Source organism: Ruminococcus sp. zg-924 (genome assembly GCF_024433635.1).
Classification (GTDB): domain Bacteria; phylum Bacillota; class Clostridia; order Oscillospirales; family Acutalibacteraceae; genus UBA7067.
The window spans coordinates 1-57,173 of the sequence record NZ_WNJZ01000009.1 but is presented as its reverse complement, the minus strand read 5'-3'; the positions used below and the strand labels follow the sequence as shown (position 1 = coordinate 57,173).

General features: G+C 41.6%; 62 protein-coding genes and 1 tRNA gene (1 of these 63 running past the window's edge). 21 read left to right on the top strand and 42 right to left on the bottom strand.

Features of this window, described 5'->3' with window-relative positions; translation table 11 throughout:
* The 4 genes from GMA13_RS05745 to GMA13_RS05730 form a co-directional block, all read left to right on the top strand.
* On the top strand, positions 1-1,355 hold the 3' portion of the coding sequence (locus GMA13_RS05745; protein ID WP_255883567.1) for a hypothetical protein. 199 nt of this gene lie to the left of the window's left edge; only the last 1,355 of its 1,554 coding nucleotides appear in the window; its start codon lies off the left edge, out of view; it ends in the stop codon at positions 1,353-1,355.
* Complete coding sequence (locus GMA13_RS05740; RefSeq protein WP_255883568.1) at positions 1,356-1,547, top strand: hypothetical protein; 192 nt, start codon at positions 1,356-1,358, stop codon at positions 1,545-1,547.
* 30 nt (positions 1,548-1,577) lie between these two features.
* Positions 1,578-2,177: a carboxylesterase gene (locus GMA13_RS05735; RefSeq protein ID WP_255883569.1), complete on the top strand. Its 600-nt coding sequence runs from the start codon at positions 1,578-1,580 to the stop codon at positions 2,175-2,177.
* A gap of 82 nt (positions 2,178-2,259) precedes the next feature.
* Positions 2,260-2,985 carry a CPBP family intramembrane glutamic endopeptidase gene (locus GMA13_RS05730; protein ID WP_255883570.1) on the top strand — a complete coding sequence of 242 codons (726 nt, stop codon included), beginning with the start codon at positions 2,260-2,262 and terminating at the stop codon, positions 2,983-2,985.
* A 222-nt stretch (positions 2,986-3,207) separates the two neighbouring features.
* Here GMA13_RS05730 and GMA13_RS05725 read toward each other — a convergent pair whose 3' ends face one another.
* The gene (locus GMA13_RS05725) at positions 3,208-4,083 is read right to left on the bottom strand and encodes a LysR family transcriptional regulator (RefSeq protein ID WP_255883572.1); all 876 of its coding nucleotides are present in this window, start codon (positions 4,081-4,083) and stop codon (positions 3,208-3,210) included.
* Positions 4,084-4,225: 142 nt separating this feature from the next.
* On the opposite strand from GMA13_RS05725, the gene GMA13_RS05720 reads away from it, so the two are divergent.
* From GMA13_RS05720 to GMA13_RS05705, 4 genes are read left to right on the top strand one after another with little or no spacing between them, the layout of a single operon-like run.
* A complete protein-coding gene (locus tag GMA13_RS05720) occupies positions 4,226-4,462 on the top strand; it encodes a hypothetical protein (protein WP_255883574.1) in 237 nt (78 codons plus the stop codon).
* 1 nt (position 4,463) lies between these two features.
* A complete protein-coding gene (locus GMA13_RS05715) occupies positions 4,464-5,462 on the top strand; it encodes an alpha/beta hydrolase (RefSeq protein WP_255883575.1) in 999 nt (332 codons plus the stop codon).
* Between the two features lie 22 nt (positions 5,463-5,484).
* Positions 5,485-6,048 (top strand): sugar O-acetyltransferase, encoded by a 564-nt coding sequence (locus tag GMA13_RS05710; RefSeq protein ID WP_255883576.1) that lies wholly within the window; start codon positions 5,485-5,487, stop codon positions 6,046-6,048.
* On the top strand, positions 6,041-6,253 hold the full coding sequence (locus tag GMA13_RS05705; RefSeq protein ID WP_255883577.1) for a hypothetical protein: 213 nt from the start codon (positions 6,041-6,043) through the stop codon (positions 6,251-6,253). The genes GMA13_RS05710 and GMA13_RS05705 overlap by 8 nt, the downstream gene beginning before the upstream one ends.
* Before the next feature lie 323 nt (positions 6,254-6,576).
* Here the strand turns inward: GMA13_RS05705 and GMA13_RS05700 are convergent, their stop codons facing one another.
* The 20 genes from GMA13_RS05700 to GMA13_RS05605 form a co-directional block, all read right to left on the bottom strand.
* Positions 6,577-6,753 carry a hypothetical protein gene (locus tag GMA13_RS05700; protein ID WP_255883578.1) on the bottom strand — a complete coding sequence of 59 codons (177 nt, stop codon included), beginning with the start codon at positions 6,751-6,753 and terminating at the stop codon, positions 6,577-6,579.
* Positions 6,754-6,777: 24 nt separating this feature from the next.
* The gene (locus tag GMA13_RS05695; protein WP_255883579.1) at positions 6,778-7,137 is read right to left on the bottom strand and encodes a hypothetical protein; all 360 of its coding nucleotides are present in this window, start codon (positions 7,135-7,137) and stop codon (positions 6,778-6,780) included.
* Positions 7,138-7,159: 22 nt separating this feature from the next.
* Positions 7,160-7,900, bottom strand: coding sequence for a helix-turn-helix transcriptional regulator (locus tag GMA13_RS05690; protein ID WP_255883580.1), 741 nt, complete (start codon positions 7,898-7,900; stop codon positions 7,160-7,162).
* 206 nt (positions 7,901-8,106) lie between these two features.
* Positions 8,107-8,361, bottom strand: coding sequence for a hypothetical protein (locus GMA13_RS05685; RefSeq protein ID WP_255883617.1), 255 nt, complete (start codon positions 8,359-8,361; stop codon positions 8,107-8,109).
* Positions 8,315-9,070 (bottom strand): carboxymuconolactone decarboxylase family protein, encoded by a 756-nt coding sequence (locus tag GMA13_RS05680; protein WP_255883581.1) that lies wholly within the window; start codon positions 9,068-9,070, stop codon positions 8,315-8,317. Before GMA13_RS05680 ends, GMA13_RS05685 begins: the two co-directional genes overlap by 47 nt.
* Positions 9,071-9,123: 53 nt before the next feature.
* Positions 9,124-9,804, bottom strand: a complete 681-nt coding sequence (locus GMA13_RS05675) for a flavodoxin (protein WP_255883582.1) — start codon at positions 9,802-9,804, stop codon at positions 9,124-9,126.
* Between the two features lie 29 nt (positions 9,805-9,833).
* A complete protein-coding gene (locus GMA13_RS05670) occupies positions 9,834-10,838 on the bottom strand; it encodes an aldo/keto reductase (RefSeq protein WP_255883583.1) in 1,005 nt (334 codons plus the stop codon).
* A complete protein-coding gene (locus GMA13_RS05665) occupies positions 10,820-11,212 on the bottom strand; it encodes a MerR family transcriptional regulator (RefSeq protein ID WP_255883584.1) in 393 nt (130 codons plus the stop codon). Before GMA13_RS05665 ends, GMA13_RS05670 begins: the two co-directional genes overlap by 19 nt.
* Before the next feature lie 99 nt (positions 11,213-11,311).
* Positions 11,312-12,190, bottom strand: coding sequence for a LysR family transcriptional regulator (locus GMA13_RS05660; RefSeq protein WP_255883585.1), 879 nt, complete (start codon positions 12,188-12,190; stop codon positions 11,312-11,314).
* 295 nt (positions 12,191-12,485) lie between these two features.
* Positions 12,486-12,890, bottom strand: coding sequence for a hypothetical protein (locus GMA13_RS05655; RefSeq protein WP_255883586.1), 405 nt, complete (start codon positions 12,888-12,890; stop codon positions 12,486-12,488).
* Complete coding sequence (locus tag GMA13_RS05650; protein WP_255910586.1) at positions 12,874-13,353, bottom strand: hypothetical protein; 480 nt, start codon at positions 13,351-13,353, stop codon at positions 12,874-12,876. The genes GMA13_RS05655 and GMA13_RS05650 overlap by 17 nt, the downstream gene beginning before the upstream one ends.
* Positions 13,354-13,636: 283 nt before the next feature.
* Entirely contained in the window at positions 13,637-14,251 is a 615-nt protein-coding gene (locus GMA13_RS05645; RefSeq protein WP_255883589.1) for a hypothetical protein, read from the bottom strand.
* Between the two features lie 290 nt (positions 14,252-14,541).
* Positions 14,542-14,916, bottom strand: a complete 375-nt coding sequence (locus GMA13_RS05640; RefSeq protein ID WP_255910584.1) for a hypothetical protein — start codon at positions 14,914-14,916, stop codon at positions 14,542-14,544.
* A 138-nt stretch (positions 14,917-15,054) separates the two neighbouring features.
* A complete protein-coding gene (gene srtB / locus GMA13_RS05635) occupies positions 15,055-15,843 on the bottom strand; it encodes a class B sortase (RefSeq protein WP_255910582.1) in 789 nt (262 codons plus the stop codon).
* Positions 15,844-15,847: 4 nt separating this feature from the next.
* The gene (locus GMA13_RS05630; RefSeq protein ID WP_255910580.1) at positions 15,848-16,561 is read right to left on the bottom strand and encodes a Spy0128 family protein; all 714 of its coding nucleotides are present in this window, start codon (positions 16,559-16,561) and stop codon (positions 15,848-15,850) included.
* Between the two features lie 76 nt (positions 16,562-16,637).
* The gene (locus GMA13_RS05625; protein WP_255883593.1) at positions 16,638-17,465 is read right to left on the bottom strand and encodes a hypothetical protein; all 828 of its coding nucleotides are present in this window, start codon (positions 17,463-17,465) and stop codon (positions 16,638-16,640) included.
* Between the two features lie 106 nt (positions 17,466-17,571).
* Entirely contained in the window at positions 17,572-19,545 is a 1,974-nt protein-coding gene (locus GMA13_RS05620; protein WP_255910577.1) for a right-handed parallel beta-helix repeat-containing protein, read from the bottom strand.
* 85 nt (positions 19,546-19,630) lie between these two features.
* Positions 19,631-21,706, bottom strand: coding sequence for a hypothetical protein (locus tag GMA13_RS05615; protein ID WP_255883596.1), 2,076 nt, complete (start codon positions 21,704-21,706; stop codon positions 19,631-19,633).
* A gap of 92 nt (positions 21,707-21,798) precedes the next feature.
* Positions 21,799-23,889, bottom strand: coding sequence for a hypothetical protein (locus tag GMA13_RS05610; protein WP_255883597.1), 2,091 nt, complete (start codon positions 23,887-23,889; stop codon positions 21,799-21,801).
* A 55-nt stretch (positions 23,890-23,944) separates the two neighbouring features.
* The gene (locus tag GMA13_RS05605; RefSeq protein WP_255883598.1) at positions 23,945-24,553 is read right to left on the bottom strand and encodes a signal peptidase I; all 609 of its coding nucleotides are present in this window, start codon (positions 24,551-24,553) and stop codon (positions 23,945-23,947) included.
* Positions 24,554-25,040: 487 nt separating this feature from the next.
* On the opposite strand from GMA13_RS05605, the gene GMA13_RS05600 reads away from it, so the two are divergent.
* From GMA13_RS05600 to GMA13_RS05590, 3 genes are all read left to right on the top strand, one after another.
* On the top strand, positions 25,041-25,727 hold the full coding sequence (locus tag GMA13_RS05600) for a queuosine precursor transporter (RefSeq protein ID WP_255883599.1): 687 nt from the start codon (positions 25,041-25,043) through the stop codon (positions 25,725-25,727).
* Complete coding sequence (gene queF / locus GMA13_RS05595) at positions 25,728-26,195, top strand: preQ(1) synthase (RefSeq protein ID WP_255883600.1); 468 nt, start codon at positions 25,728-25,730, stop codon at positions 26,193-26,195.
* 227 nt (positions 26,196-26,422) lie between these two features.
* Entirely contained in the window at positions 26,423-27,826 is a 1,404-nt protein-coding gene (locus GMA13_RS05590) for an amidophosphoribosyltransferase (RefSeq protein WP_255883601.1), read from the top strand.
* 179 nt (positions 27,827-28,005) lie between these two features.
* Here the strand turns inward: GMA13_RS05590 and GMA13_RS05585 are convergent, their stop codons facing one another.
* Complete coding sequence (locus GMA13_RS05585) at positions 28,006-28,518, bottom strand: ferritin (protein WP_255883602.1); 513 nt, start codon at positions 28,516-28,518, stop codon at positions 28,006-28,008.
* Between the two features lie 375 nt (positions 28,519-28,893).
* Here GMA13_RS05585 and GMA13_RS05580 point away from each other — a divergent pair, with 375 nt between their 5' ends.
* Positions 28,894-29,625: an NAD-dependent protein deacylase gene (locus GMA13_RS05580; RefSeq protein WP_370687060.1), complete on the top strand. Its 732-nt coding sequence runs from the start codon at positions 28,894-28,896 to the stop codon at positions 29,623-29,625.
* Positions 29,626-29,874: 249 nt separating this feature from the next.
* Here the strand turns inward: GMA13_RS05580 and GMA13_RS05575 are convergent, their stop codons facing one another.
* The 10 genes from GMA13_RS05575 to asd form a co-directional block, all read right to left on the bottom strand.
* A complete protein-coding gene (locus GMA13_RS05575) occupies positions 29,875-31,155 on the bottom strand; it encodes a YbbR-like domain-containing protein (RefSeq protein WP_255883604.1) in 1,281 nt (426 codons plus the stop codon).
* Positions 31,142-32,035 carry a diadenylate cyclase CdaA gene (gene cdaA, locus GMA13_RS05570; protein WP_255883605.1) on the bottom strand — a complete coding sequence of 298 codons (894 nt, stop codon included), beginning with the start codon at positions 32,033-32,035 and terminating at the stop codon, positions 31,142-31,144. Before cdaA ends, GMA13_RS05575 begins: the two co-directional genes overlap by 14 nt.
* 64 nt (positions 32,036-32,099) lie before the next feature.
* Positions 32,100-33,239: an aminotransferase class V-fold PLP-dependent enzyme gene (locus tag GMA13_RS05565; protein WP_255883606.1), complete on the bottom strand. Its 1,140-nt coding sequence runs from the start codon at positions 33,237-33,239 to the stop codon at positions 32,100-32,102.
* Positions 33,236-33,463: a DUF3343 domain-containing protein gene (locus tag GMA13_RS05560; RefSeq protein WP_255883607.1), complete on the bottom strand. Its 228-nt coding sequence runs from the start codon at positions 33,461-33,463 to the stop codon at positions 33,236-33,238. The genes GMA13_RS05565 and GMA13_RS05560 overlap by 4 nt, the downstream gene beginning before the upstream one ends.
* 74 nt (positions 33,464-33,537) lie before the next feature.
* Positions 33,538-34,617 (bottom strand): 6-phosphofructokinase, encoded by a 1,080-nt coding sequence (locus GMA13_RS05555; RefSeq protein WP_255883608.1) that lies wholly within the window; start codon positions 34,615-34,617, stop codon positions 33,538-33,540.
* A gap of 3 nt (positions 34,618-34,620) precedes the next feature.
* Complete coding sequence (locus tag GMA13_RS05550; protein ID WP_255883609.1) at positions 34,621-36,840, bottom strand: RNA degradosome polyphosphate kinase; 2,220 nt, start codon at positions 36,838-36,840, stop codon at positions 34,621-34,623.
* 136 nt (positions 36,841-36,976) lie between these two features.
* On the bottom strand, positions 36,977-37,432 hold the full coding sequence (locus GMA13_RS05545; protein WP_255883610.1) for an ACT domain-containing protein: 456 nt from the start codon (positions 37,430-37,432) through the stop codon (positions 36,977-36,979).
* A 15-nt stretch (positions 37,433-37,447) separates the two neighbouring features.
* Positions 37,448-38,206 (bottom strand): 4-hydroxy-tetrahydrodipicolinate reductase, encoded by a 759-nt coding sequence (dapB, locus tag GMA13_RS05540; RefSeq protein ID WP_255883611.1) that lies wholly within the window; start codon positions 38,204-38,206, stop codon positions 37,448-37,450.
* Positions 38,207-38,234: 28 nt separating this feature from the next.
* Positions 38,235-39,125, bottom strand: coding sequence for a 4-hydroxy-tetrahydrodipicolinate synthase (dapA, locus tag GMA13_RS05535; RefSeq protein WP_255883612.1), 891 nt, complete (start codon positions 39,123-39,125; stop codon positions 38,235-38,237).
* Positions 39,126-39,147: 22 nt separating this feature from the next.
* On the bottom strand, positions 39,148-40,224 hold the full coding sequence (gene asd / locus GMA13_RS05530) for an aspartate-semialdehyde dehydrogenase (RefSeq protein WP_255883613.1): 1,077 nt from the start codon (positions 40,222-40,224) through the stop codon (positions 39,148-39,150).
* A 180-nt stretch (positions 40,225-40,404) separates the two neighbouring features.
* On the opposite strand from asd, the gene queA reads away from it, so the two are divergent.
* Together queA and tgt are read left to right on the top strand one after the other, a co-directional pair.
* Positions 40,405-41,436, top strand: coding sequence for a tRNA preQ1(34) S-adenosylmethionine ribosyltransferase-isomerase QueA (queA, locus tag GMA13_RS05525; protein ID WP_255883614.1), 1,032 nt, complete (start codon positions 40,405-40,407; stop codon positions 41,434-41,436).
* 12 nt (positions 41,437-41,448) lie between these two features.
* Positions 41,449-42,579, top strand: a complete 1,131-nt coding sequence (gene tgt / locus GMA13_RS05520) for a tRNA guanosine(34) transglycosylase Tgt (protein ID WP_255883615.1) — start codon at positions 41,449-41,451, stop codon at positions 42,577-42,579.
* Between the two features lie 97 nt (positions 42,580-42,676).
* Here the strand turns inward: tgt and GMA13_RS05515 are convergent, their stop codons facing one another.
* On the bottom strand, positions 42,677-43,615 hold the full coding sequence (locus GMA13_RS05515; RefSeq protein ID WP_255910568.1) for a DDE-type integrase/transposase/recombinase: 939 nt from the start codon (positions 43,613-43,615) through the stop codon (positions 42,677-42,679).
* 211 nt (positions 43,616-43,826) lie between these two features.
* Here GMA13_RS05515 and yajC point away from each other — a divergent pair, with 211 nt between their 5' ends.
* From yajC to GMA13_RS05490, 5 genes are all read left to right on the top strand, one after another.
* Positions 43,827-44,279 (top strand): preprotein translocase subunit YajC, encoded by a 453-nt coding sequence (gene yajC / locus GMA13_RS05510; RefSeq protein ID WP_255884482.1) that lies wholly within the window; start codon positions 43,827-43,829, stop codon positions 44,277-44,279.
* Between the two features lie 80 nt (positions 44,280-44,359).
* Positions 44,360-44,743 carry a TIGR04086 family membrane protein gene (locus GMA13_RS05505; RefSeq protein WP_255884481.1) on the top strand — a complete coding sequence of 128 codons (384 nt, stop codon included), beginning with the start codon at positions 44,360-44,362 and terminating at the stop codon, positions 44,741-44,743.
* Positions 44,744-44,917: 174 nt separating this feature from the next.
* Entirely contained in the window at positions 44,918-45,295 is a 378-nt protein-coding gene (locus GMA13_RS05500) for a GntR family transcriptional regulator (protein WP_255884480.1), read from the top strand.
* Positions 45,292-46,188, top strand: coding sequence for an ABC transporter ATP-binding protein (locus GMA13_RS05495; RefSeq protein WP_255884479.1), 897 nt, complete (start codon positions 45,292-45,294; stop codon positions 46,186-46,188). The genes GMA13_RS05500 and GMA13_RS05495 overlap by 4 nt, the downstream gene beginning before the upstream one ends.
* On the top strand, positions 46,163-48,844 hold the full coding sequence (locus GMA13_RS05490; RefSeq protein ID WP_255884478.1) for an ABC transporter permease: 2,682 nt from the start codon (positions 46,163-46,165) through the stop codon (positions 48,842-48,844). Before GMA13_RS05495 ends, GMA13_RS05490 begins: the two co-directional genes overlap by 26 nt.
* A 94-nt stretch (positions 48,845-48,938) precedes the next feature.
* On the opposite strand, the gene sigG is transcribed toward GMA13_RS05490, so the two are convergent.
* The 5 genes from sigG to GMA13_RS05465 all read right to left on the bottom strand — a co-directional run bounded on the left by sigG (position 48,939) and on the right by GMA13_RS05465 (position 53,132).
* Entirely contained in the window at positions 48,939-49,724 is a 786-nt protein-coding gene (gene sigG / locus GMA13_RS05485) for an RNA polymerase sporulation sigma factor SigG (protein WP_255884477.1), read from the bottom strand.
* A 62-nt stretch (positions 49,725-49,786) separates the two neighbouring features.
* On the bottom strand, positions 49,787-51,049 hold the full coding sequence (locus GMA13_RS05480) for a DNA recombination protein RmuC (RefSeq protein ID WP_255884476.1): 1,263 nt from the start codon (positions 51,047-51,049) through the stop codon (positions 49,787-49,789).
* 20 nt (positions 51,050-51,069) lie between these two features.
* Positions 51,070-52,041, bottom strand: coding sequence for an adenosine deaminase (add, locus tag GMA13_RS05475; protein ID WP_255884475.1), 972 nt, complete (start codon positions 52,039-52,041; stop codon positions 51,070-51,072).
* A complete protein-coding gene (locus tag GMA13_RS05470) occupies positions 52,034-52,867 on the bottom strand; it encodes a purine-nucleoside phosphorylase (RefSeq protein ID WP_255884474.1) in 834 nt (277 codons plus the stop codon). Before GMA13_RS05470 ends, add begins: the two co-directional genes overlap by 8 nt.
* A gap of 61 nt (positions 52,868-52,928) precedes the next feature.
* The gene (locus GMA13_RS05465) at positions 52,929-53,132 is read right to left on the bottom strand and encodes an LPXTG cell wall anchor domain-containing protein (RefSeq protein ID WP_255884473.1); all 204 of its coding nucleotides are present in this window, start codon (positions 53,130-53,132) and stop codon (positions 52,929-52,931) included.
* Between the two features lie 150 nt (positions 53,133-53,282).
* Between GMA13_RS05465 and GMA13_RS05460 the strand changes: the two genes are divergently transcribed.
* The gene (locus tag GMA13_RS05460) at positions 53,283-53,849 is read left to right on the top strand and encodes a manganese efflux pump MntP family protein (protein ID WP_255884483.1); all 567 of its coding nucleotides are present in this window, start codon (positions 53,283-53,285) and stop codon (positions 53,847-53,849) included.
* Between the two features lie 39 nt (positions 53,850-53,888).
* Here the strand turns inward: GMA13_RS05460 and GMA13_RS05455 are convergent, their stop codons facing one another.
* The 4 genes from GMA13_RS05455 to GMA13_RS05440 all read right to left on the bottom strand — a co-directional run bounded on the left by GMA13_RS05455 (position 53,889) and on the right by GMA13_RS05440 (position 56,012).
* Positions 53,889-54,620, bottom strand: a complete 732-nt coding sequence (locus tag GMA13_RS05455) for a hypothetical protein (protein WP_255884472.1) — start codon at positions 54,618-54,620, stop codon at positions 53,889-53,891.
* A gap of 151 nt (positions 54,621-54,771) precedes the next feature.
* Entirely contained in the window at positions 54,772-55,029 is a 258-nt protein-coding gene (locus GMA13_RS05450) for a TIGR03905 family TSCPD domain-containing protein (RefSeq protein WP_255884471.1), read from the bottom strand.
* Between the two features lie 14 nt (positions 55,030-55,043).
* Positions 55,044-55,874 carry a PHP domain-containing protein gene (locus GMA13_RS05445; protein ID WP_255884470.1) on the bottom strand — a complete coding sequence of 277 codons (831 nt, stop codon included), beginning with the start codon at positions 55,872-55,874 and terminating at the stop codon, positions 55,044-55,046.
* A gap of 62 nt (positions 55,875-55,936) precedes the next feature.
* Positions 55,937-56,012 (bottom strand) — tRNA-Gly (locus GMA13_RS05440).
* Between the two features lie 162 nt (positions 56,013-56,174).
* On the opposite strand from GMA13_RS05440, the gene GMA13_RS05435 reads away from it, so the two are divergent.
* The gene (locus GMA13_RS05435) at positions 56,175-57,002 is read left to right on the top strand and encodes a zinc-ribbon domain-containing protein (protein WP_255884469.1); all 828 of its coding nucleotides are present in this window, start codon (positions 56,175-56,177) and stop codon (positions 57,000-57,002) included.
* The last annotated feature ends 171 nt before the right edge of the window (positions 57,003-57,173 follow it).

Genomic DNA, 57,173 nt, shown 5'->3' with positions numbered 1-57,173 from the left:
GTATTGTTTTTCTGATCTCGGTAGTCGGAACATTATCAGGTATTGCACATTTCAACTTTAGTGGAGGAATGTTTTTCTGTCATGTCATCAATCCGATTCTTGTCTTCCTGTATTATGTTTTCTTGTGGGGCGAAAGGAAATTTCGGATTGCGGACTTAGCCCTATCGCCAATGTTTTTATTAGCATACTTATTGTTTGATTACATCCGCTTTTTAATTACCGGTAAGCTGGTTTATGGTATGTTCCCCGCAGACGAATTGACTTTTTGGACCGCTGTTATTATAGGGTTGATGTCCTATGTTATTACAGCCGTTTTAGGATTGGCAATTTGGGGAATATCCAAAGGGTTGAAAAACTTAGAGATATTTGACTTTAGAAAAGAGGAGATACATATGAAAACAACACCTGCCCAACGGGAGGGAAAAAGATATGACCGTTTCAGAAAGCTTTTGATTTTCTGGACGCTGTTTATTGGAATTGGCGCTGTTGCCGGAAGTGCCGGGATGCTTTTGGACCCCACCGGCAAGGCCATGGGGATGGATGCAACACTGCCGTATTTTAAGGCTTTACCCCTGGCGGATATTTTGTATCGGGATTTCGTCTTTCCCGGTATTGCTCTGCTAATCGTTAACGGCATTACAAACCTCACGGCGGCAGTGCTGCTCATCTGTAGACGGAAAATGGGCATTCAGCTCGGTATGATATTCGGTATTACGTTAATGCTGTGGATCTGCATTCAGTTTTATATGTTCCCGCCCAACTTTATGTCCACGATCTATTTTGTGTTTGGACTGCTTCAGGCGATAACCGGGTACGTATGTCTTGTTTTTTATCAGCAGGAGCAATTCACCTTTGACGAAAGCGCATACCAAAGGGTCGGAACAAATCCGAAGGAGCTGGTGGTTTACTTCTCGAGAATGGGATATGTCAAAAAGATCGCCTACGAAAAGGCCAATTCAGTGGGTGCGGATATTCTGGAGCTCAAAACCGACGAACGGGTATCCGGCACGCTTGGCTTCTGGTGGTGCGGACGGTTTGCCATGCATCGGTGGGGAATGAATATTTTGCCCTTAGATCGGGATGTTTCAAAATACGAGCATATCACAGTATGCACTCCGGTATGGGACTTTGCAGTATGTGCACCGATCAGAACCTTTTTGACCGAGAATAAGGATAGGCTGAAGCGAGTGGATTTTGTTATCGTTCACTATATGAAAAACCGGCTTACTGCGGTTGAAAAAGAACTCAGGGCGCTGTCCGTAAAGCCTGACGCATCTTGTGAAAGCCTGTGCTGCCGGATGGGAGTGGTCAAAAAAATCTATAAGGCAAGAACTTATATAGAGGAGAAAAAATAAGTGGATAAAAAGGTACTGAATAGTCTTTTCATCATAGCAAGTCTTGGATTGATAATAGCAGGCGGAATCTTCTTGTGCATTAGTATTTTTGACGGGAAAGAAACCACAACACCGTTAATAATCGCCTTGGCGTGCATTTTGTTATCAAATCTTTTTAATATATTAAGGCAAATGAATAATAAGAAAAAGTAAAGCAAATTCCGGTTTGCGGAGGATACCCTTATGAATAAGTTAATCGTATATATACACGGAAAAGGCGGCAGTGCAGAGGAAGCAGAGCATTATAAAGCTCTCTTTAAGGACTGCGAGGTAATTGGTCTTGACTATACTGCACAGTATCCTTGGGACGCAAAAGATGAGTTTCCGAGCCTATTTGACTCGATATGCGGAGATTACGAATCGGTGACGGTCATCTCTAATAGCATAGGCGCTTATTTTACGATGATTTCTTTAAGCGACAGGCGAATAGAGAAAGCGTTTTTCATCTCTCCCGTTGTGAATATGGAAAAGCTGATTACGGATATGATGATGTGGGTAAATGTAACCGAAGATGAACTCCGTCAAAAAGGCAAAATTGAAACGACCTTTGGTGAGACTCTTTCATGGAAGTATCTCTGCTATGTAAGGGAGCATCCTGCAAGGTGGACTATTCCAACCCATATTTTGTACGGTGAAAAAGATAATTTAACATCATACGAAACAGTATCCGAATTCGCAAATCAAATCAACGCAACACTTACCGTCATGAAAAGCGGAGAGCATTGGTTCCACACAGAGAATCAAATGAAATATCTTGATAACTGGATAGAGCAGTTTGCTTGATAAAAATGGTTAGCAAATAAAAGGATGACAAACAGGAAGAAAGCACCGTTTTGATATGGAGAAGCTATGGAGGTGTTGATTTATGGTCACTAACAAAAATAAATATATGATTTATTTACTTCCAATTCGCTGTGTGATTTTTGCTTTCATTTTCGTAATTGGAGCAACTATAGTAAATCAAAAATTAGATGATATATGTAATTGGTGGTCGATTATAGCCAGTGCGGTTAATGTTTTTATTATATGTATTCTCCTTTTGTTTACAAAGAAAAATAAAAGCAGTTATCGTGAATTGATCAATTATCGTAAAGGTGAGACAAAGGCTAAAAGTATTATAGGAATATCGTTATTGATTTTTGTGATTGGAATGGCCGGTATGTATGTGGCGGGATATATTTGCTACGGAGTTATTCCATACGCTGCTCCAATGATGATTGCACCCATACCGGTATGGGTGGCTGCTATAAATGTTGTTGTATTGCCTGTAACAACTGCGCTTGCGGAGGATGGGTTATATTTGGGATGCGGTGTTAACCAAATAAATAATAAGTTTTTGGCAATAACAGTTCCGGCTTTCTTTTTCGCCTTACAGCACAGTTTTATTCCAACACTATTTGATGTGAAATACATAATTTATCGTTTTATATCCTTTTTACCATTAACACTGATTTTATGTTGGTATTACTACAAGAAAAGAAATCCATTACCGATAATGGTTGGGCATGCTCTTATTGATGTCATAACAGCAATGCAAATTCTTGCAACATCTGCTATTCCGGGGCTTTATGAAATGATGTGCAGAATGTAGATTTATTCGATAATATAGAATTTGGAATTAGATGTTCAGGTAGAAGAAAGGGAGTATTAATATATTCAAATAAACATAAGCGCTGTCAAGTAAAATGCTCGACAGCGTTTTTCCTTATTCTTGCCCCTCAACCTTTCTGTATAGTCTGAAATAAAATGCCCTCTGCACTATGCGGAGAGCGTTTGCTTTATACTTATTATTATCATACTTGCACACCATGTCTTATCCGAAATTTTCTTTCAGCTTTTTCAAAAACAGCTCTGCAATTGGAGAAAACACCTGATATTTCTTCCAGATGATGTACATACTTGTTTCGAGGTCAGGCTTGATCGGTCGAAAGCACAAACCGCTTTCTTCGTTCGTGTTTATCAGATGCTCAAAGGTAAGCAGATAGCCCAGCCCCTCTTTCACAAAAACAGAGCCGTTATAGGCGAGATTTACCGTTCCTGCGAAATTCAGCTTGTCCATGTTATCTCCACACCAACGAGGGAAATCCACACGGATAGATTGCTCCGAACAAAACAGCGGCAAACCGTAGAGGTCATCAAAGGTTACATACTCTTTCTCTGCAAGCGGTGAGTCACGGAGCATAACAAGTCCCCATTTGTCGCACTCGGGAATGGTGAGATAGTTGTATTTTGATAGATTCGGAGGCTCAACGATTACGGCAAGATCGAGGATACCCCTGTCAAGACGTTCGGCAACAGGCTCGGTATCTCCGCTGAAAATGTGAAAGATAAAGCCCGGGTACTGTTCCTTGAAACTCTTGATACTCCGCGCCAAATATTTGATAAGATAGCTTTCTGCACAGCCTATGCGTATCTCTCCGCCGATGATGTTATCAAGCTGGCTGAACTCCTCGGCGGTCTTATCCACCATAGCAAGTATATCCTCGGCTCGCTTGCGTAAAAGCATACCCTCGTCATTGAGGTGCATGCTCTTGTTTGTGCGAATAAACAGCTCGTGACCAAGCTCCTCCTCCAGCTTTTTGATCTCCTTTGAGAGTGACGGCTGCGAGATGTGAAGCCGCTCGGCTGCCCTTGTCATGTTTTCCTCTCTTGCAATGGCTAAAAAGTAGCGTAATACCCGTATTTCCATAGTAAACCTCCGATAATATCTATTATCAATATATCCGATTTTGTTATTCCTGTCAAGAATGGCAAGCAATTCTAAATAGGTATTTTACATATCAGATAATCTGTATTATACTAAAATTACCGAAAAGAACAGAGGTGAGAATATGGCAAACGCAGCCGACACGAAAGCTGTCATAACTGAAAATCTGCTTGATATGGGTCTGGACGAGAACAGCATATCGAAATGCCTGACTATGATCGAAAACGGACAGTACATTGCGCTTGATCGCTTTCTGAAAGCCTATCGTCAGACGCTTCTTGACAGCGTTCATAAGTGCAATGACCGCATCGACTGCCTTGACTACTTCACCTACACAATGAGAAAAAACGGAGGTATCTGAAATGAAAGACGAAATGCTGACTTTAACAACTGAATGGGACAAGACCTTCCAGAAATCCGACAAGGTTGACCACAAGAAAATTACATTCCACAACCGCTACGGCATAACTCTCGCCGCTGATATGTATATTCCTGAAAATACAAGAGGAAAGCTCCCTGCTATCGCTGTCTGCGGACCGTTTGGTGCGGTCAAGGAGCAGTGCAGCGGTTTGTATGCGCAGACACTTGCGGAGCGTGGTTTTCTGACAATCGCTTTCGACCCCTCGTTCACGGGCGAAAGCGGCGGTATTCCTCGCTATGTCGCATCGCCCGACATCAATACGGAGGACTTCTCCGCAGCCGTTGATTTTCTTTCCATTCAGGAAAATGTTGATGCTGAGCGTATCGGAATCCTCGGTATTTGCGGTTGGGGAGGTATGGCGCTCAATACCGCAGCTCTGGACACCCGTATCAAAGCTACGGTCGCATCGACTATGTACGATATGACGAGGGTGAACGCAAAGGGATATTTTGACAGTGAGGACAGCGAGGAAAAGCGCTATGAGAAAAGGGTCGCTATGAATGCACAGCGTATCAAGGACTATGTAAGCGGTGAATATGCGCTCGGCGGCGGTGTTGTAGATCCTTTGCCGGAGGACGCACCTTATTTTGTCAAGGACTATCACGCTTACTACAAAACCGAAAGAGGTTATCACCCCCGTTCTCTTAACTCCAACGGCGGCTGGAACGTTACAGGCTGTATGTCGTTTATTAATATGCCGATCTTACAGTATAGCAAAGAGATTCGCTCCGCAGTTATGATAATGCACGGCGATAAGGCACACTCCTTCTATTTTGGTAAGGACGCTTATGAGAATATGATAAAGGACAGCAAGTTCTCCGATAATAAACAGCTTCTTGTGATTGAGGGTGCTTCGCATACCGACCTGTATGACGGCGGTGATGGAAAGGTCATCCCGTTTGACAAGCTTGAGGCGTTCTATCATGAATATATGAAATAAAACAATTATGGAGGAAACAACGATGACAACGGAGGAATTTCTTGCATTTATGAACAGTGGTTATCAGGTCACGGCGGAGAGTGATGTTCACCGTATTATGCACCGGTTAAGTCAGGACGCTATCCGTATTACAATGGAGATTAATAACCGCTATCATACTCCCGATGAGATCAATTCGCTGATGTCTGAACTTGTCGGTGAGCCTGTGGATGTCGGGTTGTTTCCTCCATTTTATACGGACTGTGGTAAAAATATTCATCTCGGCAAGGGCGTGTTCATCAATGCAGGCTGTAAGTTTCAGGATCAGGGCGGTATCTATATAGGTGACGGGGCACTGATCGGTCATAACACGGTGCTTGCAACTCTGAACCACGGACTTCTCCCTGAGCAGCGGCACGATCTTATACCTAAGCCAATTCGCATCGGCAAGAATGTATGGATAGGCTCTAACTCTACAATTTTGTCGGGTGTGACTATCGGGGACAATGCGATCATTGGTGCAGGCTCGGTAGTAACAAAGGACATTCCCGAAAACATGATAGCGGTAGGCAGCCCTGCAAGAGTGATAAGGAGTATATATGATTAGAAAATCAAGATTTACAGCTATTTTGGCTTCTTTTTTGATGTTGTTCATGACCGCCTGCGGCAATTGCTCCGAAGATAGCTCGGCTGTAACGGTACAAAGTGAAAGCTCTGCTGTTATGATACAAAGTGAGAGTACAGATAAAGCTGCGACGGATTCCGTCACGTCCACTAAACAGGAGGAAACAACTGCCGAACAGGAAGAATAAAAGAAGACTGATGGTATGCAGATCACAATAGGAGAACAGCACTTCACAGTCACATTGAGGAATAACGATACCGTCAAGGCTCTGATAAAAATACATGCAAAAAGGAGCAATCTACGAAAGATTACTCCTTGAGTTTTAATTTATAGATAAACTGAAAGTTTCTGTTTACTTATCTTAAAGTATCTGCAAATATCCGTTTTAACACATCGGTAGGAATATCTTGTTTTAGGAAAATCTGCAACATTCCTTTAGGAGTTACTTTATAATCAACTAAAACATCCTTATATTCCAACACAGCATTTGCTTCAATGTTAATATGGTCTTTAAATGGAATAAGCCTTACAAAAGGCTCCCCCAAATAATAACTTGGCAGTTTTTGCCCACAGCGTTTCTTCTGGTTCACTCGAAACGCTATCATAAATTAGCTGTCTCAAAGCATTATGCATTTCAATAACTTCACGAGGATACTTCTCTAAATATTCTTTTACTAGCTCATTCATTCGAATCGCCTCCTAAACTGTATATCACCGTTCATATATCGCTAGGAAAGAAGTTATTTTTCCGTGAGTATATTCTCCTTCAACTAAGCCAAATTCAGGATCATAATATTTACCGTCAAATAACAATGTCCAATGCGTATAACCAGCATTTGTATGAACAGTTAAAATAGAATATTTATACGGAACTGGATTTTTCTTTGAAATGCGAGTATTTCTTTCAGCATGATTTATTTTATAAAAGTCCAATGCTTCTATCAGTTGACCTATACTTGTTGGTCCATCTGTTCTCATTGCCTGTATCACTTCTTCAATATTTTTTCCTGTAATCATAGCAACACATGCCTGACCACATGTCGTACTTGTTGGTTGCATAATAAGTTCCATCATCTTCTCCATTCTAATAAATTTATTTTAAAGGGGTAAATAAATTTGCATATCCGACAGAATCAACATGAATACATACTTCCATATATGTGGTATTATCTTTTTCATATACATACTCAAAACATGACAAGTATTCTCCACTTACATTCTCCTTAAATCCATTTGCATTTAGATATTCTAATACCTTTTTATATGCATTGGGGATATATTCAAATGCTCTTGCAAATGGGTCACAAATCGTTATGCATGCATATTTAGCAACTCCTTGACTTGCAATTTCCACCCCACCACACTTTGGTTCAAATCCATCTGGTAATATGTAAGCAGCCACATAACCTCTTAATCCAAAACGATTTTGTTGTTCTGCCGATACAAAAGGGAAATCCCATCCTATTCGTTTGGGCTTATAATTTGTATATGAATTTAACCCACTTGATTCAGCCCATCTATCCATATAAGCGTGTACATCATCTTCTGGATTGTACGAAATAATTACATACCGTCCCATGCGAAATCCAGGAATTTCTTTAACTGTAACCTCTGAATAAACATCCTTTCGTTTATCCATATCTTCTTTCAAGAGTTCATCAATCTTGCAATGAAATATATTCCCTATTTCTATAAGTTTCGTTATTTCAGGATATGCCTGATTCATTTCCCATTTAGAAATGGTTTGTCTTGAAACAGAAAGCCTTTCTGCAAGTTCCTCTTGCGTAATATCATTTACCTTACGCAAATATTGAATATTGTCTCCTAAAGTCATTCTAAACACCTCCTGTTTCATAATCATAACAATAATAGACCGATTATTGAACCAACTTGTTGGTGCTATTATACCAGTGCTTGCAACCACTGGTTGCAAAATACCAAACCACCTTGTATAAAATCAAAACATACTGTAAAATTCCGATTTATCAACAAGTTAATTATATCATACCGCTCAAACAATCTCAATCTTTTTCAAAGTAATCAAACGCCATACGGAATAACATCGTCAATAGTAACCTTTCGCTTTGGTTTTGTGATGCCGTTGTACTGCTTATGACACTCCCACAAGTCAAGCAGAAGTCCAAATGGCATAAGGCACACTTCACTCTGTGACAGATTGAGGTGCGCTATGCCGTAATAGAGCAGTCGGGTAAATAGCTCCTCGTCACTTACCCGACTGCTGTTTCTATTAGATTTCGCTGTACTGCGTGTTGTCCACAGCTTCCATCCATTCATTGGAACCGTTCTCGCCTGGTACTTCTATCGCCAAATGAGAAAACCAACTGTCAGGAGCAGCTCCATGCCAGTGTTTGACACCCGTGGGAATGTTGATAACATCGCCCGGATGCAGCCGCTGTGCTTTTTTGCCCCATTCTTGATAGTAACCTTCACCTGCTACGCAGACGAGGATCTGCCCACCGCCCTTGTCAGCATGATGAATATGCCAGTTGTTGCGGCAGCCCGGTTCGAAGGTTACGTTGAAAATGCCGACTTGCTCCGTAGACAGTGGTGCAAGGTAGCTCTGCCCGATAAAATACTGTGCAAAGCCGTCATTGGGCGCACCGATAGGAAATACCATCTGAGCGGCATGGGCAGTCTTTGCGTCTGTTTCGGATGCTTCCTCTTTCCACACATCTTTTGCCAAGCGGAAAACTGCCCAAGCCTTTGGCCAGCCTGCATAAAAGGCAGCATGTGTAATAATCGCTGCGGCTTCTGCTTTGGTCACACCGTGCGCCTTTGCGTTTTCCAAGTGATAATTCAGCGACGAATCGGTAATACCGGATGCCATCAGTGCCACCATAGTAACAATGCAGCGTGTTTTCAGGTCAATGTCCTGATTGTTCCAGTTCTCTCCGAACAGAACATCATCGTTATAGTGTGCAAACTCCGGCGCAAAGTCACCGAGCTGCACCTTTCCTGCGGTTTGTACGATTTTTTCACTCATATTCAATTCTCCTATCTTATTTAATATTGTTAAGTTTAATCCATACTTCTGCTTTATTTTTCCTGAATATCTAAACCGAGTCCGTTAATCCATTCCACCATATCGTCACGGGAAGAATTGCTTGCAAATCTTGTTCCGGTAATCCAGTTTACGCCGGTGGCAAGAGGCTGAATACTGCTGTCATTATGCCCGCTGCTTCCTGAGGTGCTGAAGGTAACAACGGTCTTTCCCGAAAAGTCATAGCTTTCCATAAAGGTGCTGACGATTCTAGGAGCTTCGCCCCACCAAATCGGATAGCCGATGAAAACAATATCATAATCCGCCATATTTTCCACACTGCCGTTGATTTCAGGACGGGTGCCCGGATCATTCATCTCTTTTGTGGAACGGCTGTTTTTGTCACCGTAGTCAAGGTCGGCAGAGGTGTAAGGCTGTTGGGGAACGATCTCATAAAGTTCGGCATCCATAGCGTCTGCCGCATATTCTGCAAGCTTTTTTGTCGTTCCTGTTGCGGAGAAGTAAGCTACCAGCACTTTTTTCCCTGTTTCGGCATCATCAGGTTGAGAGTCTGTCGCCCCACTCGCCGAAGTGTTCGACGATTCTGTTTTGTTTTCGTTTGTGCTTGCTGTACTGTTCTGAGAGCTGCTTTCCGACGGATTGTTGCTGTTCCCTGCACAGGCGGCAAGGGAAAGCACCATTAGAATTGATAAAAGTATCGGTATAATCTTTTTCATTGTACAAAATCCTTCCTTATTTTATTTTTCTATTTTTTCTCGTCGAGCAGGATAACGCCTTGATCAGGATTCTTATCAATTGCACCGACAATCGGATGCGGAACATAAAGCTCTTCCAAAAACGCAATGTCCTCTGCTGTCAAATTGATTTCCAAAGCACCTACTGCATCATTCAAATAGGACGCCTTCGTTGCTCCGATGATAGGAGAGGCAATACCCTTAGCCCACTGCCACGCAATCGCTATTTGTGACATTTTACAGTTGTATTTTTCCGAAAGTTCTTTTACCCGATTCACAATCAGAATGTCCTGCTGTTCCATTCTGTCATACTTACCTTTGGCGACACGGTCGGTCTGACCTCGTAGAGACTTGGACTGCCACGTTGCTCTCGCCAAATGTCCTCCGGCAAGTGGGCTGTATGGCATCAGAGACACGCCCATTTGATTGCAGATGGGAATTAGCTCCCGTTCATCCTCTCTGTACAGGAGGTTATAGTGGTTTTCCATTGCGGAAAACTGTGTCCAGCCATGCTCCTTCGCTATAAGCTGCATATTGTGAAACTGGTATCCGTACATTGCAGACGCACCGATAGCTCGGACTTTTCCCGCTTTTACCAGTAAGTCCAATGCTTCCATCGTTTCTTCAATCGGTGTATCGTAATCGAAACGGTGGATGATATATAAATCAAGATAATCTGTTCCGAGACGTTTAAGCGTGCCTTCGATTTCCCTTAGAATGGCTTTTCGAGATAACCGTCCTTCGTTGAAATAAACCTTAGACGCTATCACTACCTGATCTCTCGGCACATTATTTTTGATTGCCTTGCCGAGGTATTCCTCACTTGTTCCCGCCGAATACCCGTTTGCCGTGTCGAAAAAATTGATACCAAGAGAAAGAGCGTGCTTGATCACCGCTTCGCTTTTCTCAGCGTCCAGTGTCCAGTCATGCATTGTTCCTGCTTTGCCAAAACTCATACAGCCAACGCATAACTTGGATATTTCTATATCGGTATTTCCTAATTTTGTGTATTGCATTTGTTTCCTCCTTTACTTCTGTTTTTCTTTAGATTTTCACGGATTTCATGCCGCAGATAATCCATCCGATCAAGCTGGCGTTCCCGCAAATGTATTTCATCCAATGCTTTTTTGCGATGCTCATCCAGTATTTTCATTCTTGCTTTTTCTGTAGAATCTCCTTCGATCAGCAGTTTCATATAGGATTCTACTTCCTCTTTTTGAAAGCCCATATCGTGAAGCGCCATGATCATACTGAGTCGTTCCAAATCTTCGTCATCATAATGCCAATCATCCATCGCCATGCGGACGGCATCGCAAAGTCCCATCTCATGGTATTCGTTCAGGATGCTGATCGGAATACAATAACGTTCGCTGACTTCTTCCTTTGTCATCTTTCTGCCATCCTTTACAAAAAAATATAGGTGCCCCTATCCGGGAACACCTATATTATAGTTTTATATTTATGAAATGTCCAACGCCTATTTTCTATTTCATACAATGCCTTTTGGGCATTTCTTTATATAATCAATAAACGCAGTTGTAGCCGGTGAAAATACTTGACTGTCCTTCCATGCAAGGACAGAGCTAAGTTCCGACCCGTTTCGAAGCGGAATGAATTTCAGATGATCATAATGACAGTCCAGTTTCAGCGTTACGGTAATTCCAACACCGTTTTGTACCATAACCGCACTGTTATATACAAGATTATGCGTGGATATGATATTCATTTGCTTTGCATAATCACCAAACCAACTTGCAAGCTCGTTCTGTACCGGTTTGTTTGCAGGCACTAACAAAGGATAATCCACCAAATCTTCCGGCGCAACGCTTTCCTTTACGGCAAGTTCGGAATCATCACGAACAAGCACCCCCCACTTTTCTTTTGTATGCAGCCGGATAAACTCATACTTAGCTGTATCGACAGGCTCCAGCAGAAGGCCCATATCCAATGCTCCGCTTTCAATACGAGCTTTAATTCCCTCTGCGTTTCCGCTGAAAATATCAAATGTAATAAGGGGATGATGGAGGCGAAAGCCGGAAATCAAATTCGCCAGTTCATTCATGCTTTGTAATTCTCCGCTGCCGATGGAAATCAATCCTGTCAGGTTCTCTTCATTTTGCGTAAGCTCATTGCGGGTCTTTTCTGCAAGGTTTAGCATTTCCTGCGCTCGGCGCTTTAGGAGCATTCCTTCACTTGTAAGAATAATGCTGTGACTGCACCTGTCAAACAGCTTTACGCCGAGTTCCTCTTCGAGCTGCATAAGCTGTCTTGAAAGAGTCGGCTGTGTCACATGAAGAAGCTGTGCGGCTTTCGTAATATTTTCTTCTCTTGCAACCATAAGAAAGTAGTTTAATACTCTAAGTTCCATAATTATGTGCCTCCATACAAGGCATTATACTTAAATTTCGATTTAGCAACAAGTTAATTATATCATACCGCTCAAACAATCTCAATCTTTTTCAAAGTAATCAAACGCCATACGGAATAACATCGTCAATAGAAACCTTTCGCTTTGGTTTTGTGATGCCGTTGTACTGCTTATGACACTCCCACAAGTCAAGCAATAACCCAAAGGGCATCTCTTGAACGAAATATTCCTCTTAAAAATCCCATAAAATCACTATCCTTTTCTAAAAATAGGCATAAGAAAAGCTCCTACCAATTCAGGATAATACTTCTTCTATTGATGAGATTGTTGTCAATCCCTTTGATTTCATCATGTTCTTAATCATACGTGAAAATTTCACCTGGGTAAGAAGCTCGTCATATGTACTTGAAGCCAAAATCCTGCTAACGGCATCACGCAAATAGGGATAAGTTACATAATCGTTGCCTGTGTTATTGGCGACCTTCTCCGCAAGGTCAATGTGGCGCTGCCCGTTCTTTTTAAGTTCAAGCTGTACTGCTGCCAGCGTATATGCCTCTTCTTCCTCTTCTGCAGGTGAAGACCAGTTATACGGATCATAACAAGGGTTACCTGCTGCCCCGAAATCCCCCCATGCGAAGCAATCCGCATAAGGAATTAAGATCTCAATAATACAGCGAGCGACTTCATTTCTGTTTCTCATTACTTTTCTCCTCCTCTAAAACTTCTAATATTTTGATAAGCTTAGCTTCCGATGCTTTTACAATCAGTGATATGACTTTTATGCGTAAAGCGTTGACGTCATTTCCCGTTTCTTTGTTATTCGGATGCTCTGCTTCTGTAATCTCTTCGGCCGCCATCTTGAACAGCTGTTTTCCATAAATATACTGATTTAGTGCGCCCTCAGTATCTGGATCTACCAGATAAGCAGAAAACAAACGGAGTGCTTTACTCGGGAAAGGGAGTTCACTTTCGCTTTGTAATACAAGCTGCAGAGTTCGTGGATCGACTATCGTTTTACCTGTGATTTTCTTAGGATTTTTTGCAATGAGTGACTTTGTATTGTAATTCGTAATTGCCTTTTCAAGAACAGGCATTATAGTAGAATCATCAAAATCCGGTGAATTTGGGTCAGCAAACTGAATGTTAATTTTGTAAATTTTCATTTTTTCCTCCTGTGTGTAGTTTATTTGATGTATCTGATGTCTCTGAAGGCGGTAATCAGCAAGTAAACAAGCCTTCAACCGTCCGCCATCTTTAATATACCACGAAACAATCAAGAAGTCACCAAGAATATAAAATTTATAAAAAAATAAACCACTACTGTCATATACAGAGTTCTTCGACTTGAACTTTGTAGATTTGTACTTTTTAAGTTTTCGCAACATCTCACCTCCAATAGGGTATAAAAATAGCACCGTTTATTTCTAACCGATGCTATGTATAAATTTATTTTTCTATCAATGCATTTATGAAATCATAAAATTCATTATCAGAGCCTTCGTCAATTAGTAACTTTCCTTTATGTAGAGTTACTGCATAAACAATTACATATTCATTGATTTTTTCTCTTAAATATTTTTTCGTCAAATCCCAATGCCTCACTGTTGGTTTTCCATTTTTATTATAGTTTTTAACAGGTACATTTTCGCTCATTGTGATGTATCCAAATTTAATATTTGAATTAATTCCTAATGCACGATTAACTGCCAGTGCAATACTACTTGTATTCTTGTCTACATCAAAAAGTCCTCCTGCTTTACTTTCTATAACAGCAATAACATCTTTTGGCTGATATACTAAACCTAAATACGGCGCTGCATCTTCTTTTACTATTAGTAAATCATATTCATATTTTGACCCAGCTATATATGAATTAACTGATGAAGTTTTAAATGGTTCGTTATTATTCAAAAAATATTTAGTGAGTTCTTGTTTCAGCAGTTCTACTGCTATTGCACCTCTAAGTTTCTTTGCATCTTTACTATCACCATGATTTTGTTTCATTATTTGTTCAAGTTCTATACAATGATTTTTATATGATTGATAATAACAATTACCCATTATACATTACTCCCTTAATATTACTGATATTTTACTGACATTAACAAGTTTTATTGTACAATTATAGCACACAAATAAGACAAGTCAATATATTTTAAAAATTACAACTCATATCTATTCGGCTTTCTGTATGATGGTGGATGGTTTCCAGAATCCGCTCCTGCTCGGCATCGTTCACACCAATACTCTCAAGTGCCTCTCGTGTTCCGCAGTCGTGGCATTGCACATGCACTAACGGTGGTCGGGAGGGTTGTTTATTTCTTATAAAGTTTTATACTTCAACATAAAACTTAATCCTTTTGTTCGTCCTGTACCTCGTCTGCCACTTCATCCGATTGTGTTTCAGACGTTATTTGCGTTGATTCATCAATCGGTTCTTCTGCTGATTCTTCCTCCGCTTCAAGCAGAGTAATCTCATCTTCCTGCTGCAATATAGTTTTCAGCTTTTGCAAATCGAGCAAAATCGAGGCAATATTCGCCTCATACTCACGCAGGCGGCTGTCTATCTCCAGCTTTTCCTGCTCCTGTTTGTCGATAAGCTCAAGCAGGCGGTCAAGCACATCGTCAACCTCACGGCAATCATAATAATGGCGCTTGTGAACCGTAAAGGCAATATCGTGTGCAGTTTTCGCTGTTAACTCCGGCAATTCGTTTTTTTCACTCATTTCTGTTATCATAATCCTTTCAATTAGTAAAATGTTATATTATGCGAACACGGTTCAACAAAGCGCAAAGAAACGGTCAAGAACGCTTCAATAAGCCCCTATTCAAAATCCGTGCATAGTTTCATTATTTAATTAAAATTACTCGCTGACAATAAGCGGCACAACCTTTCCGATTAGCATATAATTTGCGTCACTGAACTCATAGGAGCAGGTGGAAAACGTCATTATCCTGTCTGTGGCGGTTATTTCTACCCCACTATTAAAGGTAGTGTTCTCCTTTGCATATTCAACAAGCTTCATCATATTGGCATCCTTAATATACTCCTCGCTGTTCCACTGATGTGAGCTTATCACAAAACCGTATGCAATTTGAATTTCATAATCGCCGTTTGCAGTGTAATAGTACGCTGTTTTGTGGTCTTCGAAAAAAGAGCTGTTCTTGTAGTAAGTTATATTTTGGAACATACTACCGTTTTTCATATGATGCCCGTATAAGACGGTGTTGCGGCTTTTCATATCCTTGCTTTTTAACATATCCATAAATATTGTTCCGCCAACATTGTAGCTGCCATCCGGCAGATGATAGCAATAGTAAGAGTTGTTGTCGCACTGTGCAACAGGGTAATCAATCTGCGTATCCGGGAAGGTTATCCAACCCACCACGTCCTTGCCGATATTTGATAGCTCCTCCCCACTCATTGTCACGCTTTGATGCAAGTTTTTACTGTTGTTTTCCGGGGATATATCTGCGCTTATTTTTGAGTAGTAGTCGCCCGATTCGTTATACTGACGCTGTGTTGATAAAAGCAACGAGGCGCACAGTACTGCAACAGCAAGAAACACAGCCGCAAGAGCAACGACTGCATTTCTGACAATATCATTTTTGGTGCCGTAGCGTGGCTTATGGACATTAAAAAGATTACGCAAAGAACTATTTCCTTCCATAGCGAGTTTTATTTCGTCTGAGCAGCAGGAACACGCAACACCCGACGAAACCGACCGCCGATATTATAAGCAAGGTCCAATAAAGCTCAATAGGCGCTGAGTCCGACATTTTCGGAATTTCGCTTGACCCACCCTTTGGAGCATATGCGTTGGTGAACACAACTTCAGTGAGCTTATCGTAGGTCTTGCCGTTTGTTTTCATAGTTATATCAGTGCCCGTTACCTTAATCTTACCTTCTTGCTTTTCAGCCGTAACAGTTACGGTGTAGACAGCGATATCGTACGTATAGCCCGCTTCACCTGTGTTTTTCTCTGTTACGGTATAAGTGTATTTTCCGGCTTTGGCATATTCTATTGCCGGTAATGTTACACTTCCTGCGCCTGTGATTGTGAAGCTGTAATTACCGCCCGTCTGAGCAAGCGGCATTGGGCAATCCTTATCGCCTGCTGAAAGCACAAACGAAAATACAGCGGCACTTGACGGCTGAACTGTTGAAAACTGCTTTCTGACAGTCATCATATATTGATTAGGTTCGGGAATTGGTTTGTCCGGCGGCTGAGTCGGCTGCTCCCCTCCCCAAGTGAAATGATTTATTCTTGTCAAATCAAGTGAGGTAGTATAAGCAAGAGTCGGCATAAGCACTGCGACAAACACAATAAGGCATGCGCCTAAAAGCGCATAGATTGCTTTTCTTTTCATAGTCAGACCTCAGGGTTTGTAATAACAACAGAAAGCCGCCATGTGAACAGCGGCTTATCTGTGCGTTATTCTTTTATCAGCTCTTTTTCACGCTCGATTTATACGAATTGCTGACGGAGCGCACAAGAGCATCCGCATTATCAGTAATTTTTGAATTATCTGTAATATCATAGCCGTTTTCATATTTGGTGATTTCACAGCCGTCCTTGTTTGCCCAGTCACGAGCATACTCCTCGTTGTCCTCAGGGAGCGCGTAGCTACTCAAATCAACGGACATAGCCTGCAAGCGAACATTCATATTGTAATCCATAACAACATCATTGCCGCCGTAGACTGAGGGCAAAAAGCTTTTTTCCTCGCTCTTTTTCATTACGTTGTCAAGCAAGGGCTGTGATTTTTCACCCGGCTTAAGAGCTTTGGTGTAGTAGCACCAACCGTCGGTATCAATTACCCAATAGGCAACCCCATTTTCATCTGCAAGCGGCTTATCCTTTGCAAGCCACTCCTCCATTGTCATAGTGTGGTCAGAGAAAAGCACAGTTACTGCCTTTGGCGAAACAGAGCTGTCGCACTTAAGCTCGTTTAAGGTTTTTGTTGTAAGCACTGCTTTTTTATCAACATCTTCAGTGCCTCCTGTAACCTTGACAAACTCCTCAAGGCGAACTCTGATTATTGCAGGGTCGGTGCTGTCCTTTTCATTTACGACAAACACATCCTTGTTAACCCACGGAGTAAAGTCCTCTTGAATGTCAACCGTAATTTTCTGGTCAAGCTCGCCTGTCCATGTGAATTTGTTAAGCTTTGTTATATCCTGCTGTAAGCACCACGCAACAGTGCTTGTAACAACAAGGGCAAGGCTAACGATAGCGGCGAGTATTGCGATTATTTTTTTATTAAGATTCATGGTATTATGCCTCCCTTGAGCAATGCCCAAAGTCAAGATGTAGGGTGTTTTGGAAAGCCGCCGATAGTGGAGGCTTTCCAAAAGCAAAGGAGTTTAGGGTTTAAAATTAGTTTACGGTTGTGTTATCGTAGCTTCCAAATGTGAAGCTTGGAGCAAATGTTGGAGTGCCTGTAACTGTGATTGTGTTAGCGTATGTTTTGCCACTGTGAATTGTTTTGCCGTTGCAAACAAATACGCTCTTAGCACCGTCAACGTTTGTTGTGTAAGAACCGCCGTCAATTGTTAGGTTAATATCCTCATAGCTGTTGAGGACAACCTGGAGTGCATTGTAGCCGAACTCATCAAATCCGGATTTTGTTGCATAGTAGTTTGTAATACTGTCATCATCATGTAATTTTGTGATTGTATTTGCACCGCAGTCAACAGCAACATTAACATTGTTAAGTGTTACGTCACCGCTGCGAACACAGATACCAACAGCACCGGTGTCGGTTGCATTAACCTTAACATTGCAATTTGTCATAGTAAGCGGAGTATCATCAGGCTTAAATACACCAATTAAACCTGCTTCAACTGTGCATCCGGTAAGGTTTACTTCATTAGCGGGAACTGTATTGTTGCCGCCGATGCCGTAAAGATTTGATTTAAATGTTGTGTTTTTGGCGTTAAGTGTAGCTCCCTTGATAAGGCGTATAGCGTTTGTTCCGCCGGAAACAGTAGAATCCTCAATATTTACATTTATGTTTTCTCCGTTAATGCAGATAGCATCTACTCCGGCAGTTTCCGCCGTAATTGTAGAGCCGCTGATTGTTATGTCGCTCTCGGCATTAACAACCAAACCGTGAGTCTTGGCGCTTGTAACATTAGCTCCGTTTAACTCAAGTGAGCCGTTATTTTCTACCCAAACAGCATAATTATTTTCTGAATTAACATTAACATCATTAAGTTTCATTGTACCGGAAACAAATGCTGCCACAGTGCTGCCACCATCAATAGTACCGCCTTCAACTGTAAGCGTTGCATCTTTACCTACATTAAGCGGAATTGTGCTACCATCGGTTTTGAGTGTGTGACCGTTGAGATTGACTGTTTTTGCACCGTTCGGAACAGAAATCATCTCTTCTGCATTTGTAATAGTGATATCATTTGACAGTGAAACTACATCTGTTTTCTCATCAGCCAAAAGTGTCTTAAGGTCTGTAACATTTGTTGCAGCCTTGCCCTGAGCCTTATCCGGATTTTCAATTCCCATAACAAGAGCCTTAGCACTATCTGAGATTGTCTGGTCATTGAGTATCTCGAAGTCATCTGTTCTCTGGTCAGCAGTTATATATCGTCCATCAGAGCTTGTGCCGAGATATGTCCACTGAGCGTTGTCTGTTTCTGAGCCGAAATCAGCCAAATCTGCTGACATTGCCTGCAAACGAACATTTATTTTGTAACTAAGTTCATACGGCGGTTTATAGGTTTGAGTAAGTATATCCTTATCCAAATCAACGTCATCAAGGAGCCACTCTGTTTTTTCACTTGCTGCAAGTGCCTTTGTATAGTAGCACCAACCGTCAGCATCAATTACCCAATAGCCCTTGCCGTCTGCATCGGCGTATGGACTTCCGGCTTGCTGCCAAGCGTCTATTGTCATTACGTTTGGACCGAAATGCAGGGTAATGGAATTATCAAGTTCTGTTGAGCTGTCTGCGTCCTTGCCAGTAAGGGTTGAAGCACCCGGTACATTGAAGATTGCGTTAGCAGTTGTATTATCTGTGCTGTAGCCTTCCTTATTGTTATATGTATTACCATTACGATAGGTAATATCATAGAACTCCTCAAGGCGCATACGTACTATAACAGTATTGTCGCCTGTGTTTTCCGCCCATACGTCCTTATTTGCCCAAGGGTTGGCCGGGTCGAAATCCTCGTCGAGAAGGACATTATACTCACCTGTATTTTCCTTTGGAAGTTCATTGAGCACTGTCTGATCTTGTGCCATATTCCATGCAACCGTTCCTGTAAGCACAAGAGCCGTTGCTGCTGCCGCAGCTACAACTGCTGTTCGTTTTTTGTTAGTTGAGCCTGCCATAAAATTACCTCCATCATATTTTATTAATTATTCCGGTTCGGAAAGCCTTGCCTTTTGAAGACTTTCCGACCAATTGAGTTTTAAATTATTTTGTAACTGTTGTGTTCTTATAGCTGTCAGCAAATGTGAATGTCGGAGTAAAGGTTGGTGCGCCGCTGACTGTTATTGTGTTTGCAAATGTGTACGGGTACTCGAAGCCTGAGCCTTCAGTGTGGATATTATATCCCTCGTCATAGATATAAACGCTCTTTGCACCGTCAACATTTGTTGTATAAGAGCCACCGATAATGTTAAGATTGATTGAGTCGTAGCTGTTGAGAACTATCTGGAGAGGGTCATAATTCGGGAAGCATCTGGTTGCCTGACTTTCTGATGCATATTGAGTGTTCAAATATTCGTCAGTTAACATATCGTCAGCGCCTGTTCCCTTATTAATATTAATATTAACATTGTCAAGTGTGATGTCGCCGCTTCGTATGAATAATCCGCCGGCTCTTACGCCATCAGCCCCTGTTGTATTAACCACACAATTCTTCATAACAAGCGGATAATCGCCAACCTTATAATATCCGAGTTCTGTTGCCGTCAAGGTTGTATTTTCAAGATTAACGCTCTTTGGAGAATAGTTGTGGTTTTCAGAAATGGCTGCTCTACCTATGATTTCTGAGTCCTTTGCGGTAAGGGTCCAATCTGTCCACAAGAGAATACCGTTATCTACACCTTGTACAACTGAGTTATTCTCAATAACAATATCAGTTGATACATTGCGTTGAGTAATTGAAGTAATAGCCGCAACATTATTACTTGTTATGCTTGAATTGTTTAAGTATAGATTTGCATTAGAGCCTAACAAAACTGCTCCAATAGGTCTTCTTGCTGTGGTTGCGAAAGTAAAGGAAGAGTTGTAGAGCTTAATATCTCCAAGAACACGCATTCCGCTTGTTGAATAAGTACATTCGTCAGCAGTAGCCTGAATGTCTACTAACTCAACATTAGAACCCGCTTCATTCTCCAACAACATATTCTTGTGGCAAAGAATTGTTCCGTGCTTAAGTGCAAATGATACATTTTCTCCTACACGAAATACTTTATTTGTTCCATGAGTTTTATTAATTGTATAATGACCGAGATCAATAAGCTTGTCGGATTGTACATCCATATAAGTACTGTAATCAATACCATAACTATCTATTAAGATGTCATCCACTAAAAGAATACTGTGAATAGTTGGGTCATTAATCGCTGCTTCAAGCTCTGCAAATGTTGAAACCTTAACGGCTATCGAACCGTCATCGTTCGCATACGGATTTGTGTATGTGTTCTTAATGCCGATAACAAGGTTCTCAGCATCGTCTGTTATATCCGAATTTGCAGTGATTTCAAACGGATTATCTGTTGCGGCAATTTCACGACCGCCGTCAACATTTGTCCATTGTGCCTTATTATCCTTTGCGCCATAGTCCACAAGGTCGGCTGAAATTGCCTGCAAACGAACATTGATTTTGTAATCAAGGTTGTACGGCGCATCATATGCTACATCAAAAATTTCCTCGTTGAAATCTACGTCGTCAAGCAGATATTCCGTTGTTTCGCCTGCCAAAAGCGCCCTTGTGTAGTAGCACCAGCCGTCTGAGTCTACTACCCACTTTATTGCAGCTTTAGCTGTGTCGTCCATTGCGTTGTATTCAGCCATTGTTGCAACGCCTTCATTGAAATTAAGCGCTACCTTGTCAGTTAGGTGTGTTGAGCTGTCTGCCGCTTTGTAGTTATTTCCGTCCTGTCCGGTAGAGGCTGTAAGCGCGTCTGCCTTAAATATTGCAGAGCTTCCTTCTGTCGGCGGTGTTTGGCTGTAACCCTCTGCAACATTATAGTCTGTGCCGTTACGGTATGTAAGGTCATAAAACTCCTCAAGACGAACACGAACTATAACCGGGTTGTCGCCGTTGTTCTTTACGAACACGTCCTTATTTAGCCACGGGTCTGCCTTATCAAAGTTTTCGTCAAGCTCAACCTCATACTTACCGGGGTCTTTCTCAGTAAATTCATTAAGCTTTGTTTGGTCAGTTGCCATGTTCCACGCAACCGTTCCAGTCAGCACAAGAGCCGCTGCTGTTGCCGCAGCTATGACAGCTGTGCGTTTTTTGTTTGTGCTGTCCGCCATATTTGGTACCTCCGTTTTATTTTCTGTTCCGACTTAAGGAAAGCCCCATTTGTTGAAGCTTTCCCCAATCGAATGAGATTAAATGTCTAAAATTATTTTGTAACTGTTGTGTTCTTATAGCTGTCAGCAAATGTGAATGTCGGAGTAAAAGTTGGTGCGCCGCTGACTGTTATTGTGTTTGCAAATGTGTACGGGTACTCGAAGCTTGAGCCTTCAGTGTGAATATTATATCCCTCGTCATAGATATAAACGCTCTTTGCACCGTCAACATTTGTTGTATAAGAGCCACCGATAATGTTAAGATTGATTGAGTCGTAGCTGTTAAGAACTATCTGAAGAGCCTCGTAATTTGAGAAGTTCCTGGTAGCCTCATTGCCGTCGGCATATTTACTGTTCAAATATTCATCGGTTAACAATTCTTCGCCTGTTCCCTTATTAACATTAATATTAACATTGTCAAGTGTGACGTCACCGCTGCGTATAAACATTCCGTTGGCTCTTGCGCCATCAGCTGCCGTTACATTAACGGTACAATTTTTCATTACAAGCGGATAATCGCCAACCTTATAATATCCAAGTTCTTTTGCAGTTAAGGTTACGTTTTCAAGATAAGCGTTCTTTGGAGAAGCGTTGTGGTTTTCAAGAATAGCTGCATCTTTTGCGCCCTTAGCAACTATTTCTGAATCCCTTGCGTCAAGAGTCCAGCCTTCTGATAACCATAAGCCGCTACCTGCGCCTTCTACATAAGAATTATTTCTAATAACAACGTTGACATTTTTAGCTCCATCGCCATTCTGTACAGTTGCAGCTCCCAATGTTGAAATAACAGAGCTGTTATCTAAATAAATTGATGAATTGTCTGTTCCGGGATTATGCATTATTCCCCTTTGTGATATAATAGATGAATTATACATTTCTACTCTTGAGGCGTTAGAATAAAGCCATAAGCCGAATTGACAATTACTATCTGCATTTACATCAGTATCAACAAGCTTCACGGTTCCGCCTTGTATAATGGAAAAATTACAGCCATTTGTCAAATCAACAGTGCCATGTCTGACTATAACTTCAGCGTTATTATAAACCTGTAACAGGTAACCTCCGGGTTTAGTCCCTGTAAGCTTATAGTCTCCAAGCTCAATAAGCTTATTTCTGCCAATTTGGAAAAAGTCTGATGTGGTAATGTTTTCAGTCAGAAGAACACTGTGAACATTTTTATCAGTTAAAGCCGCTTTAAGTTCCTCAGCAGTTGAAACAGAAACAGCAATTGCTGTGTCTTCATTTCTATAAATGTTTGAATCGTTTTTAATCTTAACAACAAGCTCAAGAGCCTCATCTGTGATTGTTGAGTTGTCAAGAATCTCATAATTATTATCAGCATCGTCAGCAATTATTCTGCCGGCGTTGTCTGTAATCTCATTGCCCTCATTATCAATGTAGGCAACATTTGTCCATTGTTCATCGTTCAGGTGTGAGCCGAAGTCATCAAGATCGGCTGAAATTGCCTGCAAACGAACATTGATTTTGTAATCAAGGTTGTACGGCGCATCATATGCTGCATCAAAAATTTCCTCGTTGAAATCTACGTCGTCAAGCAGATATTCCGTTGTTTCGCCTGCCAAAAGCGCCCTTGTGTAGTAGCACCAGCCGTCTGAGTCTACTACCCACTTTATTGCAGCTTTGGCTGTGTCGTCCATTGCGTTGTATTCAGCCATTGTTGCAACGCCTTCATTGAAATTAAGCGCTACCTTGTCAGTTAGGTGTGTTGAGCTGTCTGCCGCTTTGTAGTTATTTCCGTCCTGTCCGGTAGAGGCTGTAAGTGCGTCTGCCTTAAATATTGCAGAGCTTCCTTCTGTCGGCGGTGTTTGGCTGTAACCCTCTGCAACATTATAGTCAGTGCCGTTACGGTATGTAAGGTCATAAAACTCCTCAAGACGAACACGAACTATAACCGGGTTGTCGCCGTTGTTCTTTACGAACACATCCTTGTTTAGCCACGGGTCTGCCGTATCAAAGTTTTCGTCAAGCTCAACCTCATACTTACCTGGGTCTTTCTCGGTAAATTCATTAAGCTTTGTTTGGTCAGTTGCCATATTCCACGCAACCGTTCCTGTCAGCACAAGTGCCGCTGCTGTTGCCGCTGCTATGACAGCTGTGCGTTTTTTGTTTGTACTTTCTGACATTATTTATACCTCCTAAGGTTTTATATATTAAAGGAGCTTCCCACTCCAATACTACTTATTCAGTCTTGCCATATCTTGGTTTTACCGGCGTTGGCTTAATCAGCGTTATGATAAGCTTTATAAGCGTGAGCGTCAAAAGAATTATTACAATAGAAATCAAAATGTTGTTTTGAATATACTCAAGCACATATCCGGCATACGGCACAGAAAAGCTTACAGTTCCCACAACATTTCCGCCGAGCGTTATAAACGGGTCCTCCTTTGTGTTTGCAATGCCCTGTGTTTTAAAGCAGATTCCGTTATTGCCGTAGTTGTCCAAAATGTCGATAACACGGTGCGTCCATATTTCTTGTTCGGAGCCGGGATTATAAAAGGTTATATCATCGCCCACCTTAATATCCTCAGGCTTTGTCAGCTTGACAACTACAAGCGAGCCTGTGGGATAAACAGGGGTCATACTTCCTGAAAGAACGGAGTACATTCTGTACCCGAAAATTGACTTGTTCGAATCGCCGTTTGTCGCAAATGCAAAAGCACCAAGAAGCATTGCAATAATCAGTATGTAAAAAACAGCATTAGAAACTATCTTTTTGATACTGCCCTTTTTTCGGGTTCTATTCTTTTTCGCTTCAGCCTTGTCCGGCTCGGAGTTAACACTATTCAATAATTGCTCTTCCCTTCGGTTACTCTAACCAAACTGTATAATATACGCATATATTTTTGCTAAGTATTATATATACGTATGCTTTTCCGATGATATCAATTTAATATATTCTACCTCTACTCACTCATCTTGTCAATATTTTATCCACATTTTAGTTATATAGCTATATATTTTAGTGTATTTTCCCACAGATTGCACAATAACTGTTACTATATTTTACATTGTAGAAAAATTATCTATTCAAACATTATAATTGTGTTATACCACTTCTTTCAAGCAAGATTAAATCAAATATTAACACTGTTATTGACACATCTTGTTTTCAATGCTATAATTTAGCCACAAGTTAATAGACAGTTCGGCCCGAATTTCGAGCGTACCATCCTGTCGTTAAACAAAACTAGGGAAGTGTTATGGCATAACGTACTTTCGTTGTGCCATTTTTTCCTGCATTTTGCAGGATTTTTTTATTTGAGGAGGATATAAAATGATGAATTCAATTTTATTCATACTTGCCGTTGTGTTTTACCTTTTTGCCGTAATTGTTGCATACAAGCTGTTCGGCAAGACCGGGCTTTATGTATTTACGGCAATTTCGGCAATACTTGCAAACATACAGGTCTGCAAAAATGTTGACATATTCGGTCTTTCAACAACAGCCGGTAATGTGCTTTATGCCGCAAGCTTTCTTGTTACCGATATACTGTCTGAGAAGTACGGCAAAAAGGCGGCTCAAAAGGCTGTTTACATAGGAATTTTCACAACGCTTATCTTCCTTATAGGAACACAGGGACTTCTCAGCTTTACACCGAATTCAAGCGATATTATGAACGAACCACTGACCCAGCTCTTTGGCTTTGTTCCGAGAATTGCAATAGGCAGTTTACTTGGGTATATTCTCTCTCAGAGCATTGATGTTGCGCTCTATCATTTAATATGGAAAAAAACGGGTAATAATAAAAAAATGCTTTGGCTCAGAAACTGCGGCTCAACGCTTACCTCGCAGGCGGTTGATACGGTTGTATTCACAACGGTTGCGTTCTATGGCGTTTATGACAACAGCGTATTTATAAGCATATTGCTCACAACGTATTTATTTAAGGCGATAGTTGCATTCTGCGACACACCGTTTGTATATCTGGCAAGAAAACTAAAAATCAAGGAGGAAAAATAAATGGAGCTTAATGCACTTGGAAAGAAAACGGAATATAAATCTGACTACGCACCCGAAGTACTTGAAACCTTTGAGAACAAGCATCCAAATAATGATTACTTTGTAAAATTCAACTGTCCCGAGTTCACCTCTCTTTGTCCGATAACAGGCCAGCCGGATTTTGCTGCCATATATATTTCATACGTTCCCGACAAAAAAATGGTTGAAAGCAAATCTCTTAAGCTTTATCTTTTTTCTTACAGAAATCACGGCGATTTTCACGAGGATTGCTGTAACAAGATTATGAAGGATTTGATAAATCTGATGGACCCGAAATATATTGAGGTCTGGGGCAAGTTTTTGCCGAGAGGCGGTATCTCAATTGACCCTTACTGCAACTACGGAAGAAAAGGCACAAGGTGGGAGGACGTTGCCTTTAACCGACTTGCAAATCACGATTTGTATCCCGAAAAGGTTAACAACAGGTAACGTAACGCAATCAGAAAAGAAAAATGAAGAATTGTTCATAGTAATAATGATAAGTTAGGCAACGCTCTTGACATAAGCGGCTCAAAACACTGAATCTTTTTATAGCTTGTATTACTAAAATAAAATAGCTTGTATTACTAAAATAAAATTGATTGACGAATGACCAAGAATGTATTAAAATAAGAAGTGCACTTTTATTACGTAATCAGCATTTTGGAGGTAACTATATGGGTGGTTTTTTTGCAGTAGCTTCTAAGGAAAACTGCGTGCTTGATTTATTTTACGGCACTGACTATCATTCACATTTGGGTACAAGACGAGGTGGTATGGCGGTTTACGGTGAGGATGGGTTTTCCCGTGCGATTCACAACATACAAAATTCGCCGTTCCGCACTAAGTTTGAAAACGATGTAGCCGAGCTTAACGGCAACCTTGGCATTGGCTGTATTTCTGATTTTGAGCCGCAGCCGCTGCTTGTTCATTCTCATCTGGGAAGCTTTTCAATTACAACCGTAGGCAAAATCAACAACTCGGACGAGCTTGTTAAGGAATGTTTTGAATCCGGTCACACGCATTTTCTTGAGATGAGCGGCGGAACTATTAACCCGACCGAAATCACAGCGGCGCTTATTAACCAGAAAGCCTCTCTTGTCGAGGGTCTGCGCTATGCTCAGGAGAAAATCAACGGTTCAATGACTATTCTCCTGCTTACCCCTACGGGCATATATGCCGCACGTGATAAAGTTGGACGAACACCCGTTATCATTGGCAAAAAGGATAATGCTTTCTGCGCTTCGTTTGAGAGCTTTGCTTATCTCAATTTAGGCTATGAGGACTGCAAGGAATTAGGCCCCGGCGAAATTGTATTTATGACCCCCGACGGAGTTGAAACGGTAAGCCCTGCCGGCAATGAAATGAAAATATGCTCCTTTCTGTGGGTTTACTACGGCTACCCCACCTCCTGTTACGAAGGCGTTAATGTTGAGCAGATGCGCTATGAATGTGGCAAGCTGCTTGCAAGAAGAGATGACGCAACACCTGACTGCGTTGCGGGTATTCCTGATTCGGGCATTGCTCACGCTGTGGGCTACTCAAATGAAACAAAGATACCGTTTACACGCCCATTTATAAAATACACTCCAACGTGGCCACGTTCATTTATGCCGATAAACCAGGCACAGCGCAACAAAATTGCACATATGAAGCTCATTCCTGTTAAGAGCCTTATCGAGAACAAGCGCCTTCTCCTTATTGACGATTCCATAGTACGAGGAACTCAGCTTCGTGAAACAACGGAATTTTTATATAACAGCGGCGCTAAAGAGGTTCACATCCGTCCTGCTTGTCCTCCTATTATGTTCGGCTGTAAATATTTGAACTTCTCACGCTCCACCTCTGATCTTGATTTGATTACACGCAGGGTTATTGTAAAGCGTGAAGGCGAAAACGCCGACAAGATGCTTGACGATTATGCTGACCCGACAAGCACAAATTACAAGGAAATGGTTGAAGAAATCCGCAAGGAGCTTAACTTTACATCTCTGCGCTACCACCGCCTTGACGATATGCTTGAAGCAATAGGCATATCACCGTGCAAACTCTGCACCTATTGCTGGAACGGCAAGGAATAATAAGAAACTAAAAAATATCCATATACAATAACGCACCGCATATCGGTTTGATATGCGGTGCGTTATGTTTATAAGTGGAGGTATTCTCACTTGTTGAAATCTACCTGTAATCTGCATTTGCAGTACTGCTTAAATAGCCTGTAAAAATTGCCGTAGTCGCAAGCTAAGACAGCACAATATTATAAAACCAAAGACGGTGCGCTGTAAACACGTGCACCAAGCTCACTGTTGAGCATATAAAGGCTCTTCGGGTCTGAGCCAAACAGCTCCATTTTTGAGATAAGATCGTTTGCGTTTGTCTCCTCTTCACCCTGCTCCTTTACGAACCAATCAAGGAACTGCATTGTGCGGAAGTCCTTAACATCATATGCAGCGGCATAAATATCGTTGATGAGAGAGGTTACATACACCTCATGCTCCAAGCCTGCCTGCAAAACAGCAATATCGCTTGCCAAAGCCTTATCCGGCTTTGCAATAGCATCAAGAGTTACCTTCTCGTTATTGTTATGTAAATACTGATAGAACAGCATTGCGTGGTCTCTTTCCTCCTGCGCTTGAATCATATACCAATTTGCAAAACCGTCAAGACCCTTAGCTTGGAAATAATTTGAAAAATCCAGATAGAGGTATGCGGAGTACAATTCCTTGTTAATTTGCTGATTCAGAAGTTCACTAACCTTTGCGTTTAACATTTTTATCTCTCCTCAGAATTCAGCCTTACACGGAGGTCAACCTGCACAGCAAGAAAAACACAGAATTAGCTATGGCAATTAAACTGCTAAAACCTTTATTGACATTCCCTTGCACATACATTTTCACCGTGAAGGTTAGTAATTTTACTATATTTTAGCATATTACTCCAAATTACGCAAGGCGAAATTGTGATTAGTGTCGTTTACAATAAATTTAACAATTAATAAATCTTTCCTGAACCTCTTGTAAGAATCAGAGAAAAGGTTTATTCTATATTATATACAAAGCGACTGTGTAACAGGCAATCAACTTAGGTAATATGGCTTTCATATATATGCAGGTTGGATTATCGGTAATAAATTAACAAGGACGTGATATTATTGACAGACGAAATCAATAGGCTTCAGGAAATTATCGGCAGCTGCCGCTCGCTTGTGTTTTTCGGCGGCGCAGGAGTCAGCACCGAGTCGGGAATTCCTGACTTTCGCAGTGCAGACGGACTTTACAACCAAAAATATCGCTTTCCTCCGGAAACAATTTTGAGCCACACCTTTTTCACAAGGCACACCGAGGAATTCTATGAGTTTTACAGGGATAAAATGCTCTGTCTCAGTGCAAGGCCGAACAAGGCGCACTTGTTCTTGGCTGAGCTTGAAAAATCTGGGAAGCTCGGCGCTGTTGTAACGCAGAACATAGACGGTCTGCATCAGCTTGCAGGGTGCAAAAGGGTTTACGAACTTCACGGCAGCGTGCACAGAAATTACTGCCAAAAATGCGGCAAAAGCTTTGACGCTGAGTTTATATTAAACTCAAGCGGAGTGCCAAAATGCACAGACTGTGGCGGTATTATCAAGCCTGATGTTGTGCTGTATGAGGAACCGCTTGACGACAGAACGGTAATCGCATCTGTTAACGCCATTGCAAATGCCGATGTTCTTATAGTCGCCGGAACAAGCCTTACGGTCTATCCTGCCGCCGGACTGACGAGGTACTTCAACGGAAAAAGCCTTGTTTTGATAAACAAAAGCGCAACACAGCTTGACAGCAAAGCCGACCTTGTAATTTACGAAAGCGTAGGCGAAACACTGTCGCAGATTAAAATATAGAATCACAAGCACACTCTGCTATAACATCATTATAAAAATGGGGTATCGCCAATGATGAGTAAATCATTAGCGACACCCAAAAATTTTCGCCTTTTTTATGAAAACTTAGTGTTAAAGACAAAACTATTCATAAAGCCTCAGGTCTTAATTCAAAACTTTATTTGCAATTAATGTACCCCCTAAAGTTAGTTTATTAATCTAACTTTAGGGGGTAAGGTCAATTTACAAATAAAGCCCGGTAGTTGTTATTTAATTTTCTGTCGTCTTTTTTTCTACATTGACATTTACCGTGTAGGTTCCGTAAACCCAACAATTATTGTTGTTCACCTTTATCTCAACAGGTATTTCTGTTGAGCCGACAAAATCTGAGCCTTTGCTCGTCATATCAACCGTTGCAGTAATATCCTCTTCGGTAAGCGATGCTAAAGCGTCGGCAGGACCTGCAATCATAACCGCAATATCCGTTGTTGTAGCCTTTGCAACAGAACCTTCACTTACGTTTTTGAACTTAAAGCCTGTTACAGTGAATTGCTGTGTTGTGTAGCCTTTAAGATTAATTGTTACCTTTGCTTTAGTTACATTTGAAATATTCCTGCAATCTGACGGTAAATTAACGTCAAGCTCATACTCCCCGTCAGTTGCCGGGTCGAGCTTTGAAAAATCTATTGCAGGCAACTCAATGTACTGAAGAGTGTTTAGCGTTGTTTCCGGCCCTGCAACAATAATCTCGGACGGCTCGACAGTTACGATTGAATCAAGAGAAATACCTGACGGAGCATTTGTAAACGTCGCCTTTATCGGAACAGTCTTTTCCGGCAGTATCGGTACAGACACTCTTACAACGCTTGTGCTGACTGTTAGATACTCGCTGTTTATTTCTTCTCCGAATGAGTCATATAAAACAACCTGCGCCTCTATTTCAGCCGTTGACTTAAGCTGACCTGATATTTCGCCGACAATTGCCACGGATTCCACCTTTAAAACCTCTGTTTCAGGCCCCGACACCGTTACTTTTTCAGTTGAGTATATCGGATTGCCTGCATAGTAGGTTTGATCAACCTGTATATCGTACTTGACATCGTCCTTAATGTTAAACTCCATAGAACGACGCTTGTCAACATAAACATTGACAAAGCTTGGCTCTACTGACTCTATGGTGTAATTTGTTTTGTTGCTGTTCTGCTTAGCCTTAAGCTCAAGCGGATAGGTGTTTGATGAGGTTATAGTGCCTGTCTGCGACGCAGTTACAAGAATATCTTCAGCTCTGACAGTACCTATGGTAATTTTATTGCCGGATATTCTAACCGAGGCTGTATCACTGCCCTTGCTGAACACCTCAAGTCCGTTTTCCTTTGCCTCCTGTGAAAGCTCAATGTTTATGGGAATGTCCGTAATAGTAGTAACAGATTCCTCACCAGAGTTCTGCGAAAAAACAAACCAAAGTATACAAGCCGAAACAAATGCAAAGACAATAAGGAATTTATCGTTTCTGAAAAGCTTTGACAGCGTAATTTTTTTACTTCTTTTCATGCTTCTTCTCCTTCTTCTTCGCCGAGAAAACGGGAATAAGCTCAACTAAATCTGTTTTATCAACCGGCAGCACATAGTGACTGAGCTTTTCAACGAGCATCTCACGTGTTAAGTCCCTTGTGATTTTGCCCTTATACGCAAATGAGATACTTCCTGTTTCCTCAGATACAACAACTATTGCGGCATCTGATTCTTCGCTCATGCCTAATGCCGCACGGTGCCTTGTTCCAAGCTCGGAATCAAGGTTTTCATTCTTAGTAAGCGGCAGTATGCAGCCTGCTGCGTGTATTTTGCCTTCCCTTATTATGACAGCACCGTCGTGCAGAGGAGCCTTATTAAAGAACAGGTTACCGATAATCGACACGGACGGTTCAGCGTCAATTATCGTTCCCGTGTCTATAATATCGCCGAGCTTCGTTGAACATTCAAAAACAATTAGCGCACCGGTCTTTGATGTGTGAAAAAGCATTGCTGCGCTCGCAACCGCCTCAATCGCCTTGCGCTGAGCCGCAATAAGCTCATCCTCTCGGCTCGTTTGCGACACTCCGAATTTAAACCGTTTTGCAATATTGCTTCGCCCAATTTGCTCAAGTGCTTTTCGTATCTCCGGCTGAAAAATAATAAATATAATAATAACGCCGAATTCAAAAAAGTTTTTGAGCAGTGCAGTGAACATTGTCAGCTTCAGAATATATGACAGATAGTATACTATTACAAGTACGACTATACCCTTTAAAAGCTGTTCGGCTCGGGTTTCTCTGACTAATTTGAAAATTCCGAATATGACAAAGGTTATACACAGGATATCGACAAAATCCATAATTTGAAAGGTCTTGATAATCGCAAAAATGTTATCAAACCATGCACTCAGAAACCCCATAGTCTTTTCCTTCCTTAGTTTTTTCTTTTTATTTTAACACAAATAAAACCTGTTGAAAATACCTTTATCTAATTTTATTTACCGCATTTAAAAATCTTTGAATATCATATTCACTTGTAAAGACAGACGGGCTCACCCTTACTGCGCCTATTTCCTGTGTCCCCATTTTAATATGAGCGCTTGGCGCACAGTGCAGGCCTGACCTTACGGCTATACCGTAATCAGAGTTTAAAATTCTTGCCACAGTTTCGCTGTCCTTGTCCGCAATGTTAAAGGATAAAAGCGGAGCATAGCATTTTTCGTTTGGGTACTGAGTATAAAGCCTTATCCTTTTGTTACTTGCAAGGCTATTATACAACTTTTTTGTAAGCTTCATTTCGTGGCTGAAAATCTTTTCAGGAGTTTTTGAAGAAACAAATTCCACACCTCTTAAAAGTCCTGCTATCCCTGCAACATTGGCTGTGCCACATTCAAATTTATCGGGCATAAAATTGGGCTGCTCGTTTGATATTGAGCTGCTTCCCGTACCTCCCTGCATAATCGGCATTAGCTTTTCGGGATTTTTTGCAATCATTACGCCTGTTCCGGTAGGTCCGTAAAGCCCCTTATGACCCGGCATACAAAGATAATCTATCCCCGACTGTTCAAAATCTATTGGCAATACGCCTGCGCTTTGGGCGGCGTCAACTAAAATTTCAACGCCGTATTCGTGCGCCAATGACGCAAGCCGCTCGACGGGAAGTCTTAGTCCCCATACATTTGAAGCGTGTGTGCAAGCTATAAGGCGTGTACTGCCGTTTATCGCTTCACGAAATGACTGAACTGTTTTATCGTTATCATTTTCATAAACCGCCGCCTGCGTAAAGGTTATGCCGTCACGCTCCATATTCTTAAGCGGTCGGGTAATAGAGTTATGCTCCAAATCGCTTATAACAACGTGGTCGCCCGGCTTTAAAAGGCCCTTAAGCACTATATTCAGGCTGTGTGTACAGTTGAGCGTAAAAACCACGTTTTCCTCATTTCCTGCATTTAATAGCTGTGACAGCTTGACCCTGCAGTTGTAAATCATTTTTCCTGCCTTCATTGCCATATAGTGGCCTGCTCTGCCCGGATTTGCGCCGTAGCGTGTAAGCGCCGCATTAACCTCTCGAACAACCGACTGCGGTTTCGGAAAGGTTGTAGCAGCATTGTCAAGGTATATCATTTAACATCACCCTGCACCCTTCCGAGCACTGCAATTCCGTTTTCCTTCAGTAATGCCTGCGCTTCATCCGTTCGCTGCGGTACATACAGGCTGTAACCACAGCTTTTTACTCCTCTGCCTTTTGGCGTTCTTACAATTTCCGAAAAAATCCCATATCCAAGCAGAAGCGATTTGCCCTTCATAGCATGCGTTATCGAGGTAAGCACGATTAATGGCTTATCCAAAATAAATCACCTCTTTTTCATTTTACTAATATAGTATGAAAAAGAGGTGAGTGATGTTAATTTGTCATTAAGTTTTATTCACCGAAGCTTATGCCCATCTTCTTTGCGGTTTCAATAACCTCGCTATCCTTTGGAACTGTCTTGAGCTTTCCTGCTATATCTTTAAGTGGTACAGGCACAACCTTGTTATCAATTAGCGCTACCATATTGCCATACTGCTTGTTAATAATAAGCTCAGCAGCCTTTGTGCCAAAGCGAGTTGAAAGCACTCTGTCATATGGACAGGGACTTCCGCCCCTCTGAAAATGACCTGGCACTGTAACTCTTGTTTCCTGTCCCGTTGCCTGCTCAACCTCATGAGCAATTTTGTATGAGATTGACGGATATGCCATTTCTGCAACAGCCGCCTTTCTCTGTTTTTTCGGCATAGCCGCAAGCTCCTTTGTTATAGCACCCTCGGCAACGGCAAGAATTGAGAAGTTCTTTCCGTTTTCCGTTCTCTGCTTAACCGTTTTGATTACAGAATTAATATCGTAAGGAATTTCAGGAATAAGGATAACATCAGCACCACCTGCTATACCAGCATAAAGTGTAAGCCAACCAACCTTATGGCCCATAACCTCAACAATGAACACTCGACCGTGAGATGTTGCAGTTGTGTGGATACAGTCGATAACATTTGTTGCAATATTAACGGCGCTTTGAAAGCCAAATGTCATATCTGTTCCCCAAAGGTCGTTATCTATTGTTTTCGGCAGAGAAACAACATTGAGCCCCTCCTCGCTTAAGAGGTTCGCTGTTTTCTGTGTTCCGTTACCGCCAAGAATTACAAGGCAATCAAGCTTTAGCTTTTTGTAGTTATCTTTCATAGCCGCAACCTTGTCAACACTGTTCTCGTCTATTACACGCATAAGCTTAAACGGCTGGCGTGATGTACCGAGGATTGTGCCGCCCTGCGTTAAGATACCTGAAAAATCGCTTTGCTTCATAAGTCTGTATTCGCCGTAAATTAGACCTCTGTAACCGTCAATAATTCCGTAAATTTCCACTTCCTTATTTCCGTAGTAATTGTAAAGCGATTTTCCTACAGCACGGATTGTTGCATTAAGTCCCTGACAATCACCGCCGCTTGTTAAAATTCCGATTCTTTTCATAATTTATTTTAACTCCTTTCTGTCAGCCGGTAAAATAGGCGTGCCTATTGTTTTAACAGCTGTTATATGCTTTGCGTCCTTCTGAGCCTTATGTGCAAGCTTTGAGAAATATATCTGGCTGTTTATCCTTTGCTTGCCACGTTTATCAACCATTGTATAGGTTGAATCAGGATTTTGTATTCTTGCATTTACGGTATCGTGAAGCATAATGTCGAGTATTTCAAAGCTGCGTTGCTTTATGTCCGGATCCTCAACAGGGAAAACAAGCTCCACACGTCTGTCCAGATTTCTCGGCATCCAGTCTGCACTGCCCATATAAAGCAAGGGGTAGCCTGCGTTTTCAAAACGAAAAATTCGGCTGTGCTCCAAAAGCTGACCGACAATACTGTAAACCGTAATGTTCTCACTGTAACCCTTAACTCCTGCACACAGGCAGCATATGCCACGAACAATGAGATTAATCTTAACACCGGCGTTTGATGCATCGTACAAAAGTCTGATTATCTCTGGGTCAACAAGTGAATTTACCTTAGCCGTTATTCCGGCAGGAAGCCCTGCCTTTGCGTTTTCTGTTTCCTTTTTAATCATCTCTTCAAAGAATGAGCGCATACCCTTTGGAGCAACAATAAACTTGTTGTACTCAGGCGGTGCTGAATATCCTGTCAGAACATTGAACAGAGATGACGCATCAACACCGTACTCCTCACGGCAGGTAAACATTCCAATGTCAGTGTAAAATCTTGCGGTGCTGTCGTTGTAGTTACCTGTTGCCATATGGAGGTATCTACGGATTACGTTTCCTTCACGTCTTACAACAAGGCATATTTTGCAGTGTGTTTTAAGTCCTGTCAAGCCGTAGATAACGTGACAGCCTGCTTTTTCAAGCTTTTTAGCCCACTGGATATTGTTCTCCTCGTCAAATCTCGCCTTAAGCTCAACAAGCACAGTTACCTGCTTACCATTTTCAGCCGCCTTAATAAGTGCTGCAATAATAGGCGAATTACCGCTTACACGGTAGAGAGTTTGCTTAATCGCAAGCACGCTCGGATCCTCTGCCGCCTTTTTTATGAATTTAACAACAACGTCGAAGCTCTCATATGGGTGGTGAACAAGTCTGTCTTTTTCCCTTATAGCCTGGAACAAATCGGAATAGCCATAGAACTCAGCAGGAGGATTAACAGGCTTAATCGGCTCAAAACACATATCCTCACAGCCGTCAATGCGTGCAAATTTTGACAGGAAGGTTAAGTCAAGAGGACCCGCCTGAATGTAAATCTCGTTTTCCGTCACATTGAGCATATCAATGAGGAATGAGCGAATTTCCTTATCACACTTTTTTGAGAATTCAAGACGAACGGGAACACCTCTCTCCCTCTTCCTTATTGACTTCTGAATTTCCTCCATAAGGTCGTCTGTTTCCTCGTCAATATCAAGGTCGGAATCTCTTGTAATTCTAAACGGAGCGTATGCGTCAATATTATAAAGTGCAAAAAGCTCCGAAAGAAAATGCGCTATTATGTCCTCCAAAAGTACAAAGGCTCTGCCGTCTGCACTTGGAAGCTCAAGGAATCTTGGAAGAATTGACGGCACCTGAACAAGAGCAAAAAATATGTTGCCGTCTTTATCGGACAAGCGCACAGCAAGGTTCAGGCTTTTATTGGCAAGAAGCGGAAACGGTCGGCTTGTATCTACCGCCATCGGAGTGAGTACGGGAAATACAAATCTATTAAAGTATTCTGTAATGAACTTAAGCTGTTTTTCGTTCATATCACGAACCCTTAAGAAGTGCATATTCTTATTTTTAAGGGACGGAATTATTGAACGTGAAAAACAGCTGTACTGCCTCTTTGAGAAGTCATGAATTTCCTCAGACAGCTTTTGCATTAGCTGCTCCGGAGTGTATCCGGACGGATCGTTCTTCTTGGTGCCATGATGAATTTGGTCTAACACACCTGCAACACGAACCATAAAGAATTCGTCGAGATTTGAGGCTGTAATGGCAAGAAAATTAAGCTTTTCCATAACCGGATTTTCCTTTTCCATTGCCTCCTCAAGCACACGGCTGTTAAAATCAAGCCAGCTCAGCTCACGGTTCTTATAAGGCATTTTTTTCATATGCTTATCCTTGGTAACCTTTTCTTCAGGCTTTTTTTCTTCTTTTTCGATTTTGATTTCTTCCTTCATAATTTCCTTTTCTGTTTTTTCAGCATTGTTTTTTGACATCTTTTATCATCTCCAAATAAAATTCAATCTACTCAAAATTAATACCCACTATATTATCAGTCTGATTTACCAGACGAATTTGCAAAGCATAAAAATCAAAAGGGCATTGGAACACAATACTCCAACGCCCTGATATTTACATATTCTTTACACACTCGGTTATAGCTGCATAAGCGCAGTTAAAGTCAGCCTCGGTAACAAGCATTGAAATTTGTATCTCCGAGGTTGAGATTATACGGATATCGGTGTTAACCTGTGCAAGTGCACGGAATATTTTTGATGCAAAGCCTGGTTGATTTTCCATTGCATTTTCCAAAACGGAAATTATGTAATTTCCGCTGCTCACCGTTGGCTTTGTAGATAATCCCGGCAGAGTTTTGATAAACTGCAAAAGCTTGATTGTGTCCTCGTCATTTACCGTGAATGAAAGGCTTGTAAGGTCGCTTTGCACCGGCGACATAGAAATAACGTCAACGTCAATATCCATCTCGCCGATTTTTTCAAATATATCGGCTATGGCTGACATACTTGCCGAAACATTGTGAAGTGAAATAAGGGTAATATTCTCGTTTACAGTGATTTTAGAGTTCATTGATTAACCCTCCCGTTATTTTGCTTTTATAAGGTCATTCATATCATATGCGCCGGCAGGTACGTTATTCATAAACACAGCAGCATTAATTGAACCTATGGCGAATACTTCCTTGGACTGTGCCTGATGCTTTATTGAAATAACCTCGTCGTGACCTGCAAAGATTACCTCATGCTCGCCGACTATTGAACCGCCCCTGACAGCGTGGATACCGATTTCATTTTTCTCACGCTTTTTTCGGTATGCGTGGCGGTCATAAATGTACTGAGGCTCATAATCCGCAGCCTCAGAAATTGCGTCTGCTATCATCAGTGCTGTACCGCTTGGAGCATCAATTTTCTGGTTATGGTGCTTTTCGATAATTTCAACATCAAAAGCATCACCGAGAATTGACTTTGCCTTTTTCACAAGGTCAATAAGCAGGTTAATACCTATTGACATATTTCCCGAACGGAAAATACCGATAAACTTTGAAGCCTCGTTAATCTGCTCTATCTGCTCCTGAGTATATCCGGTTGTGCATATAATGGCGTTTTTCTTGTTTTCAACGGCATATTTTAAAAGTCCTTTTAAAGTTACCGGATTTGAAAAATCTATTATAACATCAGCTTCAACGTCAATCTTTGAAAAATCGTCAAACACGGGAAAATCATAACCGCAGTTTGTAATTATATCAACACCTGCAACAATTTTACAGTCATCACGCTCGCTTACTGCCCTTACAATTGCCTGCCCCATTTTGCCGTTACAGCCGCAAAGAATTATCCTAGTCATTGCCTTATCATCCTTATATTTTATTATCTTATTTTATCATTCCGCACTCAGCAAGCACTGACTTTAAAAGAGCCTTCTTCTCGTCTGTCATTGAGCAAAGCGGAAGTCTGCACTCACCGCAGTCAAAGCCTATCATATTCATAGCTTCCTTAACCGGAATTGGGTTAACGTCACAGAACAAAGTGTTCATAAGCTTTAAATACTTCAAATGAAGCTGTGCAGCCTGAGCAGTCTTACCCTCAAGCATTAACGAGGTTATCTCGTGCATTTCCTTCGGCATTACATTTGCGAATACTGAGATAACACCCTTGCCGCCTATGCTCATAAGCGGAACAGTCAAATCATCACAGCCTGAATACAGGTCAAGATCATCGCCGCACTCAGAAATAATCTGAGCCGCCAAGCCTACGTTGTCGCTTGCTTCCTTTGTTGCAACAATATTCTGGTGCTTTGCAAGCTGCTTGTAGGTTGAAATCTGAATGTTGCAGCCTGTTCTTGACGGAACATTATAAAGAATCATCGGAATATCGGTGCTGTCGGCTATTGTTATAAAGTGCTTGATAAGACCGTTTTGTGATGTCTTGTTGTAATACGGAGTAACCGATAAAACAGCGTCAGCGCCAAGCTCCTTAGCTGTTCTTGTAAGCTCAACAGCATACCTTGTGTCGTTGCTGCCTGTTCCTGCAATAACCGGAACTGCTCCGTTTACTCTTTCAATTGTATAGGAAATAACGTCACAATGCTCCTTGTGGTCAAGCACTGCCGATTCGCCGGTTGTGCCGCAGGTAATAATTGCGTCTGTACCGTTTTCTATCTGATAATCAATAATTTGCCCGAGGGTATTGTAGTTTACAGAGCCGTCGCTGTTCATTGGGGTTATAATAGCAACGCCGCTGCCTGTAAAAACAGTGTTATTCATTTAATTTACCTCCGATAAAGTATCAGTCCATATATCCCTCAGCACACAAAAGCTCTGCCATAAGCACTGCGCCGCCGGCTGCTCCTCTTAATGTGTTGTGTGACATACAAACAAATTTAATTGTATACTGTGAATCCTCTCTGAGTCTGCCGATTGAAACCGCCATACCGTTTTCAAGATTTCTCTCTGTTTTAATCTGCGGTCTATCAGGCTCTGTGAAGTAGTGGAGGAACTGCTTTGGTGCGCTCGGAAGGTTAAGCTCCTGTGCTCTGCCCTTGTAGTTCTCCCATCTTGAGATAATCTCGTCAAGCGAACATTCCTTCTCAAATGATACAAACACAGCCGCTGTATGACCGTCGCTTATAGGCACACGGATGCACTGTGATGTGATTGAAGGTGTTTGTGTGTTTACAATCTTATCGCCTTCGATTTTACCCCAAATTTTAAGCGGCTCCTGCTCTGACTTTTCTTCCTCACCGCCAATGTACGGAACAATGTTATCAACAATATCCGGCCAGCTCTTAAAGGTTTTACCTGCGCCTGAGATTGCCTGATATGTGCAAGCAAGAACCTTTGTTACGCCCAAGTCCATAAGCGGGTGAATTGCCGGAACGTAGCTCTGAAGTGAGCAGTTTGACTTAACGGCAATAAAGCCTCTTTTTGTACCAAGACGTTTTTTCTGCGCCGGAATAATTTTTGCGTGGTCTGCATTGATTTCCGGAATAATCATCGGAACATCCGGAGTTGAACGGTGTGCGCTGTTATTTGAAATAACAGGACACTCAGCCTTTGCGTATTTCTCCTCAAGTGCTCTGATCTCATCCTTTTTCATATCAACTGCGCAGAATACGAAGTCAACATTTGACGCTACCTCTTCAACATTTGAAGCGTCAAGTATCACCATATCTGCAAGCTTCTCCGGAATCGGAGATGTCATAGCCCAACGTTCGCCCACTGCGTCCTTATATTTTTTGCCTGCGCTTCTTGCGCTGGCAGCAAGTGTTGTTACCTCAAACCACGGGTGGTCGGCAAGTAATAAAGAGAATCTCTGGCCAACCATACCTGTTGCGCCAATTATACCAACCTTATACTTCTTCATCTTAAACTCCTCCTAAGCTATCCTTTGAAAAAAATAAGTTGTCAACAAGGACAAAATAAAATATAATAGATAAAGTAACGCAAAGCATATACACTTTTGCGTATAATCTCTTTACACTATAATATAGCATATGATGTTATCTGTTGTCAATTTTTTAGAGGAAGTTTGAAAGGGAATTCTATGAAAACCAGGGATTTTTATTATGATTTACCGAAGGAGCTGATTGCTCAGACTCCGCTTGAGCCTCGTGACAGCTCAAGGCTTTTACTGCTTGACAGAGAAAGTGGTAAAATAAAGCACAAGCACTTTTACGATATTATTGACGAGTTAGAGCCTGGCGACTGCCTTATACTCAATGATTCAAGAGTTTTGCCTGCGAGAATTTACGGCATTAAGGAGCCGACAGGCGCCTGTGTTGAGTTTTTGCTGTTAAAGCAGGTTGAAAACGACATCTGGGAATGTCTTGCGGGTCCGGGTAAAAAGGCAAAACCCGGAACAAAATTTACCTTTGGCGAAGGGATAATGAGCTGTGAGGTTCTGTCTGTAACCGATGACGGAAACAGAGTTGTCAAATTCTTTTACGGTGAGGAAGGCTTTTTTGCCTCTCTTGATAAAATCGGAAAAATGCCGCTGCCACCGTACATAACGCAGGAGCTTGAGGATCAGGAACGCTATCAGACGGTTTACAGCCGTGAGCTTGGCTCTGCCGCCGCTCCGACAGCAGGACTTCACTTTACAAATGAGCTGCTCGAAAAAATCAAGTCTAAGGGAGTCAACGTAGGCTTTGTAACTCTTCATGTCGGTCTTGGCACATTCCGCCCTGTTAAGGCTGAGGAAATAACCGACCATAAGATGCACAGCGAGCATTTTGAAATTCCGCCAGCCACAGCAAGGCTGATTGCAGACACAAAGGAAAAAGGGAAACGTGTTATCGCTGTCGGCACAACAAGCTGCCGTTCGCTTGAAGCCGCTGCGTCTGTAAACGGCGGAAAAATTGAGCCTTACGTCGGCAGTACAGAGATTTTTATTTATCCCGGCTATAAATTCAAGGTACTCGACGGGCTTATCACAAATTTCCACCTGCCCGAAAGCACGCTCATTATGCTTGTCAGCGCCTTTGCAGGCTATGAGAATACAATGAACGCATACAAAATAGCCGTAGAGGAAAAATACCGTTTCTTCTCGTTCGGCGACGCTATGTTTATACGCTAAGGGAGATTTGAGATGTTCAAGATTATTAAAACAGAGGGCAACGCTCGCAGAGGTATGTTTGAAACGCCTCACGGTGTTATACAATCACCGTTTTTTATGAATGTTGCAACCTGCGGCGCAATAAAGGGCGGCGTATCTGCGCTTGACCTTAAGGACTTAGGCTGTCAGGTACAGCTTTGCAACACATATCACCTGCACCTTCGACCAAGCGATGAGGTTGTACGTAAGCTTGGCGGAATTAGGAAATTCACACGCTGGGACGGTCCTGTTCTTACAGACAGCGGCGGTTTTCAGGTGTTTTCACTTGCTAAGCTCCGTAATATTAAGGAAGAGGGAGTTTACTTTAACTCCCACATTGACGGACGGAAAATATTTATGGGACCAGAGGAAAGTATGCAGATTCAATCGAACCTCGGCTCAACCATTGCAATGGCATTTGATGAATGTATTGAAAATCCCTCGCCGTATGACTACACTAAAAACTCGATAGAACGTACAACACGCTGGCTTAAGCGCTGTAAAGCTGAGCTTGACCGCCTTAACTCACTTGAAAACACCATAAACCGTGAGCAAATGCTTTTCGGCATCAATCAGGGCGGCACATACGATGATTTGCGACTTGACCATATGAAAGCAATATCTGAACTTGACCTGCCGGGTTATGCTGTCGGCGGTCTTGCTGTTGGAGAGCCTGCCGAGGTTATGTACCATATTCTTGACGTTTTAACCGAGGAAATGCCGAAGGACAAGCCGAGGTATTTAATGGGAGTTGGCACACCTGTAAATATTCTTGAAGCGGTACACCGAGGAATTGATATGTTTGACTGCGTAATGCCGACACGAAATGCAAGACACGGGCAGATTTTCACAAAGGAAGGCATAAGGAACATAAAAAATGCAAAGTACACACTCGACACTCTGCCTCTTGACACCTCATGCAACTGCCCTGTTTGCCAACACTTTGACAGAGCATATATTCACCATCTGTTCAAGAGTGAGGAGATGCTTGGAATGAGGCTTGCCGTTATGCACAACCTATATTTTTACAATAATCTCTTAAAGGAAATAAGAGATGCGCTCGATAACGGAAGCTTTGAAAGCTATTACAGTCATGGAGTTGAAGTCCTCGGCAACCGGATTTGAGAAAACAATCCCTAAAAGCAAAATAAACATTAAATTATTGGAAAAATAATTTGCAAACATTGAGTTTTTGTAGGTTTGTCAATGATGTGTTACAAAATTAGAAAACTTCGCCATTAGAAATAAAAGCGTTAATATAATCAGCAGGAGATTTCCAATTAAGAGGGCGCATAGGAAATTTGTTATATTTTCTACTGTGAACAGCTAATTGCTTTTTAAAGTCGTAAAATGAGTAAAAGGTGTGTGTAGCATAAAAGTATTCATTGTCTTTGCGATGAGACCTTTCCACTTTGCCGTTGTGTCTTGGTGTATATGGACGAATGAGCTTGTGAGCTATGCCACACTGTTTGAGGCGAGCCTCAAACAGTGTGGGTGTTGGATTTTTGGTTGGTAGAAGTTTTTTTGTAAACTCAGCTCCATTGTCGGTCTGTACGCATTGTATTGGAAAAGGAAACTTTTCTATCAGGTGTTCTAAGAACAGAGTCGATGAATATGTGCTGTGCTCCTCAAACGCCTCTAAATAGCGAAATCTTGAGTATTCATCTATTGCTGTGTATTGATAAAACTTCTTGCCTTTAGCTTCTCCTACTAAACAAGCATCCGGTACGAATTTAACATCTATCTGAACTCTCTGACCGGGAAATAACATCTTTTCGTATGGTTTAGGAATATACTTTGGGTTTGGTGGTTTTACTGCTCCTTGCTTTGTTCTCTTCAAAACTCTGTAAAGTCCTGTTATTGAACGAGAATAACCCCTTTGCCTTAGCTTCACCCAAAACACCACAAGACCGGCATTTGGGTTTCTTCTCCGCATATCTGATATTAGTTTCAGCTCGGATTCTGTGTGCTGATTAGGGTGGCTATTGGGTCTGTGTGAACGATCTGCAAGACTTTGCAGTGTTCCGTCATATCTTTTTTTCCAGCGATAGATATATTGCCTGTTTGTTTTGTATCTGATTGCTGCTTTTGTTACCCCATATTTGTTTGCATACAAAATTAGTGCTTGACGATACCTCATTGTTTGTGTTACAGTTTTCATAGCGGATAGATTCCTCCTGTTGCTTTTTTGGTTTAGCAACTTAACTGTAACACAGAGGGTCTCTATTCGCTATACTTTTTTGCTTTTTGTAACACATCAATTGTAATCCTACAAAATAATTTGCAAACATTGAGTTTTGCTATTGAAAGATTGCCGCTAAATTGGTATAATAGTTGCCGACAGTGTTTTTTTAATGAAAGGATGATAAAACTTGAAAAAGCTTATAGCACTTTTATCAGTTGCAGTTGTTGCAATGCTCACATTCTGCTCTTGCGCACCGGCAGGTGCAAACGGCGCCAATAACGCAAACGGGGGTTCGAGTATGTGGGTAATGATTTTAGTTTACGTTGCCATTTTCGGCGCTATCTATTTCTTTATGATTCGCCCGAACTCAAAGAAGAAAAAACAAGAGCAGGCAATGAGAGATAACCTTGAAATCGGCGATGAGATTACTACAATCGGCGGCATAATGGGCAAAGTTGTCAGCATTAAGGAAGAAACAGATTCATTTGTTATTGAAACAGGTGCAGACAGAGTTAAGATGCAGTTTAAGCGCTGGGCAATCTCAACTGTTGACACAATCAAGGATGAGCCTCAGAAAGCAACGGAAACAAAGTCAAAGGGAATTTTCGGCAGAAGCAAATCTGAAAAGACTGAAAAATAAGAGTCATAATTTTCCGATAATATTAATACCTATGGATTGTAGAAACAATTCATAGGTATTTTTATGTTGGGAGTAAATTTATGGAGATGAACAAAAGCGTTAAGGGAATAGTCATAGGCGGTATAGCTGAGATTATAGTATGTATTCTGCTTTTTCTTATAACGGCGTTTGCGCTTACAAAGGCAGGCTACATACCAGACAACATCATATCAACCCTTACTACGGTATTAAGCGGTGCAAGCTGTTTTGTCGGCGGATTTATAGCGGGGCGGCTTGTAAAAAAGTCAGGCATATTTATAGGCGCCGCAACCGGCGTTATACTGTTGCTGCTTCAGCTTATAATCTCGCTTATCTCAGGCGGCTTTTCGCTGTCAATTATGATAATAATCAAAGCTGCCGCATTGATACTCAGCGGCGCAATTGGAGGAATATTTGGCGTAAACAAAAAAGAAAAGCTTCACTGATATGAAATTTTCAGGCTGTACGGAAAAACCGTACAGCTTTTTTTATAGAATTCATTAGAAAACATATTGACAAACGGAAAAATAAGGAATATACTAATTGTACCATTAGTAATAGTACATTATAATACAATGGTGCAAACACAATACGAAAACCTTTAGAAAGAGGGTGGTGTTATGTTCTCGTTAAATTTAGACAGCCGAGAGCCAATTTATGAGCAGCTTTACAGCAATGTGGTAAAGCTTGTAGCACTCGGTGTACTTAAGCCTGACGAACAGCTGCCAACGGTCCGGGCGCTTGCCAAGGACGTTGGGGTAAACCCGAACACCGTTGCAAAGGTGTATCAGATGCTTGAACGTGACAATATTACATACTCAGTAATAGGCAAAGGCTCGTTCATCTCCCCCAGCGCCTCGCCTGAAGCGCTTAAGCTTAGCTCTGCGGCTCAGCTTATCAATGAGGCTCTTGGCAAGGCTTTGGAAATTGGCGTAACGAAGGACGACATTAACAGAATAGTAAAGGAGTACCTTGAGGAAGAAGGAGGCACATTATGATTGAGCTATGCAGCGTAACTAAAAAGTTCGGCTCTCTTGCAGCTCTTGACGATATCAGCCTTAAAATTGACAACGGCAACGTGCTGGGTCTTGTCGGCTCAAACGGTTCGGGCAAATCGACAATGCTGAGGCTTATTGCGGGAGTATTTGAAGCTGACGACGGCGAAATTCTGATTGACGGTGAGGACAGCTTTGAAAACACAGACGCAAAGGGTAAGGTGTTTTTTGTAAGCGACTACCCGTATTTCTACAACGATTCAACTGTACGAAATACAGCAGACCTTTACAGAAGGCTATACACAAGCTGGAGTGAGGAAAAATACAACCACCTCTGCTCATTGTTCCCGATTAATCAAAACCAAAGGATAATCAATATGTCAAAAGGTATGCAGAGGCAGGCAGCACTTATACTCTCTTTGAGCTGTTGCCCGAGACATCTTTTGCTCGACGAAATTTTTGACGGACTCGACCCCGTTATAAGAATGCTTGTCAAAAAGCTTATTATAGAAGATGTTTCAAACGGAATGAGCGTTGTAATTGCGTCCCATAACCTGCGTGAGCTTGAGGATTTATGCGACCACGTAGCCCTGCTGCATCAGGGAAAAGTTTTATTCAACAATGAGCTTGACGAAACAAAAATGGGCATTACAAAGGTGCAGGCGGCATTTTCCGTACCGCCGACAAATGCCGATATGTCGCAGTTTGATATACTAAACGCCAATATGCACGGTCAGCTTTACAATATGATAATCAGAGGTGCTCAGGACGAGGTGCTCTCAAAGCTTCACACGCTGAACCCAATGTTTGTTGAAGCATTACCTCTTACACTTGAAGAAGTATTTATTTACGAAATGGAGGTGGCAGGCTATGACGTCAGCAACATTATCAGCTAAGAAAAAAACAAAATTCAGCGATTTTATGAATATCGCCGTTTGGAGCTTAAAGAAACACAAGGCGCTTGCTATTGTTTACGCCTCTCTCCTGCTGTTTTCAAGCCCTGTAATAGGAACGCTTACAAGTATTTCTATCGGCACACTTAATAACCCTGTAACATTCTTTACCTTTGCATCACTTTCAACCATTGTTACAATGTTAATGACCTTTATCATCTCGGTTATGATGTTCGACTATCTGCACAACAAGCGTCAGGCTGATGTTTTTGGCTCTTTGCCATGTACAAGGCGAACCCTGTTCTTCTCACGCTATACAACCGGCTTAGTTATGATAATAGTTCCGTACATAATCAATATGCTGATTGTTGCGTTTATGACGATTAGCGTATCATCAATACAGAATAGTTCATATCTTTTTATAAACACATTGTTAATAGGTCTGATTGTGTTAATCTCAGTTATAGCATCATATTCCTTTACTGCGTTTATGGCTGTATGCTGCGGCACAACAGCTAACACAGTATTAACAACATTGCTCATAAACTTTGCATATCCTATTGCAATAGCTATGCTTTCTATACTTGGTTCAAGTATAGTACCGGGCGTAAACCTGCATATTGACCAAATTCCGCTTATCTCAAATTTTCTGTCCCCATACGGTTCTTCGATGGGCGGTATAATTAATATTATTGCTTCATTTTTCCGAGGTGGAGAGTACGAATACAATTTCTTTGCCGAGAACTGGCAGCAGCTTGTTGCTTGGGCAATTCTGATTGCGGCAAGCTTTATAGGCTGTTACTTTCTCACAAAGAAAAGGAAGACGGAATCAGCACAGAATTCGTTTGCGTTTAAGGCGCCGTCTGTTATTATCCGCTTTATTGCAACAGCGGCTATCGGTTTGCTTGTCAGCTTGATGTTCACCTTTACAATGTATATCAGCAGAATTTCTGATAATACAAGCGCAAACGATATTGCCGCAATAATTCAAAGCAGCGCTTGGACTACGTTTGCAGTGTTCCTTATCGCTTTTATAATCACTTCATTTCTCACACATCTTGTTGCAACAGTTATATTCAACAAAGGATTCAAGGGCTTTGCAAAATCTCTTATCAGCTATGCGGCTGTTGTATTGTGCGTTTGCCTGCTTTACACCTCCCTTGCATTCGGCGGCTTTGGCGCAGACAAGTATATTCCGCAATCAGACAAGGTAAGCTCGGTTGAAATTACAAATAGTGGCAATCCGTTTGCAGGAAACACCGGTATAGGCACTGCATTTTCGCTTTTCGGAATGGGCTTATATAATTCGGTTTATCTTGATGAGAGCGATACAATAGTTTGCAGCGGCGAAAAAAGCATAAATTTGGCAATTGAATTGCATCAAGAGATTGTTGACAATCTGAATACTGTGAACCCGAAACCGTATTATATTAACACCTTAGGTGATCCTTATACTTCATATTTGTCAAGATACACCTTCGAAAACCCCGACGTTGATTCAATATATAACACCGATAACCCATTCTATACAAATCCTACAAGCCTGAAGTTGCTCTATCATATGAAGGACGGCACAACGGTTGAAAGAACATATTCAAAGGGTTATTATTGCAATATTAATATGACAGGCAAGCTTGAGGAAATTGAAGCTATTGCTTCAGAGGAAAATTCAGCAAAGCTAAAATCACTGCTCAGCGGTGAAAGCGGCGACATTACTATGTTTTCAATCAAGCCTAACTGGTACGGCGGTTCCATCAGCAACATAACCCAACCAAAGCTTGTTGATGAATTGAGCAAGGCAATACTCACGGATATTAATAGCAATGCACCAAATAATTACAGCTTTGGAAACAATATATACTGCAAAATGGTATTAAGCTACCGTGAAAAGAGAAGCTCAAGCGACAGCAAAATTAACATAACCCTACCGATGTCATACAAAAACAGTGTAAAGCTAATTTCCGAGTACGGCTACACAACAAGTCTTAATCTTCTTTGCGGTAACGGCTCTATGATTAGTAATGACATAAGTGAATATTTCCTTGATTCAAAAACAGGAATGTTGAGCGAGGACGCTGTAGAGCAGTTCTTCACCCTGCCTGATAATGTAAGCACAGATTATTTGCAGAACAGAACAACACAAGATGGCTCAGATTATGACAGTAAACATTCAATTTTTTATGATATGACGCTATTCTTGGACGAAGAAGCAGACGAATATGGCAAAGATAATTATGATGAATATCCTAATGAAGCTGAAATCATAAACGCCGATAAGCTTTCTTACAGGGTTGCAAATACCGACAGTGAAGGTAATCTGTATTATGCAGATAATTATGAATATCCTAATGAAGTTGAAATCATAGACGCCGATAAGCTTTCTTACAGGGTTGTATATACCGACAGTGAGGGTAATCTGTATTATTACAATGCAGGCTCAAAAATACAGGACTATGATTTTGGCGAAATTACGCTTTATAACCTGCGTGACAAAACAGATAAGAACAAGGTATATTATCCGTTTGTTATTCAGGCTTACAGTGATGAAGAAAAGCTTTACACAACACCGGTTAATATTGCTGAAACCGGCATTTGTGCTTGTATAAATTCTAAAGCCGAAGTTAAGGATAATACATATGTATTTCTCACAGCAGGTTAAGTAGCTTTTTCCTAACCCCATTTAATACATTATCGCAAAAAGCGGGAGGTTTTTCCTCCCGCTTTTTGCTGTCCAAAATGAGCGACTATCCTTATTAACTTGTTGAGTCCTTTATCTTCTTTAAGGCACCCTTTTCAATTCGGCTGACCTGCGCCTGAGATATTCCTATTTCAGAGGCAACCTCCATTTGAGTTTTGCCCTTGAAAAAGCGCAGTCCTATTATTGTCTTTTCTCTGTCCGACAGGTTGAGCATAGCTTGCTTTATCGCAATTTCGTCAAGCCAGTTGCGGTCATCGTTATTGTCGCCTATCTGGTCCATAACGCAGATTGTGTCACTGCCGTCTGAAAACACAGGTTCATAGAGCGACACAGGCTCTACAACCGCCTCTAATGCAAGAACAACATTTTCCTTTGTTGTGTCAAGCTCCTTTGCAATCTCCTCAATAGTCGGCTCACGGTTGTTTTGGTTTGTAAGCTGCTCCTTAACCTGCATTGCCCTGTAGGCTGTGTCACGTATACTACGGCTAACCCTTATAAAATTATGGTCACGAAGATAGCGCCTGACCTCCCCGATGATCATAGGTACGGCGTAGGTACTAAAGCGTACATCTAAGTCACAGTTGAAATTGTCTATTGCCTTTATAAGGCCGATACAGCCGACCTGAAACAAATCGTCAAGATTTTCGCCACGGTTTGTAAAGCGCTGAATAACACTCAGAACAAGGCGCAGATTACCGTTTATCATTTCGTCCCTTGCCCTTGCACGTTCTAATTTTGAGCCGCTGTTGATAATCTTCAAAAGCTCACGCTTTTCTTTTTCCTTAAGCACCTTAATCTTGCTTGTGTTTACACCGCAGATTTCAACCTTCTTGTACTGCACAAAAATCCCCCTTGTTAAGGCTTTAAAACAAGTATTGCCTTAACAAGGGGAATAAATTCATTTTATTGGTTATTTTCCGCTTTGTCGGAAAACTTAGGAATATCTATTTCGTCAAGCTGTGACAGCCGCTTTCTTATCTGCCTTGTTCTTACTCCCACAAGCTTGTCAAGCTCTGCGTTTGCCTGCTCAATTCTCTGCTGAGTAAGCACAAGAATATCGTTGAACTTGTCAAATTCACTCTTTACGCTGCCGAGAACTCTCCACACCTCAGTGCTCTGCTTCTGAACTGCAAGAGTTTTAAAGCCCATTTGCAAGCTGTTCAGAAGTGCAGCCATTGTGCTTGGCCCTGCAATATTCACCTTATAGCTTCTTTGCAGCTGCTCAACAATTCCGCTGTTCACCGCCTCGGCATACAAGCCTTCAAACGGCAGGAACATTATTGCAAAATCCGTTGTATTCGGCGGGTCAAGGTATTTGTCGCTGATGTCCTTAGCCTCTGACTTTAGCGTTGCATGAAGGCGCTTTCTTGCCTCGTCAATTCTCAGTTTGTCACCGCTGTCATAGGCATCGCACAGTGCGCTGTATGTATCGCCCGGAAACTTTGAATCTATCGGCAGATATATAAACTCGCCGCTGTCCTGCGGCAGCTTAACTGCAAACTCAACATAGTTTTTGCTGCCCTTTTTTGTTATTGCATTTTCCTCGTACTGTTCGGGAGAGAGAACTTCCTTTAAAATTGCACCTAATTGCAATTCCCCTATAATTCCTCTTGTCTTTACATTTGACAGCACCTTTTTAAGGTCACCCACTCCGTTTGCAAGGCTCTGCATTTCACCCAGTCCCTTATAAACCTGTTCAAGTCTTTCGTTTACAAGAGCAAAGGAACGGCTCATTTTTTCCTCAAGCGTCTTTTGCAGGTTCTCGTCCACTGTTTTTCTCATTTGTTCAAGTGAGCGTGCGTTTTCATTTTTAATGTCTGTAAGTCGCACCTCCATTGACGCTCGTATGTTTTCAAGCTTTTGCTCGCTTTCAAGCGAAAAGGTTTTTAGTCTGTTTTCAAGCTGTACAAGCCTTTCGCTCTGACTTTGCGACAAAATATCACCCATATTCTTCACGCTTATCTGCACTATTGAAGAAAGCTCCTGTCGCAGTGCGCTGTTTGCACTGTCGAGCATATTCAGCCTGTTTTCAATCTGTGACAGCTCTTTTGAAACGCCATCGCAGTAATGCTCTCCGCCTTGCTTTTTGATAGCAAGGTACAAACCAACGCCAAAGCATAAAATCAATATAATAAGAATAATCAGTAAAACAGCCTCTAAACTCATATTATCACCAAGCTTATTTGTTATTTATTTGAAATCTTCTCCAGAAGCTCTGCCTTTTCTTTTTCACTTAAAAATGCGGCGTTTATGGCGTTTCGCATAAGGGTTTCTCTTGAAATATCGGGTATGATTTCTGACAGAATTGAAAGCTCTTTATCTATTGTGGTGTCCGACACTGTCATATTGTCGGTGTTTACTGTTACGTTGATTCCGAGCCTGAAGAATTCCTTAATAGGGTGCTGTGAAAGGCTTGCAACCGCCCTTGTCTGCAAATTGCTTGTAGTACAGCACTCTATTGTAATATTTTTTCGCTTAACTTCATACATCAACTCAACATCATTTACAGCCGCTACACCGTGTCCGATTCGCCTTGCACCAAAGTCAACAGCTGCTTTCACGCTTTGCGCCCCGTCAGCTTCTCCTGCGTGGATTGTAAACGGTATATCAAGCTGTTTTGCAAGTGCAAAAACACCGCTGTAAAGCTCGGTTTTGTACAAAGCCTCTGCTCCTGCAAGGTCTAAAGCACACACGCCGCAGTTTAAATATTCAGCGGCAAGGCGGACAGTCAACAGGTTATCCTCATCACTGCCTCCACGCATAGCGCATAGTATGAGGTTTGATTTTGTGTTAAAATCCCTTTCCGCTTTTTCAAGTCCTTTGATTGCCGCTTCAATGATTTTGCGCTGAGTACAGCCCCGCCTTGTGTGCAGTTGGGGTGCAAAACGGATTTCGCTGTATATTATCCCCTGTCTTGTCAGCTCGCATATAAGCTCATACACCGAAAGCTCAACAGCCCCACAACTTTGCAGAAGCTCAAGCGGCAAATCAAAGCATTTGAGGTAATCGTTCAGGCTCTGCGCTGACGGGCTTACCGTAAGGTATTTTTTAAGCGTTTTTTCGTCCTCACTCGGCAGTGTTATATTTTGCAGCCTTGCAAGCTTAATAATCGTTTTTATCGGCAAAGAGCCGTCAAGATGCAAGTGTAAATCAGTCATATATTTCACCCAAATTGCTTATAATGTCAATGATGAGATTAGAAAGCTTCTGCGCCGCCTTATCAGCTTCAAGCTTAACCTCACTGTGCGACAGCGGCTTATCGCTTATACCTGCCGCCGCATTTGTTATAAGGCTTATACCGCATACCGACATACCCATATGCACAGCCGCCATAGCTTCAACAGCGGTGCTCATTCCAACTGCGTCCGCACCCAAAAGCGAATACATTTTTATCTCGGCAGGCGTTTCATAATTTGGGCCTGTTGTTTGGACGAACACACCCTGTTTCAGCTTTAAACCGAGATTTTCAGCAGAACTCAGGGCAACAGCACGCAGATTTTTTGAATACACCTCGCTCATATCAGGAAAACGTGTTCCGAGGAAATCACAGTTTTCACCAATAAGCGGAGATGGTACAAAGCTTGAAATATGGTCAGTTATGATCATCAAATCGCCGCAGGAAAAAGCTTTGTTTATGCCGCCTACCGCATTAGTGAGTATTAGCTTATTTGCTCCGAGCATACCCATAAGGCGTATCGGGCGAACAACCTCCTGCGCAGTGTAACCCTCATAAAGATGAACTCTCCCCTGCATTGCAACAACCGGAACACCGCCGAGTCTTGCAAAAACGAACCTTCCGTTGTGCCCGTCAACAGTTGATACAGGCATACCCTCAAGCTTGTCATAGCCTATGCTGAACTTAATATCATTTTCTTTAATAAGTCCTCCCAGTCCGGAACCGAGTACAAGAGCGGTCTTTGGGGCAAAAGGCATTTTACCGGCTATCAGCTTACAGTTTTTTGACAATATAACTTGTTCGTTCATTTCATCACGCCTTGTTCTTAATTAGAAAAGGAACGGCTAAGCCGTTCCCGTAGTCCGATAATTATTTATTATTCTTTTTACCAAGCACAATTACAACAACCGCAACTGCGACTGCGGCTACAAGAATTGCAACAATCAAAAACACATTTGTTTCATCACCTGTGGGTGTTACAGCTTTTTCTGCATTAGCTGCTGAGGCTGTAACCGCCGACATTATTATTGCTAAAAGGGAAAATAAAGGAATAAGAATTTTTTTCAACTTCATTTCATAAACCTCCTATGTTTTATGTTGATATTATATCATTTAACAATCGAAATTTCAATAATTTTATATAAACTTATAGTGCCTATTGACACCATGATACAAAATAGGTAAAATGTAATTCACACGTATATCAGAAGGGAATGTATAAAGCTGGGCATTTTAGAGTTATTTTTTATTGCTGTTGGATTGTCAATGGACGCCTTCGCAGTTTCGATATGCAAGGGTCTTGCGCTTAAGAATGTACGGCTTAGACACAGTGTAAAGGCCGGACTCTGGTTTGGAGGATTTCAGGCGCTTATGCCGACAATTGGCTTTTTCTGTGGCTACTGGTTCAAGGACTACATATCCGCATTTGACCATTGGATAGCCTTTGTGCTTCTGTTCCTGCTTGGAGCAAAAATGATTAAGGAAGCACTCTCCGACGAGGAGGAGTCAACTGATTCGGCAATGGACGCAAAAAATATGCTTCTTTTGGCAGTCGCAACAAGCATTGACGCACTTGCGGCAGGAATCACATTCGCTTTCCTTGACGTAAACATATGGTATGCCGTAATATTTATCGGTATAATAACCTTTATCTTCTCATCTGTCGGAATAAAACTCGGAAGCCTTTTCGGGACAAAATTCAAGAACAAGGCTGAAATCGCCGGCGGTGTGATATTGATTTTGATGGGTGTTAAAATACTGCTTGAACACCTTGGCATAATTAGCTTTTAAAGCACGCTCCTCTGTATTCTTATGCAAGAGGAGCGTATTTTATTGATGTTCATAATAATAATCCTCAGCGTCCTCATAATCGTAAAAATCATCATAATAATCATGGTAAAAATCATCGGGGTCACAATAGTCTTTTGCATTGAACGGGTCATCGCCTGAAGAGGATTTACTGCTTTTGTTCGGCTTATAGCTTGACGAGGATTTACTGCTTGAATGATATTGATAATACGAAGAAGTCGATGAATTGCTGTGAGATTTGAGTATGTTGCTCACCGTTGAATCGGCATGCTCTTTTTCTTGATGAATTGTATCTAATTTATTTGAATATATGCTAATAAAAACAACAAATATCAATGTAATAGCGACGCCAATAATGAGTATCTTAATAAACATATTACTGCTGATTTTAGCCGCTGTTTCATCAGAATTTGACGCAGAATTAAAATACGCACTGCGTTTTTCTCTATATTCTCTGTAGCTTCCGGTGACACCTGTGACAGTGCCAAACAGACCTAAAATTCCGACTATTGTTATTACCGCAATAATAACAAAGCGAACAAAGCCTGTTGCGCTGTTTTCATCCAAATCTTCAAAAAGTATGCGAACAATTAAGTATGCAAAAAATATATACGCTCCGCCTGCAAAGAACATTATTGCAACAGCAGATATTAATTCGAATTTTGCCTTATCAAATTCAGCTTTCTTCTTATTCTCGTTTTTTTCTTCTGCCTTATTCCCGTCATTCGGCGTTAGCATGAATTTACCGCTCATAATTGCTCCTCCATTTTACTCGGATTAATTTATGCGCTTTCTTTAGCTTAACAGTATAATATCACAATTAATGTACAATAAAACGGTCTTTAAACAAAATAATATCCTCTATGTTGCAAGACAATAGAGGATATCCAAAAACAGCAAATTATTATTCGTGGTTGCTTGCAAGATACTGTTGCAGCGCCTTTGCAAGCTGATCCGGACAAGAGGTTGATTTCATTCCGCAGCAAATACCTTCGCAGCGTTTGATAACCTCCTCTGCCTTCATTCCCTGAACGAGAGAACCAATACCCTTAAGGTTACCGTTACATCCGCCGTAGAATTTTACGTTCTTAATTATATTACCTTCCATATCAAGCTCAATTACTTGTGAGCATACGCCTCTCGGACTATACTTAAATTTCATATTGCATTCTCCTATCAAATAATATTTTTTAGTTTCTTAAGTTTTAACAGCTGCCCTTCATCTGTTGTACAGGTACCAATAGGATGAACTTGGCTTGTACTGCCACCGTGAAAATCTGTGCCGCCTGTTTTGATTAAATCATAATTCTTTACAATATCGTCAAGAACTTTATCTTCACCGGGTTTTCTGCGTGGGAAATTATATTCTACTCCGTCAAGTCCCTTTTCGGCAAGCTCAGGCAAAAGGTCAAGAGAATCGTAGACAGACGGATGAGCCAGAACGGCAACCGCACCGGACTTATGAATCATATCAAGTATTTCAAAAGCGTCGGGATATTCGATATTCGTTCTTGCTATTCCTGTTTTGTAGCCAAACAGCTCCTTATAAAGCTCACCGTAGATTTTATCTGTATAGCCGGCATCAAGCAGTGTATGCATAATGTGCTGTTTGAAGATTGTAACACTGCCCTGTGCTCTGCGCTGAACCATTTCGTGAGTTATTGGATAATACTTCATTATTTTTTCAAGGGCAATCGTTACCTCTTTTTTTCTGCTTTTTGCAATAGCGTCAAATAGTGAATCGAACATTTCCGGCTTGTCGGGATAATAACAAAGTATATGAACAAGCCTGTGCCTTTTATTGTCAAAGCAGGATATTTCAGCGCCCGGAATAACCTCAAGCCCCGCCTGTGCTCCAAGAGTCTGAGCCGTTTTTACTCCACTGAATGTATCGTGGTCGGTAAGTGCTATCGCAGTAAGACCACTGCCCTTTGCAAGCGTAATTAGCTCGTCAACGGGAACGCTTCCGTCCGATAATTTTGTGTGGCAATGCAAATCTGCCGCCATTTTTACCCCTCCTTTATCGTATAAAAATAGGATAGAGCAAGCTCTATCCGTCAAATGAAATATGGAGCGGATGACGAGGCTCGAACTCGCTACCTCCACCTTGGCAAGGTGGCGCTCTACCAGATGAGCTACATCCGCAAGTGGCGTGATTACTCTGAATATTATACAATAAACGTTGAAATTTGTCAAGAATAAATTTGCTTTAATTAGCACTACATTCTTTTGACATTATTCTGTTTGACACACAGGAAAATAAAGTGTATATTTAAATATAGCACACCAAAGGAAGGAATGGTATATATGAGATTTTGCAGCAATTGCAACGCCGCAATTAAGGAAGGCGAGAAATATTGCTCTAACTGCGGTACACGAGTTGAGGAAGATAAGAGTGAATATAATGACGGCTACTTTGACGATGACTTTGACGAAAACCCGATTGATTTCTCAGCCGTGCATAACTTCAGCGATGACAGCTCCGACAACAACATTTACAGTCACTCGCAGTCTACTATTGAAAACACGCAAAGCACCACAGTGAAAAACACGAGCAACACCCCTAAAAGAGAAAACAAGCAGAAAGAACCATACATAAGGAAGGTTTGCCCTAACTGCAATCAACCGCTTAATAAGGGCCGGAGTGTTTGTCCGTATTGCGGATATGATGTATCAAGATATAATGACGGCTACGATTCCCCTATTGAGGAGGAATACACGCCGACTCCTTCGCCGTATACACGCTCACAGCCGGTAAATAAAAAGAAGAGCGGTAAAGCTCCTATCATTGTAACTGCAATTGTTGCAGCAGTTGTTGTGATAGCAACAGTGGTTTTTGTATTCGCATTTATGGGAAATAAAAACGGAAATAATTCCCCAACAACGCCGACAGCTGTTACATCAGTATCTGAAACACAAGCCGAATCACAGTCTGAAACAGAAGCACCAACTTTTGAGCCGACAGAGCCGACAACAGACGAACCGACTCAACCGCAAACCGAACCTCAGACTGAACCCCAGACGGAGCCACCGACAATACCAGAAACTGATGCGCCGACTATACCGATAACTGATGCACCGACTCAGCCGCAGGTTGATATTACTTTTCCTGAAGCTACGGAAAATCTATTGTAATGTGCTAAAAAGCTAACTGCATTTCAAAAGGGACACTTCAAGTGTGATATGCACCCCAAAAGTTAGACACTTTTGGAGGTGCATATTTTTATGGGTAAAACAGGAAGAAAAAACAAAGTATATAGTGCAGAATTCAAAATAGGTGTTATAATGGATATGCGAGAACACCAT

Bases quoted from the DNA above. Each gene is read 5' to 3' on its own strand.
- GMA13_RS05585 (WP_255883602.1), bottom strand. From the start codon at position 28,518: ATGTTAAACGCAAAGGTTAGTGAACTTCTGAATCAGCAAATTAACAAG.
- GMA13_RS05575 (WP_255883604.1), bottom strand. From the start codon at position 31,155: ATGAAAAGAAGTAAAAAAATTACGCTGTCAAAGCTTTTCAGAAACGAT.
- GMA13_RS05655 (WP_255883586.1), bottom strand. From the start codon at position 12,890: ATGAGAAACAGAAATGAAGTCGCTCGCTGTATTATTGAGATCTTAATT.
- GMA13_RS05650 (WP_255910586.1), bottom strand. From the start codon at position 13,353: ATGAAAATTTACAAAATTAACATTCAGTTTGCTGACCCAAATTCACCG.
- GMA13_RS05645 (WP_255883589.1), bottom strand. From the start codon at position 14,251: ATGGGTAATTGTTATTATCAATCATATAAAAATCATTGTATAGAACTT.
- GMA13_RS05670 (WP_255883583.1), bottom strand. From the start codon at position 10,838: ATGCAATACACAAAATTAGGAAATACCGATATAGAAATATCCAAGTTA.
- add (WP_255884475.1), bottom strand. From the start codon at position 52,041: ATGACTGATTTACACTTGCATCTTGACGGCTCTTTGCCGATAAAAACG.
- GMA13_RS05690 (WP_255883580.1), bottom strand. From the start codon at position 7,900: ATGACTTTAGGAGACAATATTCAATATTTGCGTAAGGTAAATGATATT.
- GMA13_RS05590 (WP_255883601.1), top strand. From the start codon at position 26,423: ATGGGTGGTTTTTTTGCAGTAGCTTCTAAGGAAAACTGCGTGCTTGAT.
- GMA13_RS05615 (WP_255883596.1), bottom strand. From the start codon at position 21,706: ATGGCGGACAGCACAAACAAAAAACGCACAGCTGTCATAGCTGCGGCA.
- GMA13_RS05500 (WP_255884480.1), top strand. From the start codon at position 44,918: ATGTTCTCGTTAAATTTAGACAGCCGAGAGCCAATTTATGAGCAGCTT.
- GMA13_RS05455 (WP_255884472.1), bottom strand. From the start codon at position 54,620: ATGAGCGGTAAATTCATGCTAACGCCGAATGACGGGAATAAGGCAGAA.
- GMA13_RS05715 (WP_255883575.1), top strand. From the start codon at position 4,464: ATGAAAGACGAAATGCTGACTTTAACAACTGAATGGGACAAGACCTTC.
- cdaA (WP_255883605.1), bottom strand. From the start codon at position 32,035: ATGGGGTTTCTGAGTGCATGGTTTGATAACATTTTTGCGATTATCAAG.
- GMA13_RS05730 (WP_255883570.1), top strand. From the start codon at position 2,260: ATGGTCACTAACAAAAATAAATATATGATTTATTTACTTCCAATTCGC.
- GMA13_RS05565 (WP_255883606.1), bottom strand. From the start codon at position 33,239: ATGATATACCTTGACAATGCTGCTACAACCTTTCCGAAACCGCAGTCG.
- GMA13_RS05465 (WP_255884473.1), bottom strand. From the start codon at position 53,132: ATGAAGTTGAAAAAAATTCTTATTCCTTTATTTTCCCTTTTAGCAATA.
- GMA13_RS05545 (WP_255883610.1), bottom strand. From the start codon at position 37,432: ATGAACTCTAAAATCACTGTAAACGAGAATATTACCCTTATTTCACTT.
- GMA13_RS05480 (WP_255884476.1), bottom strand. From the start codon at position 51,049: ATGAGTTTAGAGGCTGTTTTACTGATTATTCTTATTATATTGATTTTA.
- GMA13_RS05675 (WP_255883582.1), bottom strand. From the start codon at position 9,804: ATGAAAAAGATTATACCGATACTTTTATCAATTCTAATGGTGCTTTCC.
- GMA13_RS05625 (WP_255883593.1), bottom strand. From the start codon at position 17,465: ATGAATCTTAATAAAAAAATAATCGCAATACTCGCCGCTATCGTTAGC.
- GMA13_RS05710 (WP_255883576.1), top strand. From the start codon at position 5,485: ATGACAACGGAGGAATTTCTTGCATTTATGAACAGTGGTTATCAGGTC.
- GMA13_RS05555 (WP_255883608.1), bottom strand. From the start codon at position 34,617: ATGAAAAGAATCGGAATTTTAACAAGCGGCGGTGATTGTCAGGGACTT.
- GMA13_RS05725 (WP_255883572.1), bottom strand. From the start codon at position 4,083: ATGGAAATACGGGTATTACGCTACTTTTTAGCCATTGCAAGAGAGGAA.
- GMA13_RS05665 (WP_255883584.1), bottom strand. From the start codon at position 11,212: ATGACAAAGGAAGAAGTCAGCGAACGTTATTGTATTCCGATCAGCATC.
- GMA13_RS05515 (WP_255910568.1), bottom strand. From the start codon at position 43,615: ATGAAAACTGTAACACAAACAATGAGGTATCGTCAAGCACTAATTTTG.
- GMA13_RS05445 (WP_255884470.1), bottom strand. From the start codon at position 55,874: ATGGCGGCAGATTTGCATTGCCACACAAAATTATCGGACGGAAGCGTT.
- dapA (WP_255883612.1), bottom strand. From the start codon at position 39,125: ATGAATAACACTGTTTTTACAGGCAGCGGCGTTGCTATTATAACCCCA.
- GMA13_RS05720 (WP_255883574.1), top strand. From the start codon at position 4,226: ATGGCAAACGCAGCCGACACGAAAGCTGTCATAACTGAAAATCTGCTT.
- GMA13_RS05685 (WP_255883617.1), bottom strand. From the start codon at position 8,361: ATGAATGGATGGAAGCTGTGGACAACACGCAGTACAGCGAAATCTAAT.
- GMA13_RS05550 (WP_255883609.1), bottom strand. From the start codon at position 36,840: ATGTCAAAAAACAATGCTGAAAAAACAGAAAAGGAAATTATGAAGGAA.
- GMA13_RS05680 (WP_255883581.1), bottom strand. From the start codon at position 9,070: ATGAGTGAAAAAATCGTACAAACCGCAGGAAAGGTGCAGCTCGGTGAC.
- GMA13_RS05620 (WP_255910577.1), bottom strand. From the start codon at position 19,545: ATGGCAGGCTCAACTAACAAAAAACGAACAGCAGTTGTAGCTGCGGCA.
- queA (WP_255883614.1), top strand. From the start codon at position 40,405: ATGAAAACCAGGGATTTTTATTATGATTTACCGAAGGAGCTGATTGCT.
- GMA13_RS05630 (WP_255910580.1), bottom strand. From the start codon at position 16,561: ATGAAAAGAAAAGCAATCTATGCGCTTTTAGGCGCATGCCTTATTGTG.
- GMA13_RS05600 (WP_255883599.1), top strand. From the start codon at position 25,041: ATGATGAATTCAATTTTATTCATACTTGCCGTTGTGTTTTACCTTTTT.
- tgt (WP_255883615.1), top strand. From the start codon at position 41,449: ATGTTCAAGATTATTAAAACAGAGGGCAACGCTCGCAGAGGTATGTTT.
- GMA13_RS05660 (WP_255883585.1), bottom strand. From the start codon at position 12,190: ATGGAACTTAGAGTATTAAACTACTTTCTTATGGTTGCAAGAGAAGAA.
- GMA13_RS05435 (WP_255884469.1), top strand. From the start codon at position 56,175: ATGAGATTTTGCAGCAATTGCAACGCCGCAATTAAGGAAGGCGAGAAA.
- GMA13_RS05700 (WP_255883578.1), bottom strand. From the start codon at position 6,753: ATGAATGAGCTAGTAAAAGAATATTTAGAGAAGTATCCTCGTGAAGTT.
- GMA13_RS05450 (WP_255884471.1), bottom strand. From the start codon at position 55,029: ATGAAATTTAAGTATAGTCCGAGAGGCGTATGCTCACAAGTAATTGAG.
- GMA13_RS05735 (WP_255883569.1), top strand. From the start codon at position 1,578: ATGAATAAGTTAATCGTATATATACACGGAAAAGGCGGCAGTGCAGAG.
- GMA13_RS05705 (WP_255883577.1), top strand. From the start codon at position 6,041: ATGATTAGAAAATCAAGATTTACAGCTATTTTGGCTTCTTTTTTGATG.
- GMA13_RS05695 (WP_255883579.1), bottom strand. From the start codon at position 7,137: ATGGAACTTATTATGCAACCAACAAGTACGACATGTGGTCAGGCATGT.
- GMA13_RS05505 (WP_255884481.1), top strand. From the start codon at position 44,360: ATGGAGATGAACAAAAGCGTTAAGGGAATAGTCATAGGCGGTATAGCT.
- asd (WP_255883613.1), bottom strand. From the start codon at position 40,224: ATGAAGAAGTATAAGGTTGGTATAATTGGCGCAACAGGTATGGTTGGC.
- GMA13_RS05470 (WP_255884474.1), bottom strand. From the start codon at position 52,867: ATGAACGAACAAGTTATATTGTCAAAAAACTGTAAGCTGATAGCCGGT.
- dapB (WP_255883611.1), bottom strand. From the start codon at position 38,206: ATGACTAGGATAATTCTTTGCGGCTGTAACGGCAAAATGGGGCAGGCA.
- queF (WP_255883600.1), top strand. From the start codon at position 25,728: ATGGAGCTTAATGCACTTGGAAAGAAAACGGAATATAAATCTGACTAC.
- GMA13_RS05495 (WP_255884479.1), top strand. From the start codon at position 45,292: ATGATTGAGCTATGCAGCGTAACTAAAAAGTTCGGCTCTCTTGCAGCT.
- GMA13_RS05610 (WP_255883597.1), bottom strand. From the start codon at position 23,889: ATGTCAGAAAGTACAAACAAAAAACGCACAGCTGTCATAGCAGCGGCA.
- GMA13_RS05640 (WP_255910584.1), bottom strand. From the start codon at position 14,916: ATGAGTGAAAAAAACGAATTGCCGGAGTTAACAGCGAAAACTGCACAC.
- GMA13_RS05490 (WP_255884478.1), top strand. From the start codon at position 46,163: ATGACGTCAGCAACATTATCAGCTAAGAAAAAAACAAAATTCAGCGAT.